At 60.0% G+C, this 55,929-nt stretch carries 55 protein-coding genes and 3 pseudogenes (1 of these 58 only partly in view); 32 read left to right on the forward strand and 26 right to left on the reverse strand.

Translation table 11 applies throughout. The features are described from left to right. Positions 1-237: pseudogene (locus tag IB244_RS14400) on the forward strand (IS110 family transposase); the annotation flags it as partial. Between the two features lie 39 nt (positions 238-276). On the opposite strand, the gene IB244_RS14405 reads toward IB244_RS14400, so the two are convergent. Continuing rightward, positions 277-1,371, reverse strand: a complete 1,095-nt coding sequence (locus IB244_RS14405) for a calcium:proton antiporter (RefSeq protein WP_026371794.1) — start codon at positions 1,369-1,371, stop codon at positions 277-279. A 230-nt stretch (positions 1,372-1,601) separates the two neighbouring features. On the opposite strand from IB244_RS14405, the gene IB244_RS14410 reads away from it, so the two are divergent. Then, a complete protein-coding gene (locus IB244_RS14410) occupies positions 1,602-1,883 on the forward strand; it encodes a DUF2188 domain-containing protein (RefSeq protein ID WP_007534149.1) in 282 nt (93 codons plus the stop codon). 27 nt (positions 1,884-1,910) lie between these two features. Here IB244_RS14410 and IB244_RS14415 read toward each other — a convergent pair whose 3' ends face one another. Then, on the reverse strand, positions 1,911-2,822 hold the full coding sequence (locus IB244_RS14415; protein ID WP_192304666.1) for a LysR family transcriptional regulator: 912 nt from the start codon (positions 2,820-2,822) through the stop codon (positions 1,911-1,913). Positions 2,823-2,915: 93 nt separating this feature from the next. Between IB244_RS14415 and IB244_RS14420 the strand changes: the two genes are divergently transcribed. Continuing rightward, positions 2,916-3,926, forward strand: coding sequence for an NAD-dependent epimerase/dehydratase family protein (locus IB244_RS14420; protein WP_062372892.1), 1,011 nt, complete (start codon positions 2,916-2,918; stop codon positions 3,924-3,926). A gap of 40 nt (positions 3,927-3,966) precedes the next feature. On the opposite strand, the gene IB244_RS14425 is transcribed toward IB244_RS14420, so the two are convergent. From IB244_RS14425 to trxB, 5 genes are all read right to left on the reverse strand, one after another. Then, positions 3,967-4,770 (reverse strand): aminoglycoside phosphotransferase family protein, encoded by an 804-nt coding sequence (locus tag IB244_RS14425; RefSeq protein ID WP_192304668.1) that lies wholly within the window; start codon positions 4,768-4,770, stop codon positions 3,967-3,969. Between the two features lie 72 nt (positions 4,771-4,842). Beyond that, positions 4,843-5,967, reverse strand: a complete 1,125-nt coding sequence (locus tag IB244_RS14430) for an alkene reductase (protein ID WP_018857201.1) — start codon at positions 5,965-5,967, stop codon at positions 4,843-4,845. Between the two features lie 97 nt (positions 5,968-6,064). Next, complete coding sequence (locus IB244_RS14435) at positions 6,065-6,358, reverse strand: ArsR/SmtB family transcription factor (protein WP_018857200.1); 294 nt, start codon at positions 6,356-6,358, stop codon at positions 6,065-6,067. Between the two features lie 541 nt (positions 6,359-6,899). Then, the gene (locus IB244_RS14440; protein WP_018857199.1) at positions 6,900-7,796 is read right to left on the reverse strand and encodes a LysR family transcriptional regulator VtlR; all 897 of its coding nucleotides are present in this window, start codon (positions 7,794-7,796) and stop codon (positions 6,900-6,902) included. A 23-nt stretch (positions 7,797-7,819) separates the two neighbouring features. Beyond that, the gene (gene trxB, locus IB244_RS14445; RefSeq protein ID WP_025661736.1) at positions 7,820-8,794 is read right to left on the reverse strand and encodes a thioredoxin-disulfide reductase; all 975 of its coding nucleotides are present in this window, start codon (positions 8,792-8,794) and stop codon (positions 7,820-7,822) included. Between the two features lie 234 nt (positions 8,795-9,028). Here trxB and IB244_RS14450 point away from each other — a divergent pair, with 234 nt between their 5' ends. The 3 genes from IB244_RS14450 (at position 9,029) to IB244_RS14460 (ending at position 11,451) form a co-directional block, all read left to right on the forward strand. Next, positions 9,029-9,496, forward strand: a complete 468-nt coding sequence (locus tag IB244_RS14450) for an Lrp/AsnC family transcriptional regulator (RefSeq protein WP_018857197.1) — start codon at positions 9,029-9,031, stop codon at positions 9,494-9,496. A 102-nt stretch (positions 9,497-9,598) separates the two neighbouring features. Further along, the gene (locus IB244_RS14455; RefSeq protein ID WP_018857196.1) at positions 9,599-10,408 is read left to right on the forward strand and encodes a glycosyltransferase family 2 protein; all 810 of its coding nucleotides are present in this window, start codon (positions 9,599-9,601) and stop codon (positions 10,406-10,408) included. A gap of 17 nt (positions 10,409-10,425) precedes the next feature. Beyond that, entirely contained in the window at positions 10,426-11,451 is a 1,026-nt protein-coding gene (locus IB244_RS14460) for a glycosyltransferase (RefSeq protein ID WP_018857195.1), read from the forward strand. A gap of 9 nt (positions 11,452-11,460) precedes the next feature. Here IB244_RS14460 and IB244_RS14465 read toward each other — a convergent pair whose 3' ends face one another. Further along, positions 11,461-12,510, reverse strand: coding sequence for a glycosyltransferase family 4 protein (locus tag IB244_RS14465; protein WP_192304719.1), 1,050 nt, complete (start codon positions 12,508-12,510; stop codon positions 11,461-11,463). A 31-nt stretch (positions 12,511-12,541) separates the two neighbouring features. After that, a complete protein-coding gene (gene greA, locus IB244_RS14470; protein WP_018857193.1) occupies positions 12,542-13,018 on the reverse strand; it encodes a transcription elongation factor GreA in 477 nt (158 codons plus the stop codon). Positions 13,019-13,497: 479 nt separating this feature from the next. Here greA and IB244_RS14475 point away from each other — a divergent pair, with 479 nt between their 5' ends. Further along, positions 13,498-14,529 (forward strand): alpha/beta fold hydrolase, encoded by a 1,032-nt coding sequence (locus tag IB244_RS14475; protein WP_192304670.1) that lies wholly within the window; start codon positions 13,498-13,500, stop codon positions 14,527-14,529. A gap of 57 nt (positions 14,530-14,586) precedes the next feature. On the opposite strand, the gene carB is transcribed toward IB244_RS14475, so the two are convergent. Together carB and IB244_RS14485 are read right to left on the reverse strand one after the other, a co-directional pair. Further along, positions 14,587-18,072 (reverse strand): carbamoyl-phosphate synthase large subunit, encoded by a 3,486-nt coding sequence (gene carB / locus IB244_RS14480; RefSeq protein WP_192304672.1) that lies wholly within the window; start codon positions 18,070-18,072, stop codon positions 14,587-14,589. A 171-nt stretch (positions 18,073-18,243) separates the two neighbouring features. After that, a complete protein-coding gene (locus IB244_RS14485) occupies positions 18,244-19,272 on the reverse strand; it encodes a zinc-dependent alcohol dehydrogenase family protein (RefSeq protein ID WP_018857190.1) in 1,029 nt (342 codons plus the stop codon). A 159-nt stretch (positions 19,273-19,431) separates the two neighbouring features. On the opposite strand from IB244_RS14485, the gene IB244_RS14490 reads away from it, so the two are divergent. Then, positions 19,432-20,349 carry a neutral zinc metallopeptidase gene (locus tag IB244_RS14490; RefSeq protein ID WP_113163495.1) on the forward strand — a complete coding sequence of 306 codons (918 nt, stop codon included), beginning with the start codon at positions 19,432-19,434 and terminating at the stop codon, positions 20,347-20,349. 43 nt (positions 20,350-20,392) lie between these two features. Here IB244_RS14490 and IB244_RS14495 read toward each other — a convergent pair. Continuing rightward, positions 20,393-21,385: pseudogene (locus IB244_RS14495) on the reverse strand (aldo/keto reductase); the annotation flags it as partial. Positions 21,386-21,494: 109 nt separating this feature from the next. On the opposite strand from IB244_RS14495, the gene IB244_RS14500 reads away from it, so the two are divergent. The 3 genes from IB244_RS14500 (at position 21,495) to IB244_RS14510 (ending at position 25,350) form a co-directional block, all read left to right on the forward strand. Next, positions 21,495-22,400 (forward strand): LysR family transcriptional regulator, encoded by a 906-nt coding sequence (locus IB244_RS14500; protein ID WP_192304674.1) that lies wholly within the window; start codon positions 21,495-21,497, stop codon positions 22,398-22,400. A gap of 156 nt (positions 22,401-22,556) precedes the next feature. Continuing rightward, positions 22,557-23,804 carry a TCR/Tet family MFS transporter gene (locus tag IB244_RS14505; RefSeq protein ID WP_018857186.1) on the forward strand — a complete coding sequence of 416 codons (1,248 nt, stop codon included), beginning with the start codon at positions 22,557-22,559 and terminating at the stop codon, positions 23,802-23,804. 142 nt (positions 23,805-23,946) lie between these two features. Then, entirely contained in the window at positions 23,947-25,350 is a 1,404-nt protein-coding gene (locus IB244_RS14510; protein ID WP_062372771.1) for an MATE family efflux transporter, read from the forward strand. 13 nt (positions 25,351-25,363) lie between these two features. On the opposite strand, the gene IB244_RS14515 is transcribed toward IB244_RS14510, so the two are convergent. Further along, a complete protein-coding gene (locus IB244_RS14515; protein WP_018857184.1) occupies positions 25,364-25,684 on the reverse strand; it encodes an antibiotic biosynthesis monooxygenase family protein in 321 nt (106 codons plus the stop codon). Positions 25,685-25,936: 252 nt separating this feature from the next. On the opposite strand from IB244_RS14515, the gene IB244_RS14520 reads away from it, so the two are divergent. Then, positions 25,937-26,470 (forward strand): dihydrofolate reductase family protein, encoded by a 534-nt coding sequence (locus IB244_RS14520; protein ID WP_018857183.1) that lies wholly within the window; start codon positions 25,937-25,939, stop codon positions 26,468-26,470. Between the two features lie 55 nt (positions 26,471-26,525). Here IB244_RS14520 and IB244_RS14525 read toward each other — a convergent pair whose 3' ends face one another. Beyond that, positions 26,526-26,819, reverse strand: coding sequence for a hypothetical protein (locus tag IB244_RS14525; RefSeq protein WP_018857182.1), 294 nt, complete (start codon positions 26,817-26,819; stop codon positions 26,526-26,528). 153 nt (positions 26,820-26,972) lie between these two features. Next, positions 26,973-28,178, reverse strand: a complete 1,206-nt coding sequence (carA, locus tag IB244_RS14530; protein ID WP_025659294.1) for a glutamine-hydrolyzing carbamoyl-phosphate synthase small subunit — start codon at positions 28,176-28,178, stop codon at positions 26,973-26,975. A 273-nt stretch (positions 28,179-28,451) separates the two neighbouring features. On the opposite strand from carA, the gene IB244_RS14535 reads away from it, so the two are divergent. Continuing rightward, positions 28,452-28,904 carry a GatB/YqeY domain-containing protein gene (locus IB244_RS14535; RefSeq protein WP_026371789.1) on the forward strand — a complete coding sequence of 151 codons (453 nt, stop codon included), beginning with the start codon at positions 28,452-28,454 and terminating at the stop codon, positions 28,902-28,904. Here IB244_RS14535 and IB244_RS14540 read toward each other — a convergent pair whose 3' ends face one another. Beyond that, on the reverse strand, positions 28,905-29,783 hold the full coding sequence (locus IB244_RS14540; protein WP_192304676.1) for a hypothetical protein: 879 nt from the start codon (positions 29,781-29,783) through the stop codon (positions 28,905-28,907). Between the two features lie 662 nt (positions 29,784-30,445). Between IB244_RS14540 and dnaG the strand changes: the two genes are divergently transcribed. Then, entirely contained in the window at positions 30,446-32,431 is a 1,986-nt protein-coding gene (gene dnaG / locus IB244_RS14545; protein ID WP_169681521.1) for a DNA primase, read from the forward strand. Next, positions 32,428-34,284 carry a DNA helicase RecQ gene (gene recQ, locus IB244_RS14550; RefSeq protein ID WP_018857177.1) on the forward strand — a complete coding sequence of 619 codons (1,857 nt, stop codon included), beginning with the start codon at positions 32,428-32,430 and terminating at the stop codon, positions 34,282-34,284. The genes dnaG and recQ overlap by 4 nt, the downstream gene beginning before the upstream one ends. 102 nt (positions 34,285-34,386) lie before the next feature. Here recQ and IB244_RS14555 read toward each other — a convergent pair whose 3' ends face one another. Further along, positions 34,387-35,220, reverse strand: a complete 834-nt coding sequence (locus IB244_RS14555) for a universal stress protein (protein WP_018857176.1) — start codon at positions 35,218-35,220, stop codon at positions 34,387-34,389. A gap of 194 nt (positions 35,221-35,414) precedes the next feature. Between IB244_RS14555 and IB244_RS14560 the strand changes: the two genes are divergently transcribed. From IB244_RS14560 to IB244_RS14610, 11 genes and pseudogenes are all read left to right on the forward strand, one after another. After that, entirely contained in the window at positions 35,415-36,602 is a 1,188-nt protein-coding gene (locus IB244_RS14560) for a glycine C-acetyltransferase (RefSeq protein ID WP_018857175.1), read from the forward strand. Between the two features lie 21 nt (positions 36,603-36,623). Next, positions 36,624-37,661 carry an L-threonine 3-dehydrogenase gene (tdh, locus tag IB244_RS14565; RefSeq protein WP_018116225.1) on the forward strand — a complete coding sequence of 346 codons (1,038 nt, stop codon included), beginning with the start codon at positions 36,624-36,626 and terminating at the stop codon, positions 37,659-37,661. 9 nt (positions 37,662-37,670) lie between these two features. After that, positions 37,671-38,017: pseudogene (locus IB244_RS14570) on the forward strand (GFA family protein). A gap of 56 nt (positions 38,018-38,073) precedes the next feature. Then, on the forward strand, positions 38,074-38,349 hold the full coding sequence (locus IB244_RS14575; RefSeq protein WP_156828755.1) for a hypothetical protein: 276 nt from the start codon (positions 38,074-38,076) through the stop codon (positions 38,347-38,349). Between the two features lie 126 nt (positions 38,350-38,475). Continuing rightward, the gene (gene rpoD, locus IB244_RS14580; RefSeq protein WP_007534225.1) at positions 38,476-40,527 is read left to right on the forward strand and encodes an RNA polymerase sigma factor RpoD; all 2,052 of its coding nucleotides are present in this window, start codon (positions 38,476-38,478) and stop codon (positions 40,525-40,527) included. Between the two features lie 210 nt (positions 40,528-40,737). Then, entirely contained in the window at positions 40,738-41,031 is a 294-nt protein-coding gene (locus IB244_RS14585; RefSeq protein WP_018116303.1) for a GYD domain-containing protein, read from the forward strand. Between the two features lie 162 nt (positions 41,032-41,193). Next, complete coding sequence (locus IB244_RS14590) at positions 41,194-42,399, forward strand: DUF930 domain-containing protein (RefSeq protein ID WP_018116302.1); 1,206 nt, start codon at positions 41,194-41,196, stop codon at positions 42,397-42,399. Positions 42,400-42,479: 80 nt separating this feature from the next. Continuing rightward, positions 42,480-42,641 carry a hypothetical protein gene (locus IB244_RS14595; RefSeq protein ID WP_018116301.1) on the forward strand — a complete coding sequence of 54 codons (162 nt, stop codon included), beginning with the start codon at positions 42,480-42,482 and terminating at the stop codon, positions 42,639-42,641. 112 nt (positions 42,642-42,753) lie between these two features. Further along, on the forward strand, positions 42,754-43,554 hold the full coding sequence (locus IB244_RS14600) for an AraC family transcriptional regulator (protein WP_018116300.1): 801 nt from the start codon (positions 42,754-42,756) through the stop codon (positions 43,552-43,554). A 69-nt stretch (positions 43,555-43,623) separates the two neighbouring features. After that, on the forward strand, positions 43,624-44,511 hold the full coding sequence (locus IB244_RS14605) for a DMT family transporter (RefSeq protein WP_025659302.1): 888 nt from the start codon (positions 43,624-43,626) through the stop codon (positions 44,509-44,511). Positions 44,512-44,622: 111 nt separating this feature from the next. Further along, positions 44,623-45,003, forward strand: coding sequence for a DUF427 domain-containing protein (locus IB244_RS14610; RefSeq protein ID WP_018857170.1), 381 nt, complete (start codon positions 44,623-44,625; stop codon positions 45,001-45,003). Positions 45,004-45,189: 186 nt separating this feature from the next. Here the strand turns inward: IB244_RS14610 and IB244_RS14615 are convergent, their stop codons facing one another. Then, positions 45,190-46,215, reverse strand: a complete 1,026-nt coding sequence (locus IB244_RS14615; RefSeq protein ID WP_025659304.1) for a porin — start codon at positions 46,213-46,215, stop codon at positions 45,190-45,192. Positions 46,216-46,703: 488 nt separating this feature from the next. Between IB244_RS14615 and IB244_RS14620 the strand changes: the two genes are divergently transcribed. The 5 genes from IB244_RS14620 to IB244_RS14640 all read left to right on the forward strand — a co-directional run bounded on the left by IB244_RS14620 (position 46,704) and on the right by IB244_RS14640 (position 49,677). Next, complete coding sequence (locus IB244_RS14620) at positions 46,704-47,699, forward strand: LysR substrate-binding domain-containing protein (protein ID WP_018857168.1); 996 nt, start codon at positions 46,704-46,706, stop codon at positions 47,697-47,699. A gap of 199 nt (positions 47,700-47,898) precedes the next feature. Next, a complete protein-coding gene (locus tag IB244_RS14625) occupies positions 47,899-48,252 on the forward strand; it encodes a DUF1428 domain-containing protein (protein ID WP_018857167.1) in 354 nt (117 codons plus the stop codon). An 81-nt stretch (positions 48,253-48,333) separates the two neighbouring features. Then, positions 48,334-48,756, forward strand: a complete 423-nt coding sequence (locus tag IB244_RS14630) for a secondary thiamine-phosphate synthase enzyme YjbQ (protein WP_018116230.1) — start codon at positions 48,334-48,336, stop codon at positions 48,754-48,756. Between the two features lie 102 nt (positions 48,757-48,858). Continuing rightward, on the forward strand, positions 48,859-49,158 hold the full coding sequence (locus IB244_RS14635) for a hypothetical protein (RefSeq protein ID WP_018857165.1): 300 nt from the start codon (positions 48,859-48,861) through the stop codon (positions 49,156-49,158). Positions 49,159-49,326: 168 nt separating this feature from the next. After that, on the forward strand, positions 49,327-49,677 hold the full coding sequence (locus IB244_RS14640; RefSeq protein WP_018116228.1) for a hypothetical protein: 351 nt from the start codon (positions 49,327-49,329) through the stop codon (positions 49,675-49,677). An 80-nt stretch (positions 49,678-49,757) separates the two neighbouring features. Here IB244_RS14640 and IB244_RS14645 read toward each other — a convergent pair whose 3' ends face one another. From IB244_RS14645 to IB244_RS14655, 3 genes are all read right to left on the reverse strand, one after another. Beyond that, complete coding sequence (locus tag IB244_RS14645) at positions 49,758-50,744, reverse strand: DMT family transporter (RefSeq protein WP_112666962.1); 987 nt, start codon at positions 50,742-50,744, stop codon at positions 49,758-49,760. Positions 50,745-50,861: 117 nt separating this feature from the next. Beyond that, positions 50,862-51,347 carry an NUDIX domain-containing protein gene (locus tag IB244_RS14650; RefSeq protein WP_018857163.1) on the reverse strand — a complete coding sequence of 162 codons (486 nt, stop codon included), beginning with the start codon at positions 51,345-51,347 and terminating at the stop codon, positions 50,862-50,864. A 60-nt stretch (positions 51,348-51,407) separates the two neighbouring features. Next, the gene (locus IB244_RS14655) at positions 51,408-51,668 is read right to left on the reverse strand and encodes a hypothetical protein (RefSeq protein WP_018116204.1); all 261 of its coding nucleotides are present in this window, start codon (positions 51,666-51,668) and stop codon (positions 51,408-51,410) included. Between the two features lie 377 nt (positions 51,669-52,045). Between IB244_RS14655 and IB244_RS14660 the strand changes: the two genes are divergently transcribed. After that, positions 52,046-52,534: a GAF domain-containing protein gene (locus tag IB244_RS14660; RefSeq protein WP_018857161.1), complete on the forward strand. Its 489-nt coding sequence runs from the start codon at positions 52,046-52,048 to the stop codon at positions 52,532-52,534. Positions 52,535-52,546: 12 nt separating this feature from the next. Here IB244_RS14660 and IB244_RS14665 read toward each other — a convergent pair whose 3' ends face one another. From IB244_RS14665 to IB244_RS14685, 5 genes are all read right to left on the reverse strand, one after another. Beyond that, the gene (locus tag IB244_RS14665; RefSeq protein ID WP_169681515.1) at positions 52,547-52,897 is read right to left on the reverse strand and encodes a ribbon-helix-helix domain-containing protein; all 351 of its coding nucleotides are present in this window, start codon (positions 52,895-52,897) and stop codon (positions 52,547-52,549) included. A gap of 21 nt (positions 52,898-52,918) precedes the next feature. Continuing rightward, complete coding sequence (locus IB244_RS14670; RefSeq protein ID WP_018857159.1) at positions 52,919-53,515, reverse strand: DJ-1/PfpI family protein; 597 nt, start codon at positions 53,513-53,515, stop codon at positions 52,919-52,921. A 172-nt stretch (positions 53,516-53,687) separates the two neighbouring features. Beyond that, positions 53,688-53,798 carry a cytochrome bd-I oxidase subunit CydX gene (cydX, locus tag IB244_RS14675; RefSeq protein WP_018857158.1) on the reverse strand — a complete coding sequence of 37 codons (111 nt, stop codon included), beginning with the start codon at positions 53,796-53,798 and terminating at the stop codon, positions 53,688-53,690. Positions 53,799-53,810: 12 nt separating this feature from the next. Further along, complete coding sequence (gene cydB / locus IB244_RS14680) at positions 53,811-54,965, reverse strand: cytochrome d ubiquinol oxidase subunit II (protein WP_192304678.1); 1,155 nt, start codon at positions 54,963-54,965, stop codon at positions 53,811-53,813. Positions 54,966-54,970: 5 nt separating this feature from the next. Continuing rightward, on the reverse strand, positions 54,971-55,929 hold the 3' portion of the coding sequence (locus IB244_RS14685) for a cytochrome ubiquinol oxidase subunit I (protein ID WP_192304680.1). 622 nt of this gene lie beyond the right edge of the window; 959 of the gene's 1,581 nt are visible here — the last part of the coding sequence; the start codon falls outside the window, past its right edge — the gene reads right to left on this strand; its stop codon occupies positions 54,971-54,973.

Here is a 55,929-nt window from a genome sequence, read left to right on the forward strand (position 1 = left end):
AGTGGCCTGATGCGTGGCAAGAGGATGATTGCCGGCGGCCGCAAACCAGTGCGCGACGCCCTTTACATCGCCGCCTTGCCCGCCATCCGCTTCGATCCAGCCATGAAGGCCATCTTCGAACGACTGAAAGCGAAAGGAAAGCCCGGAAAGGTCGCTCTCGTCGCGGTCATGCGAAGGATGATCATAATCCTCAATGCCAAAATGAGAGACTATCGAGCAACGGTGATTGACGCCTAACACCGTTGCTTTTTGTTTGCAGGATTGGAGTTGGCGGTGTCAGAGATCCAGCGCCGACAGCATCAGGAACGTTACAAAAAGGATGAAGTGCGTCATGCCTTCGATGGCGTTGGTCTCACCGTCGTTGAGGTTGATGGCCGCCGCAATCAGCGTAATCGCCACCATCACGGTCTGCACCGGCGTCATCGCCATGATGAACGGTTGGCCGGTGTAAAGGGCAATGGCCTCCATGACCGGAACCGTGAGGATGACGGTCGATAGCGACGCGCCCATGGCGATGTTCACGGTCGCTTGCATGCGGTTTCGCAGCGCCGCGCGAAGGGCCGTCAAGATCTCGGGCGACGCCGAGATCGCTGCGACAACGATGGCGGTCAGGACAACGGGAGCGCCAGAATTCCGCAGGCCTTCCGTCATGAAGGTCGACATGAATTCCGCGAGCAGGCCGATGATGACGACCCCAACCAGGATGGTGGTGATCGACGCGGTCGTGGAGTCTTCGATCGAGTGCTCATCCGGATCGCCTTTCCGCTCGCTGCGAGGATAGGCGTAGCTGAAGAAGTAACTGTGCTGACCGACCTGCATGCGCAGGAAGAGTGCGTAGAGGGCGATCATCGCCAGGATGGTGAAGGCGGAGTAGTAGTGCCACTTTTCCGCCGGCACGAATTCCGGAACGATCATCGAGATACCCATGGCGGTCAGGATCATCACGCCGTAGGTCTTGCCCGAGTTGTCGTTGTACGGCTGCTCGCCGTGCTTCAAGCCGCCGAGCAGCGCGGCGAGGCCGAGTATGCCGTTGATGTCGAGCATCAGGGCTGAATAGATCGTGTCGCGCACGAGCGTCGGAGAGCTTTCGCCGGTCATCATGATCGCGAGGATGATCACTTCCACTGCAACTGCCGACAGCGTCAGGATCATCGTGCCGTAGGGGTCGCCGACCTTGATCGCGAGAATCTCCGCATGGTGGGCGACACGGATTGAGGCAAGGACGATGGTGGCGACGAGCCCGGCAGCGGCGATCAGCGATATCTCACGCCCCATTTCAAGAAATGCATGTTCCGACACATAGGCGATAGCCGCGACGCCTATCGCCAACACCAGGAACGTTTCGTCTTTCAGCCGCGACGCGATTTTCACGGAAAGCTCCGAGTTCGATTCATCCGACAAGTCTAAAACGATGATTTTGCATGGCAAGCTAGTGAGCGGAGGGAGTAAGTTTGCAGTCTTGAGAATTTAATGGAATACTAACGCATCGGTCAGCCGGAAGCATATCGCGGCGCCCTCTCGTTTCCTCCAACGCGGCCCGCGCACTGGATGCCATCCGGTCAGTATTCGAGCGCGAAACAAGAAGAAGAGGAGTGAGAGGCATGGTCAAGGTGGTCTACGAGGTCGTTCCTCACGACGGAGGCTGGGCCTACCGGTTGGGCGGTGTCTACTCCGAAGCATTCCCGACACACTCCGAAGCGCTTGAGGCAGCCCGTATCGTTGCAGCTGAACAGCAGGTTGGCGGTGATTCCGCCGAGATCAGCTGGCAGGATGACAAAGGTAAATGGCATGAGGAGTATGCCGAAGGCGGAGACCGGCCGGAGACTGAGGTTGTCGACGGCACCTGGAAAAGCCATTCCAGCGAAGCCTCGCCGCGCGCATGAGCACAGGGGTCATCATCCATGTGATGATCAACCCCGGCGTTTATGCGCAGTTCCCTTGGTGTAATTCAACAGGCCGTCTACCAGCGCGTCGAACGTGACGCGGTAGCGGCGTGCCGTTTTGATCCCTTCGTGCATGACGACCCACGTGTCGAGGGGTATCCGGAAAAGTTCGGGCAGAACCGGCAACAGATCTGGGTCCTGCGCGGCGATGCCCATCTGGCAGATTCCAATCCCCAGACCCGCACGAATGGCCGAGATTTGCGCGAGCGGGTTGTCGCTCTTGAACGCAAAGACGAGATTGTCTGGCAATGGAAAGCGCGCCATCATGGTCCTGATATAGGCTGTCTGCCGGTCGAAGCCGACGAGGCGATGTCGTGCGAGGTCGGCCATCCCCAGTGGTGCGCCGTGTTGCGCCAGGTAGCGCCGGTGGGCGTGAAAGCCGAGCGGTATCTCTCCGATGCGGCGGCCGATAAGTTGATCCTGGGTCGGCTCTGCCATCCGGACGGCAATATCCGCCTCCCGATTGAGAAGGTCCTCGATCGCGTCGGACGCCGAAAGCTCGATGTTGAGATCGGGATGGGCAGCCATCAGCGGTGCAAGGATGGGAGGCAGTACCTCGACGCCGATGACCTCGCTGGCGCTTATCCGGACGGTGCCGGCAACCTGCTCTCGATGTCCCGAGGCAGTTCGCAGCAGGGCGGCGGATGTCGCTGCGAGCGTTTGGGCATAGGGTTTCAGTTCAAGGGCTGCATCGGTTGGCAAGAGACCGCTCGGCGAGCGGACGAAGAGTTGCGAGCCGATTGAATTCTCGAGCGCATCGATGTGCCGTCCGACGGTCGGCTGCGTCAGGCCGAGGTCACGTGCCGCCGCAGAAAGCGACCCGTGTTCCAGCACAGCCAATAGCGTCCGGTAGAAATGCCAGTCCGGTTCTCTCTTCATGCATTTATGTATATCTGCGATACGAGATTCGTCAATTTCGTTTATCCGAAAATGCCCGCATGATTGGCTCAGTTCAAATTGACGGAGATCATCATGACTGGGCAGAACGGACAGGTTGCTCTGGTACTGGGTGCAACAGGCGGGATCGGAGGGGAGGTCGCTCGGAAGCTCGCCGCGTGCGGTTGGCATGTGAGGGCGCTGAACCGCGATGCAGCGAAGGCTCGCGCGAAAGCGCCCGACTTCGAGTGGGTCCAAGGCGACGCGATGAACGCCGAGGATCTCGTGACCGGGGCGCGCGGCGTCAGCCTTATCATTCATGCTGTCAATCCGCCGGGCTACCGCGATTGGGAAAAGCTCGTTCTCCCGATGCTCGACAACACCATCGCCGCTGCACATTCGGTTGGTGCGCGCATCGTTCTGCCGGGCACGGTCTATAATTTCGGACCGGATGCCTTTCCGGTTCTTCGGGAGGATAGTCCACAGCAGCCCGTGACGATGAAGGGAGCGATCCGCGCCGAAATGGAACGGCGACTGGAGATTGCCTCGCGCAGTGGCGCGCGCGTCATCATCGTTCGGGCCGGCGACTACTTCGGGCCGGGGGCTGCCAACAGCTGGTTTTCGCAAGGCATGGTCACGCCGGGAAAGTCGGTCGAGGCCGTCAAGAACCCGGCCCGGCCGGGTGTCGGACACCAGTGGGCGTACCTGCCCGATGTTGCTGAGACGATGATCCGTCTGGTCGAGCGTGGTGATCGCCTTCCGCCCTTCGCCGTGTATCACATGGATGGCTTCTGGGATGCCGATGGCAGCCAGATGGCCGCTGCAATCAAGCGGGTTGTCGGCAGTAGGATAAAGACGCGGGCCTTCCCGTGGTGGATCGTGCCTCTGGCCGCCCCGTTCGTCACCTTCATGCGCGAGTTGAAGGAAATGCGGTACCTTTGGCGCGAGCCGCTGCGGATGTCGAACGAACGGTTGGTTGCCGAACTCGGCAGCGAGCCTCATACCCCGATCGACGACGCTGTTCGTAGCTCCCTGGTCGCACTCGGGTGTCTGGCGGCTGAGCCGAACGAACTCGAGGCTCGCGCGTCCGCGCAGGCGGTGTATTAGTGTTGTTTTTGCCTGCCTCGGCGAGGCTCCTACGGCGTGCCTATCCCTGCTGTAGTTCGGCAAGCGCAATGCGCGCGACTGCGAGGGGGCTTTGGGCCAGTTCCGTCGATCCGCCGCCCAGAAACCAGGCCGCCGACAAGCCGGAATAGGCGACTATCCATTGCAGCAGCCGTTTCGGATCTAGGTCAGTTTCGGTCGCGACGATCCGGAGTTGCCTCTGCAGACGGCCCGGGGAAGTGACTGTCGGAAGATCTGGGTTGGCGAAGATGTTGGCGTAGTCGAAGCCACGCTCGCCGATGAGGCCTTTGGGGTCGATTGCCAGCCAGCCGTCCTCGCCGAAATCGAGGATGTTGCTGTGGTGAATGTCGCCGTGCAGGACCACGGGATCGCTGATATTTCCAAGCAGTATTCCAGCGATGTGGTTGCACTCGGCCAGAATGCCGTCATGGGCACGTGCTGCCGGCTCCAGGTCACGAAACCAGCGGGCCAGTGGAATGAGGTCCGGCAAAGGCTGTTCGCGTGGGGCGTGAAGTTCTGCGACAGTGCGGCACATGATGCGGGTCGCCGTATCGTCCGCGCCGTCCATTGCCATTCCCAACAGCGAGCGATGGCCCATTGCACGCTCGAGCAGAACTGCCTCGTTGTCGTGGGCGTAGACTTTCGCTGCCCCGATGCCACCCCACCATTGCATCAAAGCGCCGCCAGCCTGCTCGGCCTCGTCATTGGAGATTTTCAACATGGCGGGTTTGCCGTCCCGGAGAACGGGCAGGAGGTGGCTGGAATGAGTGATGATCGGTTCGCCGTCGACGGTCAGTCGCCAGCGCTTGATGTACGACTCGAACATGGCGCCATGTTAGCTAGGCGCTAGAAGAAGAAAATCCCGCCGAATGGCGGGATTCCGTTGGCACTTGATGGTTCAGGCGGCCTTTTCGATCACGGGATAGTCGATGTAACCCTTTGGTCCGCCGCCGTAGAAGGTGGCCTGCACGGGCGTATTCAGTGGCAGGTTCTTTTCCAGACGTCCCACGAGATCCGGATTGGCGATGAATGGCTTTCCGAAAGCGACGAGATCGGCGCGGCCGCTCTCGACGGCATCAATCGCCAGGTCCCGGTCGTAGCCGTTGTTGACCATCCACTTCGCCTTGCCGCCAGCCTTTTCATAGGCCTGGCGCAGAGCCTTATAGTCGAAGGCGGCGTTGGTGCCCTGCTTGAAGTCGCGGTCGCCGCCGGTCTGGCCTTCGATGACGTGAATATAGGCAAGATCATATTTCGCCAGGCCTTCGATGACATGGGTGAAGAGCGCTTGCGGGTTGGAGTCGTAGCTCTCGCCCGAAGGCGTGACAGGCGAAATGCGAATGGCTGTACGGCCTGCGCCGATTTCCTTGGTCACGGCGTCTACCACTTCGAAAGTGAAGCGGGCGCGGTTTTCGATCGAGCCACCATACTGATCGGTGCGGTCGTTGACGCCGTCGCGCAGGAACTGGTCGAGCAGGTAGCCATTTGCACCGTGAATTTCCACACCGTCAAAGCCAGCGTCGATCGCGGCGCGCGCAGCTTTGCGGTAATCCTCGATGATGCCCGGGATTTCCGAGGTTTGAAGGGCGCGCGGCTCGGAGGTATCGGCAAAGGCGCCAGTGCCATCGTCATTGACGAGGTACGTCTTGGCCTTGGCGATGCGGTTCGTCGAAGAGACGGGCTTGCCGCCGTTCGGCTGCAGCGTCGTATGCGAGATACGGCCGACATGCCACATCTGCACGACGATCTTGCCTCCTGCTGCGTGGACGGCATCCGTCACTCGCTTCCAGCCGTCGAGCGCTTCCTTCTTGTAAAGCCCGGGAACGTCCGCGTAACCCTGACCCTGATGTGTGATGGCCGTTGCCTCGGTGATGATGAGGCCGGCCGTCGCACGCTGGCGGTAGTATTCGACGTTCAGGTCGTTCGGAACGGCACCCGGCGAGCGGTTGCGCGTCAGCGGCGCCATCACGATATGGTTCTTGATGGCAATGTCGCCAACCTTTGTCGGTTCGAAAAGCTTGCTCATGAGAGTCCTTTCTTGGTGCGGGAGGATCACTCGGCCGAGGCCGAAGATGGGGGAGGAGGTTACGATGCGAGCCCAATTAGGGCCGCAGCCGCATACGCTACAGATCCTTCGAAAGTTGCTTGAGGAAAGCCGCGATGGTCTCCTCATTGCGCTTGTAGAAGATCCACTGGCCAACGCGTCTCGTCGTCACAAGCCCTGCTCTGTTCAGGGTCGCGAGATGCGCTGATACGGTCGACTGAGACAGGCCGCAGCGCTCAAACTGGCTGGCGCAGACGCCCATCTCAAACGGATGTTCTTGTGTGGAGAAATGCTCCTCAGGTTTCTTCAGCCAGTTCAGAATTTCCATCCGGGTCGGATGGGCGATCGCCTTCAGGATCTCGTCTTTTTCCATCGTCGTTCTTCGAATTATAAATCGTCCGTAGACGATATATGGATCGGCAACACTCGATATGCAAGACACGACGGCGTGATTTGCTGCTCTTTCGGATCTGGCTAAATTCTGGGCAAAAAAAGAGGGCCGCCGAAAAATCGGGGCCCTTTAAAGGTGTGAAGGTCAATAAACCTCCAGAGGGGAACAGCTAACGCGGTGGCACTGGGAGAGAAGCCACGAAATGCATCAGCTGAGTGGGATATGCTGCTTCAAGAGGCAGATTGCAATGCATGTTTGCGCATGCCTGCTATGCGCTGCACAATTTTCTGCTGCAATGCGAAAAAATCGTGCAAAAAAAGAGGGCCGCCGAAAGATCGGGGCCCTTATAGGTGTGAAGGTCAAAACCTCCAGAGGGGAACAGCTAATGCGGTGGAACTGGGAGGAAAAGCCACCGTGTGCATCAGCTATGTGCGATATGGTGCTTTAATGAGCAAACGGCAACCCCAGTTTATGCATGCCAGACATGCGCATATTGCACAGCTTGTATTTCTAGGGTGAGCAACTAGAAGTTCCAGTTGCGTGCCTTGCTGACGATGAAGTCGCGGAAAGCCTTCAGCTTGGCGGCATTTTTCATTTCGTCAGGATAGCAGAAGTACGTATCAAACGACGGAACGTCAGCGTTAATCGGCAGCTGGATGAGGCCAGGATCTCGTCCGACGATGTAGTCGGGCATACAGGCAACGCCCATGCCGAGCAGGCACGCGCGCTTGATCGAGGTCTGGCTGTTGATCTGCAGATGCGGGATGCGCTTGTTGTCGGACGAGCGTCCAGCGACCTCAAGCCAGTTGACATCGAGCAGGTAGCTCGGCGCGGGCTCGCCAAAGGTAATGATACGATGGTTGTCGAGGTCCTCGACCGTCTGCGGCTCGCCATGGCGGTTGATGTAGGAGGGGGCCGCATAGACGTGCATGTGAACGGTGAACAGCTTGCGCTGGATCAAGTCGGATTGCACCGGCTGGCGCAGGCGGATGGCGCAATCCGCGTAGCGCATGTTCACATCCACTTCCTCGTTGTCGAGGATCAACTGGATCTGGACATCCGGGTAGAGCTGCATGAACTCCTGGATCTTGTCGGTCAGCCAACCCTGGCCAAGGCCGACCGTCGTCGTTACGCGCAGCTTTCCGGTCGGCGTTTCCGTCGTCTCGGTTAGCTGCATCTTCACGGTTTCGAGCTTCAGGAGCACGTCGTGGGCGGTGCGATAAAGCAGTTCGCCCTGTTCCGTCAGAATCAGACCGCGCGCATGGCGGTGAAAGAGCTTTGTGCCGACATCCTGCTCGAGTGCGCTGACCTGACGGCTGATCGCGGACTGGGACAGATGCAGTTTATCCGCCGCATGCGTGAACGAACCCGCTTCGGCAGCTGCGTGAAAGATACGCAGCTTGTCCCAATCCAATGGCATTCCCCCACCCCTCATAGCCGGTCCTACTCTGCGGCCACGGCGACGGGCATATGGCCCGTCAGATATCGTTCGGCTTCGAGAGCTGCCATGCATCCCAAGCCGGCGGCGGTGATCGCCTGGCGGAACGTGTCGTCGGTCACGTCACCAGCGGCATAAACGCCTTCGAGGCTGGTCGCCGTCGAATCCGGTGCGGTCCAGAGATAGCCATTATCCTTCAGCTTCAGCTTGCCCTTGAAGAGTTCGGTTGCCGGGGCGTGTCCAATAGCAACAAAGACGCCGTCGACCGCAACCTCGGTGATCGCACCCGTGCGCGTGTCGCGCAGGCGAGCGCCCGTAACGGACGGCGGCATCGGCGGCTTGGCCGGCGTGCCGGTGATTTCAGCGACCTCGGTGTTCCAGAGGACCTTGATGTTCTCCTTCGAGAACAGCCGTTCCTGGAGGATTTTCTCCGAACGGAAGCTGTCGCGGCGGTGAACGACCGTCACCGACTTCGCGATGTTGGAGAGGTATAGCGCTTCCTCCACGGCACTGTTGCCGCCGCCGACGACGATGACGTCCTTGTTTCGGTAGAAGAAACCGTCGCAGGTCGCGCAGGCCGAGACGCCGAAGCCCTGGAAATGCTGCTCGCTCTCGATGCCCAGCCACTTTGCCTTGGCGCCGGTCGCGATGATCAGGGTATCGGCGGTCCAGACTTGGCCGCTGTCGGTGCGGGCCACGAACGGGCGCTGGTTCATCTCGACTTCGGTGACGATGTCGTTGACGATTTCGGCGCCGACATGCTTTGCCTGCTGCAGCATCTGATCCATCAGCCAAGGTCCCTGGATGGGATCGGCAAAGCCCGGATAATTCTCCACATCCGTGGTGATCATCAGCTGTCCGCCTTGCTCCATGCCGGCGATCAGCACTGGCTTCAGCATTGCACGGGCTGCATAGACGGCAGCCGTGTAGCCGGCAGGGCCGGAGCCGATAATGAGCACCTTGGTGTGGCGGGCGGACATGGGTATTTCCTTTCGACTGTCGGGAGAGCGGCGGCTAAGAGGCGAATGAGGCCGTTTCGCGATCCATTCGCCATTTATGAACGTCCAGTGCTTTTATTCAAGGGCAGCCCTGCGTTACCAACAAGGCTTTCTCGGCGCGCTGTGCAACAATCCATCGCCGTGTTGAAACTTTCTTGCGAATTCCGTCGCTTTATATAGAAGCTGGCGACCAGGAATTAAAGGAAGGGCAGGATTGTGCTTCGCGCCGAACTCGATGCCATCGATATAAAGATACTGCGTGAGCTGCAGGCAGACGGACGTATGACCAATGTCGAGCTCGCCGACCGCGTCGGGATTTCGGCGCCCCCGTGCCTGCGTCGCGTGCGGAAGCTCGAAGAGACTGGCGTCATCGAAGGCTATCACGCGATGTTGAACAGCCCGAAGCTCGGCTTCGACCTTGTCGCCTTCTGCATGGTCGGCCTCAAGCATCAGTCGGAAGCCAACCTCAAGGCTTTTGCCGCCGCCACTACGCAGTGGCCTCTCGTGCGGCAGGCCTGGATGGTTTCCGGGGATAGCGATTTCCTTCTGCACTGTGTTGCAGAGAACCTGACGCGCTTCCAGGATTTCGTTATCGAGGTACTGACGGCGAATGAGCATGTGGATACCGTGCGGACGATGCTGACGATCCGACAGGTCAAGCGGGTGGGCCTGGTCGAAGTCTGAGCGGCCAAGAGAAGCAGCATTGCTCTATGAATGAAACGGCTTATGCCGTAGTGAAGGCGCTTTGCTAGCTCTGCCGCGGAAAAAGACACGAAGATCATTCCAATGACCAAATTGCCCATTTCCGCGTTCATCATTTGCTTGAACGAAGAAGCGTATCTCGGCAATTGCATCGAGAGCCTGGATAAGTGCGCGGAGATTGTGGTCGTTGACTCCGGTTCGACGGACGGGACGATTGCTCTGCTGGAGTCCTATATCGAGAATGGCTGGCCGATCCGGGTGTTTCACGAGAATTGGCGCGGTTACGCAGGGCAGAAGCAATTCGCACTCGATCAGTGTACGCAGCCTTGGCGCTTGAATATCGATTCCGATGAACGGCTCGATGCACCCCTGCGGAAGCTTTTGCCGGAGCTCATTGCCGCTTCCGAGGATATTGTCGGGTGGCGGCTGGCGCGTCGCCCCTATCTGGTCGGTTACGGCTACACCCCTGTGCATGTGCACGAGCGCAGGAACCTGCGGCTGATCCGCAAGGGCAGGGGCGCATATGATCTCACGCAAGCTGTTCATGAAGGCATAGTGCCGACGGGGCGTGTCGAGGACGCAAAGTCCGGCAGCCTTCTTCATTACCGGCCACTGATCATCGATGATCAGATCCTCAAGGAAAACAAGTATTCGACCCTGAAGGCCGATCAGCACTTCGCCTTAGGCGAGGGGACGACCTTCCTCAGACTGATTTTCAGCCCGGTGCTCTATTTCTGGCGCCTTTATTTTCATAACGGTCTATGGCGTTGCGGGCCGTCGGGCTTCATAGAAGCTATGACAGGTGCTGTGTACGCCTTTCTGACGCAGGCGAAGCTGTATCAGCGTAAGGCAGCCGAACGGCATCCGAATTTTGATGATGCGGGAAGGCACTAAGGTCCAAAGGTTCAATCATGAAAGTGATGCATTATCATTTCGGCAAGGATGGCGGTGCTGAGCGTTTCTTTGTTCATCTGGTCAACGCCCTGGCACGCCGGGGCGTCGAGCAAACCGCGGTCATCCGTCCGAACCGGCTATGGCGGAAGGACATCGAGCAGTCGTCGCGCATCATCGAAAGCAAGTTTCGAAATCTCTCACCCGACAGGATCCTATTGCCTTTGCGGGTCAAACACATGGCGCGTATGGAGAAGCCCGATGCGCTGTTTTCTTGGGCGACCCGTGGCAGCCGACTGATGCCGAACTATAAGGGATGTATCAAGCTCTCCCGTCTTGGGGATTACCCGACAAACCTCAGCTACTTTAAAAACTCCGACATTCTCGTTTGCAATACGCCTGGTATCGGCGAGCATGTGCGTAATAAGCTGGGCTGGACACGCGGCGTCGAGGTGATCTCGAACTTCACGAATACTGAACAAGTGGCGCCCGTCGATCGCGCGTCGCTGAACACGCCGGTTGATGCGCCCGTCGTGATGTCGATGGGCCGTTTCGTACCACGCAAGGAATTTGCCTTGCTGACGGCGGCGGTGGCGAAGCTGCCTGATGTCTATTTGTGGCTTGCGGGCGAAGGCGAAGAATTGGAGAACGTCAAGAAGGTCGCAGCGGACCTTGGCGTTATGGACCGCGTACGTTTTCTCGGTTGGCAGAAGGATACGCGGCCGTTCGTCGCCGCTGCCGATATTTTCGTGATGCCGTCAAAGCACGAGCCGCTTGGCAATGTCATTCTAGAGGCCTGGGCGCAGGGCAAGCCTGTTGTCTCCAGCCGCTCCGAGGGACCCTCGTGGTTCATGCGTGACTGTGACAATGGGCTACTGGTTGACATCGGCGATGCCGATGGTTTCTCGCACGCCATCGAACGGCTGATCAACGATCCGGTACTGGCCGCGAAGGTTGCTGCGGGGGGGCGGGAGACGCTGATGAAGCAGTTCTCCGAAGACGCAGTTGCCAACGCCTATCTCGAGCTTTTCAAGCGCAAGCCTTGATGTCGTCGCTTAAAGCGACCGATAAATGGCGCCAAGCTTCCGTGCTTCGCCTTCGATACTGAAGGTATTCATGGCATGAGTTCGGGAGCGGGCCGATGCCAGCTGTCGGCGGCTTTCGTCATCCATGAAGAGACTGGACGCTTGAACCATTGTACCGAGATCGTCGCGCGGGACGATGAGGCCGGTTTCGTTGGCGCCCGTTACCAGCAGTTCAGGAAACGCACCGACGTCGGTAGCGACCACGGGGACCGCCGTTGCCATCGCTTCGAGCGGTGTCAGACCAAAGCCTTCCCAGCGCTGTGGAGCAATGAAGAGGTCGAGCGTCCGATACCAGTCATTGATATTGGTGTGCTCGCCGACGAATAGAATGCGATCGGCCAGGCCTGCGGCTGCAGCGCGCGCCTTCAGCTCCTTCTCGAACTCGACGTGCTGGGATGTTGCGCGTCCGGCAATAACGGCGATCCAGTCCGGTCGGGTCGGCAGCAGGCGGATCATGCTGTCGACAAAAAGATCCGTGCCCTTCTGGTGACGAACGCGACCGAAACAGCCGGCGATCCTCTTCGTGGCGTCAAGACCAAGCAGCTGTTTGGCTGTCGCCTTGTCTTCCGCCGGAGAGAAGCGGGCCGTGTCTATTCCGTGCAGAACAACGGTGTTCGGCACTTCCAGATAGTTTGCCGTCTTGCCGCTGGTCGCGATCACGGCGTCCATTCTGGAGATCAGCCATTTCGTCCAGCCGGTGTGGCGGCGCTGAGAGGCCGACGTGAAGACAATCTTCAGGGGCATGCGCAGGACATCGCGCATGAGAATGGCCGGCAGCATCTCGATGTTGCGGCGGGCGTGCCATATGCGGAAGGGCCGACAGCGCGGCGCGCGCCAAAGCTTCGGCAGGTCGCGAAAGCGAATGTGCGGCAGAGATGCTGGAAGGCCCGGTCCGAGGGTCGCAATCTTCTCGCCGAGTACGCGCTGGACCGGGATCAGCTGAATGATGGTGGAGGTGACGCCGGAGAGCCGTTTTTTGAAGTTCGGCGCAATAATCTCGACGTCACTAACATTGACGATAGCCGGTTGGCCGCGACCTTCCACGGATCAATCAGCCCCAGGAAATGGAAAGGACTTCGTAGGCCTTGGAGCCGCCGGGTGCGTTGACTTCGATCGAGTCGCCGACTTCCTTGCCGATCAGCGCGCGAGCGATCGGCGACGAGATGGAGATCCGGCCGGCCTTAACATCGGCTTCCTGATCGCCGACGATCTGATAGGTCTTTTCTTCTTCGGTGTCCTCGTCGACGAGCTTCACCTTCGCGCCGAACTTGATCTTGTCACCGGACATCTTCGACAGGTCGATGACCTCCGCGCGTGCGGTCAGGTCTTCAAGCTCGCTGATGCGGCCTTCGTTGTGGCTCTGCGCTTCCTTGGCCGCATGGTATTCGGCGTTCTCCGAGAGGTCACCATGGGCACGGGCTTCGGCGATTGCCTCGATGATGCGGGGGCGCTCCTCCTGCTGACGCCAGCGCAGTTCTTCCTGCAGCTTGACGAAACCACCCTGCGTCATCGGTACCTTATCAACCATTTTTCTGTCCTTCACTCCCCGTGTCCGCTTAGCCGCAGACACAAAAGAAAACAGGTCCCGAAGGGGAACTTCGGAACCGTGTAACAATCCTAACTGTTGTGGTTATAGCAGATCGCCACCGCTGATTTCCATAAAATTCGTATCGCTACCCGGAGGCGCTCCGTTACGACCGCAAACCTGAGCAATATTGACTTTGAGGTGGACGGTTCGCTGAGAACGCCTCTGAAGGACTGACTGGCAATTCTCTCGATGGCGCAAAAAATGATGCATATTTCGCCGTTCCCTCGGGATCGCAAAGCGTGATTCGACCGTTGGTACAGGCTCCAATGGGCTGAGGCGTCTTTGTTGGCTCTATCGCCGTCAGGAAGAACGCCGGCCGAGATACTGCCCGCATCGGCGCTGCATTGGCGTCTCTGGGTTGAATCTGTAAGCTGATACGATCGTCTTGGGCGTAGGGCTTGTTGGCGCAGGAGGGGAAGATGAGCGACAACTACATCATCAGTGCCAGAAAGCGAACGGGTGATGCATTGATCGCGGAACCCGGGCCGATCAAGTTCCTGAAGGTGCCTGATGTGCTCGACAGCTACGATGCGCGCCAGGCAGTATCCAGTGCGAAGGATTGGGTCGCCGAGGTGCAGGGGCTCGCGGATGGCGACGAGAATCCGAATTCGATCGGTCCGCGGGGCGATGTGCTTATTTTTGTGCATGGCTACAACAATGACATTCCGACCGTTCTAAAGCGCATCAGGCAGTTGCGTGCCGACATGCGAGCAGAGGGTTGGCGTGGTGAGATCGTTGCCTTCGACTGGCCGAGCGACAACCAGACGCTCAACTATCTCGAGGATCGCTCGGATGCGGCGGCTGTTGCAAGCGAACTCGTGACGAAGGGTATTCGACTTCTGAAGCAGAGCCAGCAGGCCGGCTGCGAAACCAATGTGCACCTGCTTGGTCATTCTACAGGCTGCTATGTGATCATGGATGCCTTTGCGCAGTCGGACAAGCAGGGCGATCTCTTCAAGGCGGACTGGCGCGTCGGCCAGGTGGCGTTCATCGGCGGCGATGTGTCCACGGATAGCCTGTCGCTTGCGAGCGACTGGAATCAGCCGATGTTCCGCCGGATCATGCGGCTCACCAACTACTCCAATCCTTTCGATTCCGTCCTTGCCGTATCCAACGCGAAGAGGCTCGGCGTTGCGCCGCGCGTCGGTCGCGTTGGGCTGCCGGCGTTGGTCAACGCTAAAGCGGTCGACGTCAATTGCGGTGAGTATTTCAATACGGTCGATCCAGCTTCGCAGCCCCAGATTGGTTCATGGACCCACTCATGGCATATCGGCAATCGGGTTTTCGCCCGCGACCTTGCGATGACTCTGGAAGGCGCTATCGATCGTCACGCCATTCCGACGCGGCGTGAAGAAGGCGGAAAGCTGATTTTGCAGGATCGGCGGCGACCGGCCTTTCAGAATGCCTGGAACGTCAAGGCGGACGCGCAGGATGCAAGGGCGCGAATCTAACGGCTCCGACGCCTCGAGAGCGGACCGGCGCGGATGGCGCGCCGGTCCAATTCTTTATTAGAAGTAGCTTTGCAGCGGACGAACTTCGAGGTTGCCAGCCCGCAGCGCCTTGATCGCCTGGGCGGCCGCCTCGGCGCCGGCCATCGTGGTGTAGTAGGGGACCTTCTGCATCAGCGTTGCGCGGCGCAGCGACTTGGAGTCGGAGATCGCCTTGTTGCCGTCCGTCGTATTGATCACGAGCTGGACCTGGCGGTTGCGGATCGCATCTTCGATGTGTGGGCGACCTTCCAGGACCTTGTTGATCTTCGTAGCCGCGATGCCGTTCTCAGCCAGGAAGCGCTGCGTGCCCCCGGTTGCCAGAACCTTGAAGCCTTCGCCGACGAGAACGCGGATGGCCGGCAGAACGCGCGGCTTGTCCTCGTCGCGGACCGATACGAAGACCGTTCCGTCACGCGGCAGTTCAACGCCGGCGCCGAGCTGCGACTTCGCAAACGCCAGCGCGAAATCGGTGTCGAGGCCGATGACTTCGCCGGTCGAGCGCATTTCCGGGCCGAGCAGCGTGTCGACGCCGGGGAAGCGGGCAAACGGGAAGACGGCTTCCTTGACGGCGATATGCTTGAGGTTGCGCGGATCCGGCTTCTGGCCGTAGGTCGAGAACAGCGCGTCGAGCTTCTCGCCGGCCATGGCGCGGGCGGCGATCTTGGCGATTGGGGCGCCGATGGTCTTGGCGACGAAGGGAACGGTACGTGAGGCGCGCGGGTTCACTTCCAGCACGTAGACGGTGCCGTCCTTGATGGCGAACTGTACGTTCATCAGACCAACGACGTTCAGCGCCTTGGCCATCGACTTTGCCTGACGCTCGAGCTCGTCGATCATCTCGTTTGAAAGGGTGCGCGGCGGCAGTGAGCAGGCGCTATCGCCCGAATGGATGCCAGCTTCCTCGATGTGTTCCATGATGCCGGCGATGAAGGCGTCGTTGCCGTCGGAGAGGCAGTCGACGTCGACTTCGATGGCGTTCGAGAGATAGCTGTCAAACAGCAGCGGGTTCTTACCGAGCAGGGTGTTGATCTGGCCGGTCTTGTCGTTCGGGTAGCGCTGTTTGATGTCTTCGGGCACCAGTTCCGGCACGGTGTCGAGCAGGTAGGTCTGCAGCTGGCCTTCCGAATGCAGGATCTGCATGGCGCGGCCGCCGAGAACGTAGGACGGGCGTACGACCAGCGGGAAGCCGATCTCGGTGGCGACCAGGCGAGCCTGTTCGACCGAGTAGGCGATGCCGTTGTTCGGCTGGGTCAGGTCGAGCTTGATCAGGAGCTTCTGGAAGCGGTCGCGGTCTTCGGCAAGGTCGATCATGTCGGGCGCAGTGCCGAGGATCGGGATGCCGTTCTTCTCAAGCGCTTCGGCAAGCTTCAGCGGGGTCTGGCCGCCGAACTGGACGATGACGCCGACGACTTCGCCCTTTTCCTGCTCCCCGCGGAGGATCTCGATCACGTCTTCAGCCGTGAGCGGCTCGAAATAGAGGCGATCCGACGTGTCGTAGTCGGTCGAGACCGTTTCCGGGTTGCAGTTGATCATGATAGCTTCGTAGCCGGCGTCACGCAGCGCGAAGGCGGCATGGCAGCAGCAGTAGTCAAACTCGATGCCCTGGCCGATACGGTTCGGACCGCCGCCGAGGATGACGACCTTCTTGGCGGCCGAGACTTCGGCTTCAGAGCGCAGTTCACCGACAAAAGGCGTTTCGTAGGTCGAGTACATGTAGGCGGTCGGCGAGGCGAACTCGGCAGCGCAGGTATCGATGCGCTTGAAGACCGGGCGGACGTTCAGGCTGTTGCGCAGCTCGGCGACTTCCTTCGGGCGCTTGCCCGTCAGCGTGGCGAGGCGGGCGTCGGAGAAGCCCATTGCCTTCAGCGTGCGCAGGTTCGTGGCGTCTGTCGGCAGGCCATGCTCGCGGATGCGGGCTTCCATATCGACGATCGCCTTGAACTGGGCGATGAACCACGGGTCGATCTTGCAGCCCTCGTGAACCTCTTCGGGGCTCATGCCCTGGCGAAGCGCCTGGGCCACCATGCGCAGGCGATCCGGCGTCGGTGTGCCGATCGCGGCGCGGATGGCGTTCTGGCTGGATTCGCCTTCTTCAACACCGGGGATTTCGATTTCATCGAGGCCGGTCAGGCCGGTTTCGAGGCCGCGCAGCGCCTTCTGTAACGATTCGGCGAAGGTGCGGCCGATCGCCATGACTTCACCGACCGACTTCATGGCGGTGGTGAGAACCGGCGAGGCGCCCGGGAACTTCTCGAAGGCGAAACGCGGGATCTTGGTGACGACGTAGTCGATTGACGGTTCGAAGGAGGCGGGCGTCGCGCCGCCGGTGATGTCGTTGTCGAGCTCGTCGAGCGTGTAGCCGATGGCGAGCTTGGCCGCGACCTTGGCGATCGGGAAGCCGGTGGCCTTCGAGGCAAGCGCCGACGAACGCGAGACGCGCGGGTTCATTTCGATGACGACGAGGCGGCCGTCCTTCGGGTTGACGGCGAACTGGACGTTCGAGCCGCCGGTTTCCACGCCAATCTCGCGCAGGACCGCGATCGAGGCGTTGCGCATCATCTGGTATTCCTTGTCGGTCAGCGTCAAAGCCGGCGCGACGGTGATCGAGTCGCCCGTGTGGACGCCCATCGGGTCGATGTTTTCGATCGAGCAGATGATGATGCAGTTGTCCGCCTTGTCGCGGACGACTTCCATTTCGTATTCCTTCCAGCCGAGAACCGATTCCTCGATCAGAACTTCGGTCGTCGGGGAGGCATCGAGGCCACCGCCGATGATTTCGAAGAACTCCGAGCGGTTGTAGGCAATGCCGCCGCCGGTGCCGCCCATGGTGAAGGAGGGGCGGATGATGGCGGGCAGGCCGACGACGTCGATCGCCTGGGCGGCAATCGCCATGGCGTGGCTGATGTAGCGCTGCTTGCGGTCGGTCTCGCCGAGGTTCCACTGGTTTTCCAGTTCGTCGAGCGCCTTGTCGAGTTCGGCGCCGGAGAGGCTTTCCTTCAGCTTGTTGCGCTCGGCTTCATGCGTCTTGCGGTCGGCATCCTTGATGTCGGTGGCGTTGGCGAGCATCGAGCGCGGGGTTTCGAGGCCGATCTTTTCCATCGCCTCGCGGAACAGGGCGCGGTCTTCGGCCTTGTCGATAGCGGCGGGCTTGGCGCCGATCATTTCGACATTGTAGCGGTCCAGGACGCCCATTCTCTTCAGGGAAAGCGCGGTGTTGAGCGCGGTCTGGCCGCCCATGGTCGGCAGCAGCGCGTCGGGGCGCTCCTTGGCGATGATCTTGGCGACGACTTCGGGGGTGATCGGCTCGACGTAGGTGGCGTCGGCGAGGCCCGGGTCGGTCATGATCGTTGCCGGGTTGGAGTTGACGAGGATGACGCGGTAGCCTTCCTCCTTCAGCGCCTTGCAGGCCTGGGTGCCGGAGTAGTCGAATTCGCAAGCCTGGCCAATGACGATCGGTCCTGCGCCGATGATGAGGATCGATTTGATATCTTGGCGCTTCGGCATGGGCGTTTTCCGTTTCCTAGCTGCGCAGAAAGCCGGCCAGGGTGGGAGGCACCGGCCGGGTCGCGCATATGATGGTCTTTTCAGGCTAGAAGCGGCTTATAGGCAAATGTATTTGTAAACGGAACCCCATAATTTGCGGAATCGACAGGAATTGGCAGCTCTTGTGAGAGCCTAGTCGATGCCCGGTACGACAAGTGCCCGGATCTCGCCTTTCCGGGCGGGATTGGAGATCGCTTCCACGCCCTCCTTGAAACCGATCCGGCGGGAGATCAGTGGCTCGACTTGGATCGTTCCCGACGCGATCAGTTCGGCCGCCCGCCGGTGAGTGAACGGGTTGATAAATGAGCTTACCAGCTTGATCTCTCGGAAGAGGAGATCGAACGGCTCGATTGCGACCTTCACACCCTGCGGCATGACTCCGAGGATCACGACCGTGCCGCCGCGCCGCGCAAGCCCAGGTGCCTGTTCGATCGTTTCCGCTACGCCCGCGCATTCGATGACGACATCGGCGCCTCCCGGCAACAAACCGTCGTGCGCGGTCAAGCGGGACACGATATCGCCGACCGAGGGATCCGCATTCGCGGTCGCTCCCAGCCTTTCGGCGACCCTCCGCTTCTCTTCGCTGCGGGTAACGAGAACAACCTTTGTCGCTCCCGCCAGGCGGGCCAACTGGACGACCAGCAAGCCGATCACGCCGCCGCCAAGGACGACAACCGACGAGCCCGTTCGGATTTCCGCAAGGTCGACACCGTGGATGCAGCAGGCGAGAGGTTCGCAGAAGGCGCCATGCAGAGGCGGCAGTGCCAAGGGCAGCTCGAAAGCCTGCTGCTGCGGGATGCAGACATATTCCGCAAAGCCACCGTCGCGATGGATGCCGGTCGCCTGCAGGTTATGGCAGAGATTGACGCGGCCGCGCTGGCATTCTGGACACTGACCGCATGCGATATTCGGATCGCCGGTGACGCGCATGCCTTCGCGAAAGCCGCTCACGCCATCGCCCACTCTTTCGATGATGCCGCAGAACTCATGGCCGAGCGTAACGGGCGGCTTGGAAGGAAACTCTCCGAGGAACAGATGCCGGTCGGTGCCGCAAATGCCACAAGCCTCCACACGAACCAGCAACTCGCCAACACCCGGGTCGGGACGCTCTACCTCGCGCAGAGCCAGCTTGCCCGTCGCTTCGAGCCGAAGTGCCTTCATGTCTCTCCTCCTCAGACTTCTTTCTCGCAAGGAGGCCCGAATGTCGATGTCTCGTCAAGCTGGTCCACAGTGGTGTACGGGTTCTCTCAGGTTAACTGGAATTTCCCGATCATCGAGATATATACCTACCGATCGAAGGTTTAGCCCAGGGGAACCGTCATGGAGTGGAAAGGCCGGCGTCAGTCCGACAACATCGAGGATCGTCGTGGCGATCCTTCCATGGGCGGATTGGGCAGAGGTGGAGGCTTCGGCTTTCCTACCGGCGGCGGCATGGGCCGGCGCGGCGGCGGCCTGAGCATCGGCACCATCATCTTTCTTGTTGTCATCTATTTTATCCTCAAGGCCATGGGCATAGACCTGCTGCAGGTTATGGATGGCGGCATGACGACCAACGGCCCCGGCTATGAGCAAAGCGAATCGGGAAGTCAGACACCTGCCAACGATGAAATGACCGCATTCGTTCGTACCGTTCTTGCCGAGACCGAGGACACGTGGAACGGGATCTTCCAGTCCCTTGGTCGTCAGTACGAAGAGCCTCGCCTCGTTCTCTTTTCCGGACAGACGCAGTCTGCCTGCGGCTTTGCCTCAGCGGCGACCGGTCCTTTCTACTGCCCGAGCGACCACAAGGTCTATCTCGACACGGCCTTCTTCAACCAGCTCAGCCGCCAGTTCGGCGCCTCCGGCGATTTCGCCGAAGCCTACGTCGTTGCGCATGAAGTCGGCCATCATGTTCAGAACTTGCTGGGCATCCTGCCGAAATTCAACGAGGCGCGTCAGCGGATGAGCGAGGCGGAGGCCAACAAGATGTCCGTCCGCGTTGAACTGCAGGCCGACTGCTTCGCCGGCATCTGGGGCAAATTTACCGATCAGAAGGGCATTCTCGAAGCCGGCGATCTGGAGGAGGCGCTGAACGCAGCCCAGCAGATTGGCGACGACAGGCTGCAGAAGCGCAGCCAGGGCTACGTCGTGCCCGAGAGTTTCAACCACGGCACTTCGGAGCAGCGGGCGCGTTGGTTCAAGCGTGGCTTCGACAGCGGGCAGTTGTCGGCCTGCGATACCTTCTCAGGCCCCGTGTGATTTGAGACAGCCTCTCCTTATGTGGAGAGGCTGGCCAGCATCGCTTTTCACTGTCCATATGTCTGATCTGTGCGTCAGGGTAGCGTGCACCCGCCGCGGCGTCCTTCGGCACGGCGCGTTCGATGGCCGCCATATCCTCGGTGGACAATTGCACAGCGCGCGAACCGAGCGCTTCGGTAAGCTGGTCACGTCGGCGCGCGCCGACGAGGGGCACGATGTCCTGCCCGCGGGCCGCCACCCAGGCGATGGCGATCTGAGCGACAGATACCCGCTTCTCGTCCGCGATCTTTCGCAGTTCCTCGACGAGCGCGAGGTTCTGATCGATGTTGCTGTCCTGGAAGCGCGGGCTCATGCCGCGGAAATCACCGGAGCCGGTTGCCTGTCCCTTATGCCAATGTCCGCTGATCAGGCCGCGGGAGAGAACACCGTAGGCGGTGATTGAAATCCCGAGCTCACGGCAGGTTGGCAGGATCTGGTTCTCGATGCCGCGCGAGATCAGTGAATACTCGATCTGCAGATCGCAAATCGGATGGGCGCTGGCTGCGCGGCGTATGGTATCTGCGCCGACTTCCGAAAGGCCGACATGCCTGACGTACCCTGCCTTGATCATGTCACCGATCGTGCCCACCGTTTCCTCGATGGGAACGTTGGGATCCAGGCGGGCGGGGCGGTAGATGTCGATGTAGTCGACGTCGAGACGCTTCAGCGTGTAGGCGAGGAAGTTCTTGATCGCGGCGGGCCGGGAGTCGTAGCCGCTCCAGTTGCCGGCTGGATCGCGCAGGGCGCCGAACTTGACGCTGATGACGACGTCGTCCCGCTTGCGGCCCTTCAACGCTTCGCCGATCAGCATCTCGTTGTGGCCCATGCCGTAGAAGTCGCCGGTGTCGAGCAGGTTGATGCCGACGTCGAGAGCAGCATGAATCGTGGCAATGCTCTCGCTGCGGTCGGATGGCCCGTACATGCCGGACATGCCCATGCAGCCGAGGCCGATGGCCGATACCATTGGGCCGGTTTCTCCCAAACGATGCTTTTCCATTTCGTTCTCCTTCGTCACGCCGATGTTGATCGCCGGGAATAGTTTTATCGCGCCCGGCCTCGTGCGATAATCCATATGAATGCGAACGAGCTGTACGGGGAAATGCACAATGGAAGACCTTCCTCTCAATGATCTGGATGCCTTCACGGCCATTGCAAGGGAGCGCAGCTTTCGCGCCGCTGCCCGCAAGCGCGGTGTCTCCGCTTCTTCACTGAGCGACTCGCTGCGGCGGCTGGAGGAGCATGTCGGTGTTCGCCTGCTCAACCGGACGACCCGCAGCGTCACGCCGACGGAGGCTGGGGAGCGGCTGCTCCAACGCCTGACACCTGCGCTTAGCGAAATCTCCTTGGCGCTCCAGCAACTCGACGTTTTCCGTGATAGCCCGAGCGGAACCCTCCGCCTCAACGTGCCGATCATCGCCACGCGGCTTTTCCTGCCTGATCTCGCCAGCCGTTTTCTGAAGCGTTACCCGCGGATCTCGCTCGAGATCGTCGGAGAGGATACGTTCGTCGATGTGCTCGCAGCCGGGTATGACGCCGGCATCCGCTATGACGAGCGGCTTGAGCGCGACATGATCGCAGTGCCGATCGGGCCGCGCCGTCAAAGATATGTCACGGCGGCCGCGCCTGACTACCTCGAGCGCCGCGGTATCCCTGGTCACCCGCGCGACCTGCTCGAGCATGAGTGTGTCAGGCATCGTTTCCTCAGCGGAGCTGCGTTGCCCTGGGAGTTCGAGCGGGCAGACGAGACTCTAGTGATTACGCCGAAGGGGCCGATCATCGCCAACACGATCGAAATGCAAGTCTCGGCTGCGGTCGCCGGGCTCGGCATCATCAGGACCTTCGAGGAGGTTCTGATGCCCGCCATCGAGAGGGGAGAATTGGTGCCGATCCTCGATGATTGGGTGACGGAATTCTCAGGTCCGTTTCTCTACTATGCGAGCCGTAAACACATGCCGCCTGCGCTTCGGGCGTTCGTCGACTTCGTCAAAGGCGAACCGCGGAAAGAGGGGTAGAATCCCCGTTTGTTCCGGTTCTCGATCAACTTAACTCGTGAGCCTATCAAAAGATTTGAAATGTTCACGGATTGTTTCGCTAATATACGTGAGCTATGTAACAAATGCCGGCGACGAGATCGTCTTTTCAGAAATAGCCTGCTGTAGAGATGCCTCATGCTTGATCCGAAATTCGTTCGTCGCGGCTTGTTCCTTGTCTTCATGATCCTGTTTCTCGACGTGATCGGGATCGCGATCATCATGCCTGTGCTGCCCGCTTATCTTGAGCAATTGACCGGTGGGTCCGTGAGCGATGCAGCTCTCGATGGTGGCTGGCTGCTTGTCGTCTATGCGGTCATGCAGTTCCTGTTTGCGCCGTTCCTGGGCAATCTCAGCGACCGCTTCGGGCGGCGCCCCATTCTGCTTCTGTCGGTGCTGACCTTTGCGATCGACAACTTCATCTGCGCAGTGGCGACGAGCTTCTGGATGCTTTTTATCGGTCGTGCGCTGGCTGGCTTCAGCGGCGGCAGCTTTGCGACCTGTTCCGCCTACATCGCCGACATCAGCAATGATGACAATCGGGCCAAGAATTTCGGCCTGATCGGCATTGCGTTTGGCGTCGGTTTCACGATCGGCCCTGTCATCGGCGGCTTCCTCGGCGAGTTCGGCCCCCGAGTACCGTTTTTTGGGGCAGCGGCGCTCTCGTTCCTCAATTTCGTTGCCGCCTATTTCATGCTTCCCGAGACATTGGAGGCAAAGAATCGCCGGACGTTTGAGTGGAAGCGTGCCAATCCTCTTGGCGCGCTGAAGCAGATGCGAAACTACCCCGGTATTGGGTCAATCTGTGCGGTCATGTTCCTTTTCTGGCTGGCGCATGCCGTCTATCCGGCGGTCTGGGCCTTCGTATCGACTTTCCGTTATGGCTGGAGCGAGGGCCAGATCGGCCTGTCTCTCGGCATCTACGGCATCGGCGCAGCCTTTGTCATGGGCGTCATTCTGCCGAAGATCGTGCCGGTACTCGGCGAGTGGAAGACAGCAGTGCTGGGCTTGTGTTTTTCCGTCGTCGGACTGACGGGTTACGCCTTCGCCTGGGAGGGCTGGATGGTCTACACGATCATCGTGCTGACGGTGATGGAAAATGTCGCCGATCCGCCGCTGCGAAGCATAGCAGTCGCCAAGGTGCCCCCCTCTGCTCAGGGAGAATTGCAAGGGGCGCTCACCAGCCTCAGCAGCATCACCACGATCGTCGGGCCGCTGATCTTTACGCAGCTGTTCGGCTACTTCACTGGACCCGAGGCGCCGGTGCGTTTCGCTGGGGCGCCATACCTGCTGTCGGCCATCATCATCCTGATCGCGGCCATTGTGTTCTTGACGAAGGTACGCACGGTCAAGGTCGCAGAAGCCGTCGAGCAGCCGGCCGAGTGAGCCATCAGAATTCGTGATGCGATGATGAATTTTTCATCATTTGCCTAGTTTTGAATGGCTCTTTGCGGAGCTTTGATCTAATTCCTCTTGATGTTTTGCCGCAACTTGCGGCCGTCAGCGATTCAATCACAGGACTGGTGTCATGGACACGCCGATCGACGCGCGCAAGCTAGCGCCGAAAAACGATAACCATTGGGCTGCGCATTTCCGCGCCACGCTGGCGCTCGGAGTCCCGTTGATTGGCGCGCAGCTGGCCCAGCTCGGCATCAACACGACCGACGTGATGATTGTCGGCCGTCTCGGTGCTGAAAACCTCGCTGCCATGGTGCTATCGGCGCAGTTCCTGTTCACGATCCTCGTTTTCGGCTCGGGTTTCGCCATCGCGGTCATACCGATGGTTGCGCAGGCCTACGGGAAGGGCGACGTCGTCAGCGTGCGCCGGTCGCTACGCATGGGCCTTTGGGTCGTGCTGGCCTATTGGGTGATCATGCTGCCAGCGTTCTTCAATTCCGAGCGGATCCTGCTTGCCGCTGGACAGAAGCCCGAAGTGGCTGCACTCGCGCATGGCTACATATTGATCGGTCAATTCGGCGTGCTGCCGGGGCTGCTTTACAATGTCATGCGTGCGCTGGTCAGCGCGATCGGCCGCGCGGCGGTCATTCTCAACGTGACGATCGCGATGCTGGTGCTGAACGCCTTCTTCGCATATGCGCTGGTGCTCGGCCATTTCGGCTTCCCGGCAATGGGCCTAGAGGGAGCGGCGATCGTTTCGGTCGTCGTGCAGGCCGCCGGCTTCCTGTTTATCATTGGCTATGTGCAGAGCAGGGCGGAGACGCGGCGCTACGAGATATTCGTCCGGTTCTGGCGTCCTGACTGGAAGGCCTTCTGGGAAGTCGTGCGTCTCGGCCTGCCGATCAGCGTGACGATCCTCGCCGAAGTGAGCCTCTTTACCGTTGCCTCGCTGCTGATGGGGCAAATCGGAACGATCGAGCTCGCCGCTCACGGCATCGCGCTGCAATGGGCGTCGATTGCCTTCATGATCCCGCTTGGCCTGTCGCAGGCGGCCACCGTTCGGGTCGGCGTCGCGCACGGGCAGGGCGACTACACCGCAGTCGTTCGGGCTTCGATCGCTGTCGTCGTCATCGCCTGCCTGATCGCGGCGGCCGGCAGCATTCTGTTTGCTGCCGTTCCCGAGTTCCTGGGAAGCTGGTTCCTTGATACGACCCTGCCGGAGGCACCTCAGGTGCTTGCCTATGCTGGGCCGCTGATCGTTGTGGCAGGGCTCTTCCAGTTGGTCGATGGCTTGCAGGCAATCGCCAATGGCCTGCTGCGCGGCTTGAAGGATGCGCGCGTACCGATGATCCTGGCGCTGATCGCCTATTGGCCGATTGGCTTCTTCCTCGCCTGGGCCTTTGCGTTCCCGCTTGGCTTCGGTGGAATCGGCATCTGGTTCGGCTTCTTGGTCGGGCTGGCGGCGGCAGCCGTGATGCTTTGCGGACGCTTCTACCTGCTTGTCCGCCGCGAAAAGAACATGGCCGGCGTCTAGCCGGCCATTCGGATCAAGCCGCGATCGGCTTGTAGTTGGCAATGTCGGCGCGAATGCCTAGGCGTTCGAACAGCGCCTGCGGATCGAAGTTTCTGGCGCGATGGGCTGCCTGCACCACCGCTTTGACCCGGTCGATCACCTCGGCACTTTCCCATTGCGCGATCGTCACGAAGTTGAACTCGCCAGGCCCTGAAACCTGCTCCAGCACCTGATGGCTGATGAAGCCCTCCTGCGCCTGCAAGACCTCGTGCGTCTTCAGCACGTTCATGAGGAATTCCTCCCGCGCAGCCTCCGGAACAGCAAACTTGTCGATCCGGTAAAACGCTCCGTTCATCCCTGTCTCCTTTGCTTTGGATGTCACAAGCGCGGGTGTAATTCCTCAAGTTAAGTTGAGGTCAATAGGTCGACACAAATGGCCACTGTAGGTGACCCGTGGGTGGTTAGGGCCGGTCTGCCTTGTGCGTAGAGGTTGGAAGGGAGCTCTAATTTGGTCGCACCAACCAAGCGACGTCAGATTGTAAGCAAATTCATTTCTGCGTAGCATCGGTCAGACCGTTGTGAGGAACTTGGGAGGAGGTCCTGCAGCATGTCCAAGCTCGTGTTCGCTTTGAACCAGTCCCTGGATGGTTATGTCGACCATTTAGAATTTGGGCCGCCCGATCCCGTGCTCTTTCGTCATTTCATCGACGACGTGCGCGGCCTTGCCGGAAGCGTATACGGTCGCCGCATGTACGAGGCGATGCGGTATTGGGACGAAGACCATGCCGAATGGGACGAGGCGGAGTGCGACTACGCAGCGGCGTGGCGGCGCCAACCGAAATGGGTCGTGTCGCGCTCGCTGCAATCAGTCGGCCCGAACGCCACGCTTGTCGCGGACGACATCGAAGCGACCATCCGCGGGTTGAAGGCTCAGCTGGACGGAGTGATTGAAGTTTCCGGACCTGAACTGGCGCGAAGTCTTGGTGACCTCGGTCTGGTCGATGAATATCGAATGTATCTCCATCCCGTCGTGCTTGGTCGCGGCAAGCCGTTCTTCGCCGGCCCGCGGCCGCCGCTGCGCCTCGTGGCGAGCGATCGAATTGGCGGGGACGTGATCAGGTTGACATACGTTCTGGCATAGTCGCGCGACCGACCCGCCTCAGTCCGGCGGTGGCCGCGCGCTTATAATCTGCGACCTAGTAATTGTACATCGACATTGGATCGTTGATGCAGGCGTAGTCCAGGAGGCACTGCTTGCCCGTACGGTCACGCAAGCTGGCGGTGCTCAGCTTGTCGCCTGGGCCGCATTGAGCTGGCGGATAGCGAAAGTTGCGGCCTCCGAAGCCGAGGCGGACATAGACCTTCTTGGATTGGCGGATAATCTGCGCGAGCTGTGCGCAGCTGTAGTCTTTCGCATCGACCTTCACAGGCCCGGCGGCAAAGGATACCGTCGGGAGCAAGCACGCAACGACTAGAACCAAGCATCTCATGGCTGGCGGCCTCCTGACCGAAACTCAGTAAATCAGCACTCTCGACGCTATTCAAACGGATATCGCGTGGCGGCAGCCGCGGATGCGCGCAATAGCTAAAACGAGAAAAGCCCGCTGGGAAGCGGGCTTTCGAATTGCGTGAAGGGATCCGTCTCAGCGCTCGGCGAGAGCTTCCTCGCCCTTCTTCGCGCGCACCAGATTGATGAAGCGACGGAAGAGGTAGTGGCTGTCCTGCGGGCCGGGGGAGGCTTCCGGGTGATGCTGCACCGAGAAGATCGGCTTACCAGCGACACGCAGGCCGCAGTTGGTGCCGTCGAAGAGGGAAACGTGAGTCTCTTCAACGCCATGGGGCAGAGACTTCGTGTCGACCGCGAAGCCGTGGTTCATCGAGACGATCTCGACCTTGCCTGTGGTGTGATCCTTGACGGGGTGGTTGGCGCCATGATGGCCCTGGTGCATCTTTTCGGTCTTGGCGCCGAGCGCGAGGCCGAGCATCTGGTGACCGAGGCAGATGCCGAAGACCGGGATGTCGGTCTTGATCAGCTTCTGGATAACAGGAACGGCGTATTCGCCTGTTGCGGCCGGGTCGCCCGGGCCGTTCGACAGGAAGATGCCGTCGGGCTGCATGGCAAGCACATCCTCGGCACTCGTCGTTGCCGGCATGACGGTGACCTTGCAGTCGAGGCCGGCAAAGAGGCGCAGGATGTTGCGCTTGACGCCGTAGTCGAGGCAGACGACGTGATACGTCGCATTTTCTGGGGTAAGCTCGCCGTAACCTTCGTTCCAGATCCACGGGGTCTGCGCCCACTGCGACGTTTGGCCTGACGAAGCGATCTTGGCGAGGTCGAGGCCTTCGAGGCCGCTCCACGCCTTGGCTTCCGCCTTCAGCGTCTCAACGTCGAACACACCGTTGGGGTCATGGGCGATAACGGCGTTCGGCGAGCCGTTTTCGCGGATCCAAGCCGTCAGCGCGCGTGTGTCGACACCGCAGAGGCCGATGATGCCGCGAGCCTTCAGCCAGGCATCGAGGTGCTTGACGGCGCGGTAGTTGGACGGATCGGTTATATCGGCCTTGAAGATGACGCCGACGGCGCCGTGGCGTGCTGCTGGCGTCAGGTCCTCGATGTCTTCGTCGTTGGTGCCGATGTTGCCGATATGCGGGAAGGTAAAGGTGACGATCTGGCCGAGATAGGAGGGGTCCGTCAGAATCTCTTCGTAGCCAGTCAGCGCCGTGTTGAAGACCACCTCAGCCTGGACCTTGCCGGTCGCGCCGATGCCCTTGCCTTCGATGACGGTTCCGTCTGCAAGAACGAGCAGGGCAGTCGGCTTTTCGGTTGTCCAGGGTGCTGTCGCGGTCATCTTCATCCCGTTTCCGGCAGCCACACGTCCTTGGGCAACGTTGGCCGGCCATTTGGTTCGCAAGCATATGCGCGCGGCAAGGCGCGCGCTCTCAGGCCTGATCACGAATTTTGGTGCAGGTGGCGGTAAATAGCCACGCTGTTGCGCGAGGTCAATCTTTGTAGCGCACATTCTGCGGGTTTTCTCGCGCTTTCTGCCGTCATTTTCCGCAATTTATTTGATCCCATGCATTCGCGTGGTTTATGAAGCGGCATTCAAACAGGAGTGATTATGATGTTGCGCGATCAACTCGCCGCCGCCCTCAAGGATGCCATGAAGTCCAAGAATGCCGAGCGGCTCTCGACCGTCCGCCTGATTCAGGCCGCCATCAAGGACCGGGATATTGCCAATCGTGGCGCCGGCAAGGAAGAAGCGAGCGACGACGAAATCCTGCAGATCCTCGCCAAGATGGTGAAGCAGCGCGACGAATCGGCGAAGATCTACGAAGAAAACGCGCGCCCCGAACTGGCCGCTAAAGAGCGTGCCGAAATTGCGGTGCTCCATGATTTCCTGCCGAAACAGCTTTCGGATGCGGAGGTTCGCAGCAACATTACCGCGATCATCGCGGAAATCGGCGCCGCCGGCCCGAAGGACATGGGCAAGGTGATGGCCGTCCTGAAGGAGCGCTATGCCGGCCAGATGGATTTCTCCAAGGCCTCCGGCGCCGTCAAGGAACAGCTGAACTAATCAGCGCAGGCTCGCCATCTTTCTGGCGGCGAGCCCCAGAACCGCTTCTGCGGCAGCATCGACAATGGCGAATTTCGCGGCCTGATAACCCCAATACTCCATGATAAACGCGCGCGAAATCCAGGTATCGCCCTTATAGGGCGGTTGTGTCCAACCCACGCTTCCCATTTCGGATGCCGTCGTCAGCAGGCGCTTCAAATGCGTGTTGGAGATCATGAACTGGTCACGGATTTCCTTGAGCGACACGGGGCCGATGTGGGCCCGTTCCGAGTTGCGATCGAAGTTGTCGATACTGATCATAAGGTAGTCCATGATCAGGCCGCCGGAGTTTGCCCAGTTGAACAGATTGTATGTAGCGCCTGGGTCGCGCACGGCATCGCTATCGATAATCCCCTTGGAGATCAGCGGCTGCATCCTCGAGAAGGCCGAGGGGTCGGCATTCATCCGGTCCAGCCGATTGCCGCCGTCAAGACTGTCGAGAATAAAAAGGTGGGTGGCGAGCCACCTGTAAAAGTGTTCGTGAGCGGTTTCCGTCGGCTCCAACAGGCGCGTGCGCTTGTCGCTGGTACTCAAGACCGGACTAAGGAACCGGTAGGCTAGCATTTCCTGGATAAAGGCTGCGGCGGTATTGCGGCTCGCAATCTTGTTCGCAACGGCAAAGGCGATGAAACGGCGCGAATAAAGGCCGAGCTTCGGTTCGCCGGGATAGCCGAAGTGGAGTGCAAAGCCGGCATGGGCCATCAACCAGCGTTGCTGCGCGGCAAAGATCGATGCGATGCGCGGGCTCTCGCGGTAGATCGTCAGCATTTCGCGGGCGCAGTTCAGCACGGCCACGAAAAAGGCGTCGCTTTCTAAAAAATCCTCAACTCTATGTGGCATTCGATGATCCCGGTAGGATACTTTCATTGGGCATCGAAGGAGAACTGTCAATGCCATCCACTGCCCACAGCGGACATGGAGACATCGAAGATAAAACTTTTAGGTGAAATTATAGAAGGCAGGAGCTGGGGGTGCTCCTGCCTTCTTGCTCTTTGCTTCCGGTGGCGACGCAGGACCGAGATCCAAGCCACCGGTTACTCGCAAAGACACCCTTGCGAGGCGGCGCCGGGGGTAGGGATGGTGCCTCGCTTGGGGATCGCTTCTTTCCCATTGAAGTTATTGCGACGCGGCAACTGATTCAAATTACAAAAAAATAATGATTGGCGACGGGGCTGCCTTAGGTGTGGCAAGCGCGATGGAGGCTACTGCGCGCCGACATGAAATTCGTCGGTCGGAGCAATTCGGAAGCCGTTGTTCCGAAATCGGTTTTTGACGATAGTCAAGAACTGAGACGGTCGGGACGCCTGCTTGCATGCACGCAAAACGTGGGGTTATTGCCGTCAGTGTCGCACCCCCTGTCGCAGGGGCGGTAACGCAATTTTGAACACTCATTTCGGGAGAATTTTGAGCAGGCAATGGTCCTGTGAATAGCGCGGCTTTCGCCCAAATGCCGTGGCATCTGCGTATGAACCTGCTTATATGGACCCAATCAAGAGGTTCACATGCGCTTTTCCAATTCCTTTCTCGACGAGATACGCGATCGCGTGCCGATTTCGGACGTGATTGGCCGTCGTGTGAGCTGGGACAAGCGCAAGACCAACGTGTCGCGCGGCGACTATTGGGCCTGCTGCCCGTTTCACGGCGAGAAGTCGCCGAGCTTCCACTGCGAGGACCGAAAGGGGCGCTACCACTGCTTCGGCTGCGGCGTCACCGGCGATCACTTCCGCTTTCTCACAGATCTGGAAGGGTTGAATTTTCCGGAGGCGGTGCAGCAGATCGCCGACATGGCGGGCGTTGCCATGCCGGTTGCCGATCCGGTTATGGAGAAGCGCGAGAAGGAGCGCACTTCGCTTCTCGACGTGATGGAGCTTGCGACCAAGTACTTTCAGGATCAGTTGCAGACGGCAAACGGCGCGCGGGCGCGGGCTTATCTTCGCGACCGCGGGCTGACGGGACGCACGATCGAGACCTTCCGGCTCGGCTTTGCCCCCGATAGCCGAAACGCACTCAAGGAGTTTCTGGCGGGCAAGGGCATTGCCAAGGAACAGATCGAAGCATGTGGGCTGGTGGTCCATGGTCCCGAGGTGCCGGTCTCCTACGATCGCTTCCGCGACCGCATCATGTTCCCGATCCTGTCATCTCGCGAGAAGGTAATTGCGTTCGGGGGGCGTGCCATGTCGCCGGATGCGCCCGCGAAGTATCTCAATTCCAACGAGACAGAGCTGTTCCACAAAGGCAATGTGCTCTACAATTTCGCACGCGCCCGCCGGGCGACGCAGGGTGCGAACGGCGAGGGCACGATCATCGCCGTCGAAGGCTATATGGACGTGATCGCGCTGCATCAGGCCGGCGTCGAGAATGCCGTGGCGCCGCTCGGCACGGCATTGACCGAGAACCAGCTTGAACTCCTCTGGAAGATAACGCCGCAGCCCGTGCTTTGCTTCGATGGCGACGGCGCCGGCATTCGCGCCGCCAATCGCGCTGCCGATCTGGCGCTTCCGCATATCAAGCCGGGGCGCACCGTGCGCTTTGCCCTGTTGCCCGACGGCAAGGACCCGGACGATTTGGTGCGCAACGAAGGCCGTGCGCCCTTCGACAAGGTGATGAGCCAGGCCAAGCCGCTGGCAGAGATGATCTGGGGCCGTGAGATCAATACCGGGCAGTTCGAGACGCCTGAAGCGAAGGCCGAGCTCGAAGCGCGGTTGAAGCAGCTGGTTGGTGTCATTGCCGATGAGAATGTGCGCCGTCACTACCAGCAGGATATGCGCGACCGCCTGAACGGCTTCTTCCAGCCGCAATTCCAGAATCGCGGCAATGAGCGGCGAAGCTTTGATCGTGGCGGCGGACAATCCCGTGGCCGTGGCAACGAGGGGCCACGCGGCCCGCGCCTTTCCGGCGGAGGCATTTCCGATCGGCTCGCCCGCTCCGGTCTGGTTCGAGGCCACCAGGAGACGCCTGCCTTGCGCGAGAGCGTTCTGGCGCTGACAGTTATCAATCATCCGGCCTTGATGCAGGACGAGTACGACGAAATCGCCTCGATCGACTACGACAATCGCGAGCTTCAGCGGCTCTGGTCTGTCATGCTCGGCGCCGCCGCGGCCGTGGCCGGCCCGCACCTCACGCGAGAGCACCTGCTGGAGCGCATGGAAGAGCAAGGCTTCGGCTCATTGCTGCAGGGGCTCGAGCAGCAGATCCGCAATGCCCGCCTTTGGATCGCTACATCGGAGGCTGCGATGGAGGATGCGCGCGAAGGCTACCGGCAGGCGCTCGCCTTCCACAAACGCGCCAAAGCGCTGCGTTTCCAGAAGATCGAGCTCGAACGCGAGATCGCCGAGGCAACCGAGGCCGGCAACGGCGAGGTGATCGATCAGTTGATGCGCGCATTGCAGGAGGTTCATTTCGAGGGGCTTCGCTTAGAGAACCAGGAAGCGATCATCGATGGATTCGGCGTGCTCTCCGGCCGCGTCAAGGGAGCGGCTAGCCATTGAGGGATTCTACAGAGCAACTTTCTGCCGGCGATGCGCTGTTCGGCGCGGAGCGCTCGCCTCTTGGCATTCTTAACCGTGTCTATGGCTATCCGGCCTTCCGCGGCAAGCAGCAGCAGGTGGTGGAGCATGTCGTCGCCGGCGGCGATGCCGTCGTTCTCTTTCCGACGGGGGCCGGCAAATCGCTCTGCTTCCAGATTCCGGCGCTCTGCCGCGAAGGTGTCGGCATTGTCGTTTCGCCGCTGATTGCGCTGATGCGCGATCAGGTGGAGGCGATGAAGCAGCTCGGCATCAGGGCCGCGGCACTGAACTCGGCGCTGTCACGCGAGGAGTTCATCGAGGTTCGTCGCGCGATTGCCGCAGGCAAGCTCGATCTCCTTTACGTGACGCCGGAGCGCATTCTCATGGATGGCTTCCGCGACACGATCGGTAACGCGCGGATCTCGCTCTTCGCGATCGACGAGGCGCATTGTGTTTCCCAATGGGGCCATGACTTCCGCCCCGAGTATCGCGAGCTTGGCAAGCTGGCGGAGCACTACCCGGGTGTGCCGCGCATTGCGCTGACGGCGACGGCCGACTCGCACACCCGCGACGATATCGTCGAACGGTTGGCGCTGAACAATGCCCAGGTCTTTACGACCAGCTTCGATCGCCCGAACATTTCCTACGAAATCGTCGAGCGCGATCAGCCGCGCCAGCAGTTGCTGCGGTTTCTTTCCGGACACAAAGGCAACAGCGGTATCGTCTACTGTCTGTCCCGCGCCAAGGTCGAGGATACGGCCGAGTGGCTGAACGGGCAGGGCATTCGGGCGCTTCCCTATCACGCCGGCATGGACAGGGTGCTTCGCGATGCAAATCAGGATGCCTTTCTGAAAGAGGATGAGCTTTGCCTTGTCGCCACCGTCGCCTTCGGCATGGGGATCGACAAGCCGAATGTGCGCTACGTCGCGCATCTCGATCTGCCGGGCTCGGTCGAGGCGTACTACCAGGAGACGGGCCGCGCCGGGCGCGACGGCCTGCCTTCCGAAGTCTGGATGGCCTACGGCATGGCCGACGTCATCCAGCGCCGCCGGATGATCGACGACGGTGGTGCGGCCGACGAGATCAAACGCGTTGAGCGCTCCAAGCTGAACGCGCTGCTGGCGATCTGCGAAACCGCCTCGTGCCGCCGTCAGGCAATCCTTGCGCATTTCGGCGAGGCGCATGCCGGCAAGTGCGGTGGCTGCGATACCTGCCTGAAGCCGGTCGAGACCTGGGACGGGACGGAGGCAGCCATCAAGGCGCTTGCCGCGATCTACCGGACCGGCGAGCGGTTCGGCACCGGGCATGTCGTGGATGTGCTGCTCGGCAACGTCAACGAGAAGACTGAACGCTTCGGCCACACGACAATGCCGGTCTTTGGCGCCGGAAATGATCTGCCGGCCCGCACGTGGCAATCGGTATTCCGGCAATTGCTTGCGATGGGATTGGTCCGCGTCGACAATGAAGCGTTCGGCGCCCTGAAGCTCGAGGCGGAGGCCCGCGCCGTCTTCAAGCGCGAACGCCCGGTTTTCTTCCGCAAGGATCGTCCGGTTGCGGAACGACGTTCGAAACGAACGGCGCAGGTCGAGCGGCGCTCCGTTCTTTCAGGCGGAGACGGCGTGCTCTTCGAAGCCTTGCGCGCGGAGCGGACGGCGATCGCGCGCTCGCTCGGCGTGCCGCCCTATGTTGTCTTCCCCGATACGACACTCATCGCCTTCGCGACCGAGCGGCCGCGGACGCACAAGGAGATGCTCAACATCTCGGGGGTAGGCCAGTCGAAGCTCGAGCGCTACGGTGATGCGTTTCTGGATGTGATCCTCGGTCACGATGACTAGGCTGCGCCGAGGGTGACGGTTGGATCGGGCATGACATGCTGACGCTTTCAAGGTCTTTAGGATCCAAAGCCCCCCGTCTCGAGCCACGCGTTTTACCAAACTTTACCGAGATAGAAACATCGGAACGGTGCTGTCTTTCAGCATGGACTGTGTTACGCCACCGAAGAGGCGTTGCTGCAGGCGTGGGTGGTTATAGGCACCCATCACGATGAGATCTGCCGCGACATCGAGGGCGTGCTGCCTCAATGCCTCGTCCACCCGCCGTCCGCCGCTGGGCACGCGGTCAACTTCGACATTGATCCCATGCCGCGCAAGATAGGCCGCGATGTCGGCTCCAGGTTCCTCACCGTTTGCTGTTGCTGAAGAGACCGGATCAATAAGTGTCACGTGAACCGTGTCGCTGGCTTTCAGGAAATCCAGGGATTGCCGCGCCGCACGGGCGGCTTCGTTGCTGGAGTCCCAAGCAAGCAATACCGACTTCGGAGACGTCGTCATCGATCTCTTGGCGGGATTGATCAAAATCGGGGTCGGCGATTGAAAGAGTGCTCCGTCGATAACGCGTTTTCGCAGGGGCTCGTTGCGCGCCGTCTGAGCCTCGACAAGAACCAGGTCCGCATAAAGGGAACGTTCGGCGATGTCGTCATCGACCCAGGCGAACTCTGTGTAGATTTCCTGCACATCGCTTGAAAGATCGGCGTTCCGCAGTTCCGCTTTGACTGCCGCAGCTTCTTCGCCGAGGTGTTCGATTTCGCGCTGCTGCTCGTCGAGCCACGCTGTGGAGATCGCCTGGTATGTTGCGATCGCGGGCACGGCACCCATGCTCATCACAAGCGCTGTCAGATGTGCGTCGTGACCCTCGCAGAACTTCACGGCGTTGCTGAGGTCGTCGGCCCAATGGTCGACGCCGAGAACAGCTAGAACGGTTTTGATCGTCATTTTGACCCGCCTTTCTGTTGGATGAAGCTGATTCTACTCCTTTCGCGCCGACCTGCATTGATCTCTGTCAAAATCGTACCGCGGATATGCTTTGGCGAACTATGGCGGCGAAATCCGGCGTTGACGACGGCAAGACAGGCTCTTGGCTATGTGCTAGTGCAGGGCATCGGGAAACATCACAAGAAGGGCATTCAATGACCTCGGAATTCCTCTCCTACCTCCGCACCGAACTTGCCGCACTGAAGGATGCCGGACTTTACAAGTCCGAGCGCGTCATCACCTCCAAGCAGGCAGGCGAGATTGCCGTTGCCTCCGGCGAGCGCGTGCTGAACTTCTGCGCCAACAACTATCTCGGGCTCGCTGATAATGAGGAGCTTGTCGAAGCGGGGAAGAAGGCGCTCGACCGCTATGGCTACGGCATGGCGTCGGTGCGCTTTATCTGCGGTACACAGGAAGAGCACAAACAGCTCGAGGCCCGCATTTCCTCCTTCCTCGGCATGGAAGACACGATCCTCTATTCCTCTTGTTTCGACGCCAATGGCGGTCTCTTCGAGACGCTGCTCGGCGAGGAGGATGCAATCATCTCCGACGCGCTGAACCACGCCTCGATCATCGATGGCGTGCGTCTCTCCAAGGCGAAGCGCTTCCGCTATGCCAACAACGACATGACGGCGCTGGAGGAAGAGCTGAAGAAGGCGGAAGGCAGCCGCTTCAAGCTGATCGCTACTGATGGTGTCTTCTCGATGGACGGCATTATTGCCAACCTGCAGGGCGTCTGCGACCTCGCCGAGAAATATGGTGCGATGGTCATGGTCGACGACAGCCACGCCGTCGGCTTCGTCGGGAAGCATGGGCGCGGGTCAGCCGAGCATTGCGGGGTTGAGGGCCGGGTCGACATCATCACCGGCACGCTCGGGAAGGCGCTCGGCGGTGCCTCCGGCGGCTATACTTCGGCAAAGGCGGAAATCGTCGACTGGCTGCGGCAGCGGTCGCGCCCCTATCTGTTCTCGAACACGCTGGCACCGGTAATTGCGGCTGCGTCGCTCAAGGTCTTCGATCTCATCGAGAACGGTGATGCGCTGCGCGAGCGGTTGGCAGCCAATGCGGCGCTGTTCCGCTCCGAAATGACGAAGCTCGGCTTCACCTTGGCGGGCGAGGGGCATCCGATCATTCCTGTCATGCTTGGCGACGCCAAGCTGGCGCAGGACATGGCGGCGCTCATGTTGAAGAAGGGCGTCTATGTGATCGGCTTCTCCTTCCCTGTCGTGCCAAAGGGACAGGCGCGCATCCGCACGCAGATGTCGGCGGCGCATTCACGTGCAGATGTCGAGCGGACGATTGCGGCCTTTGCCGAAGCCGGCCGCGAACTCGGTGTCATTTAAAGGGTTTGGGAGAGTTAGATCATGTCGAACATGATGAAGGCGCTGGTCAAGGCGAAGCCGGAGGTGGGGCTTTGGATGGAACATGTCCCGGTTCCCGAGGTCGGACCGAACGACGTGTTGATCAAGGTGAAGAAATCCGCGATCTGCGGTACCGATGTCCATATCTGGAACTGGGACCAGTGGGCGCAGAAGACCATTCCTGTGCCGATGGTCGTCGGCCATGAATTCTGCGGCGAGATCGCTGAGATCGGCTCGGCGGTTACGAAATACCATGTCGGTGAACGTGTTTCCGGCGAGGGGCATATCGTCTGCGGCAAGTGCCGCAACTGTCGTGCGGGCAGGGGCCACCTCTGCCGCAACACGCTCGGCGTCGGCGTCAACCGCCCCGGCTCGTTCGGAGAGTTCGTCTGCATTCCCGAGGCGAATGTGGTGCCGATTCCGGACGATATTTCCGATGAGATCGCCGCGATCTTCGACCCGTTTGGCAACGCGGTGCATACAGCTCTTTCCTTCGATCTCGTCGGCGAGGATGTGCTTGTCACCGGCGCGGGCCCGATCGGCATCATGGGGGCGCTGGTCGCCAAGCGATCGGGCGCCCGCAAGGTGGTCATAACAGACATCAACCCGCATCGGCTTGATCTCGCCCGCAAGCTCGGCATCGATTATGTCGTCGATGCCTCGAAGGAGAACCTCACCGACGTGATGAAGTCGATCGGAATGACCGAGGGCTTCGACGTCGGGCTTGAAATGTCCGGCGCTGCGCCGGCCTTTCGCGACATGATCGACAAGATGAACAATGGCGGCAAGATCGCGATCCTCGGCATTGCGCCTGCCGGCTTCGAGATCGACTGGAACAAAGTCATCTTCAAGATGCTTAACCTGAAGGGCATCTACGGTCGCGAGATGTTCGAGACTTGGTACAAGATGATTGCTTTCGTGCAGGGCGGGCTGGATTTGTCGCCCGTTATCACGCACCGGATCGGGATCGATGAGTTCCGGGAGGGATTCGAGGCGATGCGCTCGGGCAATTCAGGCAAGGTGGTTATGGACTGGAACTGAGGAGGATCGATGCAGTACGAAGGAAGCTGCCATTGCGGCAACATCGCATTTGAGGTGGAGGGGAGTTCACCTCCGCCCTTGATTGCAATTGTTCGCTATGCCGACGGCGCGGAGGGCTGCTCGCCTTCGTTCCCCGCGACAAGTTCACCCTGAGAACGCCGCGTGAGAAGCTGTCCACCTATACGTTCAATACCCACACGATCCAGCACCGCTTTTGCGGCACTTGCGGCATCGCTCCCTTCGCGGAAGCTAAGATGCCTGACGGTGCTGAGATGGCCTGCATCAACGTTCGCTGCATTCCCGCTGTTGATCTTGCAAGTCTGGAGATCCAGCCCTGGGATGGGCAGTCGCATTAAGCTTCGACGGAGGTCGAACAAAACAAACGGCGGGCACGTCGAATCTTGGCGGCGACTTGGCTGTTCAGGAAGAATGCCTGCTGCCCTTGTCTTCTCGTGGTGACATCCTATTTATGGTTGGCAATCGCTTGGGCGGTTCCGGGCCTGTGGATAAGGCTTTTTCCGGGTTTTGTGAGGCTTTTTTGCTAGAAAAGCTTGACGAGAACAAAAAATGTGGGAATCACCGTTCGACTTGGAAAGCGGTGAACTGGGTCAAGGGCGGATCGCACAACCATGGCCGGACATTTGATGACAATGAAGCTCTGTCGTCCGGCGCCGGCAATCGTGGTTAATCAGGCATTAAATCTCATCCCGTTAGGTGAGACTAGGTGATTCGAGACGGTCGTTTGCGGCGTATCGGCTGCGTGCGGCCGTTCACTGCGACGAGTTTGAATAGCGTCAGGAAGGCGACGACATAAATGGCAACCAAGGTCAAAGAAAACGAAGAAGCGGAAGTCGAACGCGACGGCGGCACCGACGGCCCTCTTCTCGATCTTTCCGATGACGCGGTCAAGAAGATGATCAAGGCCGCGAAGAAGCGCGGCTATGTAACGATGGACGAGTTGAACGCCGTCCTGCCGTCAGAAGAAGTGACGTCCGAGCAGATCGAAGACACGATGTCGATGTTGTCGGACATGGGCATCAACGTCATCGAAGACGAAGAAGCCGAGGAAGCCACGGCCGGCGGCGACGATGATGATTCCGGCTCCGACGACGAGAGCGAAGGCGGCGAGCTCGCACCTTCCGGCGGCACTGCCCTTGCGACCGCCAAGAAGAAGGAACCGACCGACCGCACCGACGATCCGGTTCGCATGTATCTGCGCGAAATGGGCTCGGTGGAGCTGCTGTCGCGCGAAGGCGAAATTGCGATCGCAAAGCGCATCGAGGCCGGCCGCGAAACCATGATCGGCGGCCTCTGCGAAAGCCCGCTGACGTTCCAGGCGCTGATCATCTGGCGCGATGAGCTCAACGAAGGCACGACGCTGCTTCGCGAGATCATCGACCTCGAAACCACCTATTCCGGCCCGGAAGCCAAGGCTGCACCGCAGTTCCAAAGCCCCGAGAAGATCGAGGCTGACCGCAAGGCCGCCGAAGAGAAGGAAAAGACGCGCCGCGTCCGTTCTGGCGACGACGACATCACCAATGTCGGCGGCGAAGGCCTTCCTCCGGAAGAGGAAGAAGAAGACGAAGACGAGTCCAACCTGTCGCTCGCCGCTATGGAAGCGGAACTGCGCCCGCAGGTCATGGAAACGCTCGACATCATCGCCGAGACCTACAAGAAGCTGCGCAAGCTTCAGGACCAGCAGGTCGAGCAGCGGCTCGCTGCCACCGGCACGCTGTCGTCTGCCCAGGAGCGCCGGTACAAGGAGCTCAAGGATGAGCTCATCAAGGCCGTCAAGTCTCTGTCGCTGAACCAGAACCGCATCGACGCCCTCGTCGAGCAGCTTTACGACATTAACAAGCGCCTCGTTCAGAACGAAGGCCGCCTGCTGCGTCTCGCTGAATCCTACGGCGTCAAGCGCGACTCGTTCCTCGAGCAGTATCAGGGCGCCGAACTCGATCCGAACTGGATGAAGTCGATCGGCAATCTGGCGGCACGCGGCTGGAAGGAATTCGCCAAGGGCGAAAACACGACGATCCGCGACATCCGCCAGGAGATCCAGAATCTCGCAACGGAAACCGGCATCTCGATCTCGGAATTCCGCCGCATCGTGCACATGGTGCAGAAGGGCGAGCGCGAAGCCCGCATCGCCAAGAAGGAAATGGTCGAAGCGAACCTTCGCCTCGTCATCTCCATCGCCAAGAAGTACACGAACCGTGGTCTGCAGTTCCTCGACCTCATTCAGGAGGGCAACATCGGCCTGATGAAGGCGGTCGACAAGTTCGAATACCGCCGCGGCTACAAGTTCTCGACTTACGCGACGTGGTGGATCCGTCAGGCGATCACCCGTTCCATCGCCGACCAGGCCCGCACGATCCGTATTCCGGTGCATATGATCGAAACGATCAACAAGATCGTCCGCACGTCGCGCCAGATGCTGCACGAAATCGGTCGCGAGCCGACGCCGGAAGAACTGGCCGAAAAGCTTGCCATGCCGCTCGAAAAGGTCCGCAAGGTCCTGAAGATCGCCAAGGAGCCGATCTCGCTCGAAACCCCTGTCGGTGACGAAGAGGATTCACACCTCGGCGATTTCATCGAGGACAAGAACGCGCTGCTGCCGATCGACGCCGCCATCCAGGCGAATCTGCGCGAAACGACGACCCGCGTTCTGGCATCACTGACGCCGCGCGAAGAGCGCGTGCTGCGCATGCGTTTCGGCATCGGCATGAACACCGACCATACGCTCGAGGAAGTCGGTCAGCAGTTCTCGGTTACCCGCGAACGTATCCGTCAGATCGAAGCGAAGGCGCTGCGCAAGCTGAAGCACCCGAGCCGTTCGAGAAAGCTTCGCAGCTTCCTGGACAGCTAAGCTTCCACCTTCGACTGGAAACATCCAAGAGCCGGGCCCTGTGCCCGGCTTTTGCTTTTCTGGCACCCTTGCGGGCCGTGGCATTTCTTGTTGTCGCATGGGGACAGGAGTAAGGTAGACACTACGGGGGACAGGACCGACCACAGCGCGTGAGCGAAGGTCGCCATAGCCTGTTGCGTAGGGCCAAGACCCTCCGGTGGGAGGTGTGCAATGACCACTTACATCGTGCTTATTAATTGGACGGATCAGGGAATTCGCAACGTTCGCGACTCGGCAAAGCGCCTGGACGCGGCAAAGAAGCTGCTTGGCGACATGGGCGGCTCCTTCCAGAATTTCTTCCTTACCTTGGGCGATCACGACATGGTTGCTGTCTGCGAGGCGCCTGACGATGCTGTCATGGCGCGCTTCGGGCTGTCGCTTGGGATGGCGGGTAATGTGCGCACCAAGACTTTAAAGGCGTTTCCGGAGGCTGCCTATCGCGAGATCATAGGCTCGCTCGGATAGCCCTTGACCTTCTCGCAGAGGCGAATACGCGCAAACATGTGGAGGACGTGCCGCGCGAAAACGGTTGCGGTTGCGTGACACGAGGCTTTTTTGTTTTACGGCTTGATGATGCCTTCTTAAAAGGCCACATCGGTAGCGTGGCGCAGGGCATCGTTCGTAGGCATGCAACAGACTTCGGGAAAGAAATGGGGAGCATTCGGCTGGGGCATCTTTGCCTCCGTTCTGCTGCACCTTGCCGTCGTCGGCTTCTTTCTCGTGAAGCTGCCCGTACCTGCGCCTCAGCCGGAGGAGGAAACCGTCAGCGTCGACCTCGTGCCACCGCCAGAAGAAAAGAAACCAGAGGAAAAGAAACCCGAGGAGAAGCCGCCGGAATTGAAGATGCCGGAAGAGCCCAAGCCAGAGGAGCCGAAACCCGAGGAGAAGAAGGCGGAGGAAAAGCCGGCCGAGAAGCCGCCGGAACCGCCGAAGCAAGAGAAGGCCGAGCAGCCGCCGCCTCCGCCACCACCGCCTCCGCCGCCGGAGCAGGCAAAGGCGCCGGAAGAGAAACCGCCGGAAAAGCCACCGGAAGCAGCAGCTGCAGAGGATGCCAAGTCCAAGGAGCAGTCTGGCAAGGGGCAGCCGCTGCCGGTGCTGCGCCCGGTGACGGAATTTGGCGACAAGGATACCGGCCCGGAGAAATCGACCGAGGGGGATGCTTCCGTCGCGGGTGTAAAGTCTGATACGCCGAAGCCTTCACCTGAACCCAAGCCTGAAACCCAGGAAGATCAGGTGAAACCGGAGCAAACAACAGAGGCAGCCAAGACACCTGAAAGCAAGGAACCGCCGGCCAATCCGGTCCCTGATGATGTCGACCTGCCGCGGGTCGACCTGGCGGAAAGCCATGCCGAGAAGAACGGTCCAGCCGCCGGCGCCGAAAGCGAGGCCAAGACCAGCTTTGAGCAGGGCAAACCGCCCAATGCAACGAAGCCCGATGCGACGGCAACCGCACAGGCGGACAAGCCCGTCGAGCTGACGGAGGCGAAGACATTGTTCTCGCAGAATATGACGAATGATCCAGTGGCGAGAACCGCAATGGGCGATCTGCCGCGGAGTGTTCGTGTCGACCAACTCTGCGGCACGGAGCTTCGGCAGCAGCTGATGCATGGTTCCCCGTCATATCGGCCGGAACTCCTGCCATCCTACCGCTTGTCAAAGGGCACCGTTCTCCAGGTCCGGAAAGGCGCATTTCGGGCTGCGGGCCGCTGGTATGATGTCAGTTTCCGTTGCGAGGTGGACGATGGGGCCACGAAAATCCAATCGTTCAGCTTTGCCGTCGGCAATCCGGTTCCAAGGAGCGAATGGGCGAGCCGCCGTTTCCCGATGGACTAGCGTTCACCAGTTCGGCGCAAGACAGTCCCTTTAACCCTTTCCCATCGCCACATGTCGGTGGCGCGTGAAAGGACAATGAGATGTCGAACGAAATCGAGCGCTTCTTCGAACTGCAGGATGAAGCGACCAAGGCTGCCTTTTTCGAGAATCGCGGAGACGAGCTCACCGATATCCTGGTTGCCGCGCTCGATGATGTCTGGGCGATTCTGGCAGACAAGGATCTGGGCGAAACGCTCCATTGAGCACTTTGGCCAGCATGATCGCTTGAGGCGATGGGCAGCGAGGGGTGTCGCTTGCCGTTGTTTTCGGTGGCTTCGGCTGGCACTATGCGGCTTCATCTCTGAAAGCCCACTCATGGCCCGCAGTCAATTTCGCATGTTCAGGTCGGCGGTTGCCGGCATTGAGGCCGTGGCTGCCAGTAGCGGCCGGAGCTTCGCGCGCCATACTCATGAGCAGTTCGGCATCGGGCTGGTTTCGTCAGGTGCGCAGAAATCGCTGAGCGGGCGTGGGATGGTCGAGGCTGGTGCCGGCGACATCATCACGGTCAATCCGAACGAAGTGCATGATGGCACGCCGATCGGTGAGGGCAGGTCGTGGCGAATCCTCTACTTCGACCCTGCGGTGATCACTGCCAACCTCTCCGAAGTTACAGGGGGACGACGATCGGCGGTCGAGATTGCGCATCCGGTGCTGCATGACAAGGCGATCGCGGCGCACTTCGAGGCAGTTTTTGCGCTCTTGACCAACGAGGGAGGGCGGCAACTGCAGCTGGAGCAAGCCCTGCTTGAACTCGTCGCCCGCGTCTTTGCGGAGGCCGTCCCGAACGATCGGCCGGGTGCACCCCAGGCCATTCGGACCGCGCAGGAAATGATCGACTGCGATCCTACAGCGGCAATCTCTCTGTCCGACCTGGCCCGTGCGAGCCGGCTCAGCCGGTTTCAGGTATTGCGGGGTTTCGCGAAAGCAACCGGCATGACGCCACATGCCTATCTGGTCCAGCGCCGCATCCATCTTGCGCGGCGTCTGATCGCGGGCGGCGCACCCTTGGCGGAGGCCGCCATTGCCAGCGGCTTCGTCGACCAAAGCCACATGACGCGCGTGTTTGTGCGGAAGTATGGGGTCTCTCCGCGCGCCTATGCCAATGCGGTCGCCTAACTGCGCTGCAATTTCATACAAGATCGCTAGATAATTATGGTCTTTCTTCTGCGCAAACAGGAGAAGGCGATGCAGCGACATTTGCAAGGTTACCTCTATCTGACTCTGGCGATGATCACGGTTGGCAGCACCGTTATCGCAAGCCGGGTCATTGCGTCAGGCATGCCGCCGTTCACGGCGACAGCTCTGCGCTTCGCCGCTGCCTTCCCGTTCTTCCTACTTTTGATGGGTATGACCGGGACCCGCCTGCCAAGCTTGCCGCTTCGCGACTGGATCATCGTCTTCGTTCAGGCCGGTGCGGGCAGTGTTGGCTACACGACCTTGCTGATCTCAGGCCTGAAGCTGACCACCGCGGCCGACGCGGGCGTCATCATCGGGACGTTGCCGGTTGTCGCCGGGGCGCTTTCCGTCGTTGTTCTGCGCGAAAAGCCTCGTTCGTCGATGGTGCTGGCAATCGTGCTGGCGACAACCGGCGTTTTGTTCATCGCGCTTTCACCCGATGCCGGAAGTGGATCCCTGCCTGGCAACGCACTGGTTTTCGGAGCCGTGATCTGCGAAAGCCTGTTCATACTCCTGAACAAGAACCTCAGCACACCGATCTCGGCGCTGACGCAGTCTGCATTGATGACGGGGATTGGCTTCGGCGTCGCCATGGTGGCGGCCGTCTTGGCAGAAGGTGTGCCACGGGAATTCTCGGCAGGTGCGATGTCGGCAGTGATCTACTACGCGCTGGTGCCGACCGTTGTCGGTTTCATCCTTTGGTATGCCGGGGCGGAGCGTGTGAGCGGCGTCGAGGCGTCGCTTTTCACCGCAGTCGCACCGGTTTCCGCGTTATTGATGGCCTTCGTGATACTCGGTGAGCCGCTGCATTCCAACCAAGTTGCCGGCGTCGGCTGCGTGCTGGCGGCTGTCCTAGGACTCGGCTTGTTTCAGCGACGGGCGATGGCGGCAAAGTAGCGTTGTTTGCCGGTGCCGTTCACGGGCGGCGGAAGCGAGGACCCGCCACGGCCGCTCCTGCAATTTGATGGCGCGGCTCCTATATCTGAGTTCTGGCCGAAGGAGCTGCCGATGTCTGCACAATCGATGAAGATACCCGGTCCCGATCACCCGATTACCGTCACGCCCAATCCTGCGCGCGTCGTCATAAAGCTGCGCGGGCAGGCTATTGCCGATAGTCGCAATGCGTTGTCGCTGAAGGAAGCGTCCTATCCTGCCGTTCAGTACATACCGCGCGCTGATGTCGATATGGCGCTTCTCACCCGGAGTGATCACCATACCTACTGCCCGTATAAGGGCGAGGCGTCGTATTTCAACATTGTTTTGGGCGGTGCGGAGGTCGTGAATGCGATCTGGACCTATGAAAGTCCGTATGCCGCTGTCAGCGAGATCAAGGAGCACCTCGCTTTCTATCCCGATCGGGTCGACTCGGTTGAGGAGTTTCCGGGCTAGTGCAGCTCATGGGCGAAACGCCGAATAAGGTAGTGTTCGCCGCGGAGCCGCGGATTCTTGGGAGGAAACAAGGACGGTCCGGCAGGGAAACCGGACCAGTCCCCGTAACTGATCGGAGGTCAATCGGATCAGAAAACGCAGTACCAGGCGGCGCCCTAGGTTGATCCAGGGCGCCGGGGAGTTTGATTAGAACGCGCGCTGCAGGCGGAAGAAGCCCTTCGTTACTTCGTCAGCGTCGTCCGGATCGGTGTAGTCGACGGTTGCCTTGGCATAGAGATTGTCGACGATCTGGTAGTCGACCGTGATGCCGACCTTCCAGGCATCGCCGAGGCCGTCGAACGAGTTGCCGTGGAAGGTGTCGAGATCGGGAACGTAGTTGCCGAAGTACTGGGCCATCGGGGTGATGGTCCACTTGTCGGTCGCCTTGATCGCGTATTCTGCCGCAACAGTCCATTCCGACTGAGAGTAGTAGGAGTTCGGACCAGATGCATAGACACCTGCCAGGCCGAGGGTGCCAGGGCCGATATCAGCGAAGATCATGCCTCGAACAGCGCCTTCTTCGTTGTCGGTGTCGTAGCCGCCGATGAGCTGGTAGCTGACTACGCCAGCCTTGCCGCCAACGCCGAGGGCGACGCCAACGTTGTTCGGGTTTTCACCGTCCTTGAAGTAGCCGTCTTCCAGTTCGTCTACGCTGATGCCGGCGTAGAAATCGCCGTTTTCATACTGGTAGCGAATGGAGTTGTGCAGGGTTTCAAAGCTGGAGAGAACGTCCGGCTCGCCGGAAAGGTCGTCATCCCACCAGCTGTAGAACAGACCAGCGCGGAAGCCGGCGATGTCGATATATGCCGAGTCCAGGGTCGAGTTGGTCGAAGCGTTGTCGCCGTTGTTACGGAGAACGATAACGCCGGTGAGCGGACCATACTCGGTGTCGCTCTTGGCGGTGAACTGAACCTGAGCGCGCGTACGGGCGTTCCAGTCCGAGGTGCCCTTCTGATCCGGGCCGCCATAGACTTCAAAACGCAGGTAACCGCTGACCTTGAGGCAGGTTTCGGTGCCCGGGATGTAGAAGTAGCCCGTGCCGTACGCGTCGCAGACGCGGACGTATTCAACTGGCTCGGGTTCAGCTGCGACGATTGCGTCAGCAGCAAAGACCGGCGTGGACGCAGCAGCAAATGCTGCGGCGGAGGTCAGCAAAGCCATCCGTATGTTCATTTGAAAATCCATTTCCTTTTCGAGTGAACTGCCACCGTGGGAGACGGGGCGGTTCCGATAGTCTGCCTTTCGGCTGGCGGATCAGCGAACCGCCGAAGCCTTAATTTCATCCTTGATTAAATCTATCAATTCTCCCGGTATGAAAATCCCTCGTTGAGACAGCCGTTTGGCTCTTTGTGTGGTTTTTATGTAACAATATCAATCACTTAGGCGCAAAGACACCTTGCGCCGCAACTCTGCGGGGCATCGCGGTGGCCGGTGCTGTTTTCGGAGGCTCGTGGGAGCGCGTCTGGCGCCATCATTGCAATGGCGCCAAAGGAAATCTCCCCGCAGATAGTCCCGCCGCCGGTCGAACTGAAGGGCGCTGATTGGAACGCAGTGTTCCAAATTTGGAACGAAATCTTGTTCGTGGCGGTTGGCATCATCTGCCGGGACAGGTAAGCGATAACGGGCCGCCGGCCTGTCGTGCTTACTGAAAGGGGTGCCCCATGCTCAATGCAGAGGGTGTTTTCCAGGATCTGAACGATTTCGTCTATTTTGCCGCAGTTGTTCGTCACAACGGCTTTTCCGCCGCCGGGCGGGTGCTGAACATGCCGAAATCAAAGCTCAGCCGGCACATCACTGCGCTGGAGACGCGGCTTGGTGTCAGGCTGCTCGAGCGAACGGTCAACCGGTTCCGGGTGACGGAAATCGGACGCGCCTTCTACAATCACTGCGAAAACATGCTGCGCGAAGCCGATCGCGCCGCCAAGGCGATCAACGATGCAACCGGCGAGCCACAGGGGCAAATCCGCATAAGCGTGCCGCACGGATTGCTGGACGGCTCTCTTGGCACCATGATCCCGGAGTTTCTCAATAGATACCCCAAGGTGCAGCTGCAGATACTCACCACGGATCGGCGAGTCGACATCATCGATGAGCGCCTTGATCTTGCAGTTCGGGCGCAATTGACCGAGGAGACCGATTCTGAACTGACGATGCGAGTGCTCAGCAAGGTGGATTTGATCCTTGTGGCCAACCAGAAGGTTGCGAGCTCGCTGCCGTCGATCGAAGGCGTCGAATGTCTTGCCGATGCACCAACGGTATCGTTTGCCGGGCCGATGACGGAGTGGCAGGATTTGGATGTCTGGGAATTCACCGGACCGGATGGCACTCGATACCGGCACCAGCACAAGCCACGCATGAGTTGCCGCAGCGTGTCGGCGATTCTAGAGGCTATCTATGCCGGGGTCGGGGTAGGGCTTTTGCCCGACCACATCTGCGCCGAGGGGATACGCGACGGCCGGTTGGTCCGCCTTCTGCCGGATTACCGGATGTCGCAGGCCACGATCTATCTCGTCTTTACGGCCTCTCGAGGACTGCCGACTGCGGTTCGGGCGCTCGTCGACTTTCTCGTGGAACAGTTCCGAACGCTGCGCGTCACCACGCAGTGCCAGGAGGCCGACATGCAGGCGCAGCGGCTTATCGAGTTGTCCGGCGCTTAGCCCGCGCCCGAGCGCAGCGACGCCGATCTTCGCCATTCGCCGCGCCCTAGAGAAGCTGTCGACAGTCGGCTCGAAATTATTCCCGGCGGCAATTCTCTTGCCTATCGCCGATCCTGCCTAATCTTAAGTTGAAGAGGGATGTCGGTCCAAGCCGCCTCCGTTCGTCCTTGGACGCGCAACAACGCTAAGGGAGAAAAACATGTCCTATGTCGATGGGTTCGTCGTGGCTGTGCCGCAGAAGAACATCGAGGCGTACAAGGCCTTTTCCGCCACCACCGGCGCAGTCTGGAAGTCCTATGGGGCCAAGGAATATGTCGAATGCATCGCCGATGATGTGCCATATGGGGAACTGACCTCGTTTCCCCGTGCGGTCCAGGCGGCAGATGATGAAGTCGTGATCTTTTCCTGGATCGTCTATAGCTCACGCCAGGACCGGGACGACATCATGAAGAAGGTGATGGCAGACCCGCGCCTTCAAGGCGACGCGTGGAAGTCCATCTTCGATGGCAAACGGATGATTTTCGGTGGATTCGTTCCCTTCCTGCAGCTTTGAGAGTTCGGAGGAAATGCGGTACTGACATAAGGTCAGCCGAACGTCTCGTCTCGCAAGAGATATGCAAGTGGAACATCGTTCATGCCCCAGAAGATCATCAGCATTTCCACCAGGGGGCAAGGATTTTACGAGTTTACAGCAGAAGCAGCATCTTTCGTTCGCGCCACTGGCGCGGCCGAAGGGCTGCTGACGGTTTTCGTGCGCCACACCTCATGCTCGCTGCTCATCCAGGAAAACGCCGACCCGGATGTTCGCACCGACCTCGACGGATTCTTCCGTCGATTGGTGCCACCCAGTTCCGATCCTTCGATGCGTTGGATTGTCCATACGACGGAGGGTCCCGACGATATGCCCGCGCATATCAAAGCCGCGTTGACGCAGGTTTCCATCGGCGTTCCGGTTATCGGCGGTCGGCTCGCACTCGGCACATGGCAAGGAATCTACCTGTTCGAACACCGCGACAGGCCGCATCGGCGCGAGATCGTGCTGCATCTCGGCGGCTGAACCTGAACTGAACGGCCAGTTCGAAGATCATTCATTTTCATAGGGTTATGGTCTGCACAATCCCGTACGGGAGATGTAAGCAACCATTTAGAGAGTCGTATCATGACCCATTTCATCACCAAGGCTTCCTTTGCCGCTCTTATCGCATTGGCCTCGATTCCGTTCGCTACGCCGAATGCCTCGGCTTCGGAATGGGGACGTCCACCAGTCCATGTTCAGCACCGTCCAATGCATGCCTGCTCGCCCGTGCAGGCGGTTCAGAAGGCACGTTGGTCGGGTCTGCGCTCAGCGCGCGTCACCAACGTTACGCCGCGCCGTGTCGTCGTTTCGGGCCGCGACCATCGCGGCTGGGACCAGATGGTCTTCGCCAACGTTCGCGGTTGCCCCGTGATCCGCCGCTAAATGACTTCGTCCACAATGGCGCCCTCGGCTTGCCTTGCCCGCGCCATTTTCGGCCTGCTCTGTGCGAATCGCATATGAATGCGCAAATCCGGAAGGGTTGGACCTGACCTTGCCGGCAAGAGTGTAGCGAATGGGGAAGGCCTTTGCCGTACCCGAGGGAGAATTTCGATGATGCAATTTCTGGCCAAGGCCGGCCTTGCGACGTTGCTCGTTGTCGGCACGGTTGCCGGGGTGACTGCGCCGGCTTCCGCCCAGGTAGACGTCTATATTGGTAGTGGCCGCCCGCCACCGCCTCCGGGTTACTACCGCCCGCCACCGCCCGACTATAACCGCCCGCCGCCGCGTGGCCGCGGCTGTGACCCGCGGCTGGCAGAAGACATCGCACGTGACTACGGCTTCCGTCGTGCACGTGTGGTCGACGTCACGCCTCGCCGTGTGATCGTCGAGGGCTGGACGCGCCGCGGCGCGGACGAAATCAGCTTCGCCAACGCCCGCGGCTGCCCGGTCCTGCGCCGCTGACGGCGACGATCGCCAGACCCTGAGAAAATAGAAAACCGCCTTCGCAAACGTCTTTCGACTTCGGCAAGGGCGGTTTCTTTTTAGGCTTGAGGAATCGCGTGCGAAGCCGTTTGAGCCGGTTGCTCAATGTCGCCGGTCTCGTCGGTTGAGGTCGCAAGCGACGCCTGATTGTCAGCGGAAACGACCGCCCGCGGCAGCGGCGTGCCGCGTTTCTTTTCACGAGCCAGCGTCAGCAAGCCCGAGCAGATGATGAGAACGATGCCGGCAGCCATAGCAAGGTCGATGGCGTCGTCGAAGATCAAATATCCGAACGCGATGGCCCAAAGCATCTGGCTATACTGCGGAGGGGCAACGAGATTGGCCGGCGCTAGCCGGGCCGCGGTCATCAGCATGACGTTGCCCGCCCCACCGAGCAGGCCGTAGCTTGCAATGAACAGCCATTGGCGCGGAGTTGGAACGACCATCTCCGAGAGCATCAATATGCCGCTGACGGCAAGTGTGCCAAGCAGCGCTGCACCGTACAGCGACAGGCGCTTTTCGGCGGGCCCCATCTTTCGCATGATGACGATCGAGATTGCCGCAACCAGGCCGCCGATTGCCGCCGCAAGGTGACCAGCGGACAACTCGCGAAAACCCGGACGCAGCACGATCAGAACGCCGATGAAACCGACGACCACGGCCGCCCAGCGCTGCCAGCGCACATCTTCGCCGAGAAAGATGACTGACAGAATAGTTACGAAGGACGGCAGAAGAAACAGCAGACAGAAAGCCTCGGCCATCGGGAGCTTTGTGAATGTAATGATCGAAGCTATTGCTCCTATCGCGCCGCAAAAGAATCTCATCAGCCACAGAGTACGGTTCGTGCTCCGGACGATATCGAGCCAGGAATCGTCCCTGCCTTTGATGAAGGGGAGCGCGGCGCAACCGAACAGCGCGCCGATGAAGGCGATCTGATAGGCGGGTACGCCGCCATGCAGGATCTTGATCGATGCGTCACTGAACGCGAACACGGCATAGGCGCCAAACGCGATGAGAACACCGCGCGTTGCTGAAGAGAGGGCTGTCATGAATCAGATTCGTCCGGGAGGAGAGTCTTCCAACTTTTACGGACAGCTGGCGGCAAAGCGATTGCCGATTGCGAATAGCTGCCATGCGCAATCGCAAGCCCAGGCTCTCACCGGCCTTCAGGTCGCATATACCTCCAGCGGGCTCTGCAACCGCCGTCGAAGGAAATCCGCGAGCAGCGGTTGCTGCCCTTTCAGGATCTTTTGCTCCGCATCCGGTAGTGTGAACCATTCGGCTCGGTCGACTTCGGGAAATTCCGCCATCACGCCGGAGCGCGGCGGCCACTCCATCTGAAAGTGATTGCTGGCAATGGCTTTGAGATCGGTGTCGGCCTCGATGGCCCAGGCGACGACAATCTTGCCACCGGGTTGTTTGTATTCCCCGAGATGGTGAAAACTGCCTTCGACGTCTACGCCCAACTCCTCGCGGGTTTCACGTCTTGCGGCATCAAGCTCATCTTCGTCCTCTTCCACGAGGCCCTTGGGGATCGACCACGCGCCGATGTCCTTCTTAGCCCAGTAGGGGCCTCCGGGATGAACCAGGAGGACCTCGTAGCTACCATCGCGGAGGCGGTAGATCAGCAGGCCTGCACTCCGCTTGGCCATCTCGACTGCATCCTTTTGCTCTGGGAGGAACGCTGGGCGTGAAGGCCCAGCGTCCTGCTTTTAATTTGGGGTCTGGCGAAGGGCCACGCCATAGTCGCGGTAAACGCTCAGGCAATCGGTATAGCTAAGCGAGCCGTTCTCGCCGTAAATGACATGGGCGCTGGACGCGCTGGTTGCCGCTTCCTCCGATACGAAAAGGATCGCCTCGCCAAGTGATTTTCCCGTGATCGGGAGTTCGGTGCCATCTTCCTGCATGATACCTTCAATGATTGCCGCTATCTGGCGGTGGCTAAAGACCGCCCGTCTGTCTTCCGGTGTCATCGTTCTTACCTCTGCTTGAAATCAATGGATCTATCTGCCCAGCCGAAGCGGTTTCATGACTTCGTGCGCAGCTCTGGTCGACATAGCTGCTCCGCTCGTCGGAATGCCCTAACAATGAGGGGCGGCAGGCGCGTTACCTGACCATCGCCCGATATCGCCGTGTGCGCAAACCGCAGCTGCCGGCCGACTTGGGTCACGACCGCAATAGGTCGTGATAGGAACTAGATAGAGTCGGATCATCGACCGACAAGGTGGCTGGCGATAACTATCACCATCTAGTGACACAGTGCTCCGTCCCGGCCATCACGATTGCGTTTGGCAATCGGCATGCGTGTCACTATATCGACGCTCACCACAAAAACAGAAGCGACACGGACATGTTTCAAGCTGCGACCATTAATTCCGCCAACAAGGCCGATTTTTACGGGGAGCTCAGCCAGCAACTGAAGGGCTTGCTGCACGGTGAAAGCGATACGATCGCCAACGCCGCGAACACCTCGGCTCTCATGTTCGAAATGATGCCGGATCTGAATTGGGCTGGCTTTTACTTCCTGAAGTCGGACAGCGAGCTGGTCCTCGGGCCGTTCCAGGGTAAGGCGGCATGTGTCCGCATTGCCGTTGGCCGGGGAGTTTGCGGGTCGGCTGTGGAGAAGGGGACTTCGATCCTCGTGGAGGACGTGCATGCATTTCCCGGGCATATCGCCTGCGATGCTGCGTCCCGTTCGGAACTCGTCGTGCCGCTCCATCACAACGGCAAGATCCTCGGTGTCATCGACCTCGACAGCCCGACTGCGTCCCGCTTCGACGCTGAAGATCAGGCCGGTGTCGAGGCTATAGCGCGGATTTTCGTCGAGGCGAGCTACTGAACCCTTTCGGGCTCAGTGATATTTCTCCCGCTCGCGAACGAGGATTGCCGGAGCATTCAGCCCGGCAATCGATTGGTTGACATCCGCCGGGATATCTCCTGTCAGCTGGAGATCGAGGTAACGCGCGCAGCACACCCTCAGGAAAGACGTGAAGTTCCCGAGATCGTGGCCGGCATCGATGGATTCGTGATGCAACCTGGTAATCAGCTGCGTAACGTTCATGCGGTCTCGCCTGGCGATCTCTTCCAGTTTCGACCAGAAGAAGTTTTCCAGTCGAACGCTTGTCACCATGCCATCAATCCGCAACGATCGAGTCGTGCTCTCCCAGAGCTTCGCGTCCGCCTTGATGAACAGCTCGCACATCTCGTCTCTCCCTCCGTCTCCTCAGGCGGCGTCCGTTTGTAGCAGCGCCGATGCGTCCAGCACAGCCATGAATTGCCGTAACCAGGAGGGATGTGCCGGCCATGCCGGTGCGGTGACGAGGTTGCTGTCCGAGACCGCGTCGCTGATGGCGATATCCGCGTAAATGCCGCCGGCGAGTTCGACTTCCGGGCGGCAAGCGGGATAGGCCGAGCAGGTGCGGCCCTTGAGGACACCGGCTGCGGCAAGGAGCTGAGCGCCGTGGCAGATCGCCGCTACAGGCTTGCCGGCCTCGAAGAAGTGCCGGACGGCTTTGATGACATCAGGGTTGAGGCGCAGATACTCGGGCGCGCGACCGCCAGGGATCACGAGCGCGTCGTAATCTTCAGCGCGAATACTGGAGAAGGTTGCGTTGAGCGCGAAGTTGTGACCGCGCTTCTCGGAATAGGTCTGATCGCCTTCGAAATCATGGATAGCGGTCGCGACTGTCTCGCCGGCATTCTTGCCGGGGCACGTAGCGTGAACCGTATAGCCGCAGGCGAGCAGCGTCTGGAATGGGACCATCGTTTCATAGTCCTCGGTGAAGTCGCCGGTAATCATCAGAATCTTCGAAGCTGGCATCTGTTTCCTCCCAAAACCAACGGGAGGAGCTTAGCAAGGCAGGCGAGCGAACGGGTACTAAGGGAATACTACAGCCGAGATTCCGATGAGGCCGCGCGCGCAAAAAGCAAAGGGGAAGCACCGGTCGAGCGCGTCCCCGTCTGTTCTATTGCCAGGCAGACAAAAAAAGTCGCTATTGCTTCTTCTTTTTTGCCTCGTCGTCCATCAGTTCATACCACATGGCGTTGAGGACGGCGAAGGCGGCGGCCAGAGGCAAGCCGAGGATCCATGCGAAGTACCACATCGTCTTTCTCCTTTAATAAGCGTGGCCGCTCTTGTCGTTGACCGTCCCTTCATCGACCTTGCCCCAGAGAACTTTGTAGACCCAGGAAGTGTAGGCGATGATTATCGGTAGAAAAATCAGCGACACGACAAGCATGACGAATAGCGTCGTGTGGCTCGACGAGGCATCCCACACCGTCAGGCTCGAGTTTGGCTCGAGCGAGGAGGGCAGGATGAACGGGAACATCGAGAGACCGACGGTCGAGATGATTCCGAAGATCGAGAGCTTGCTGAAAAGCAGCGTTGCGACTTCCCACTTCGCCCGCATGGCGACAAAGGCTGCCGCGGCTCCAAGGAAGCCCAGGACCGGCGCAATCATCATCCACGGATAGGTGCCGTAGTTGGCCAGCCACGAGCCGTCATGCGCTGCCGTCTTGAGGAGCGGATTCGACGGACCGGCCGGATCGATCTCGCTGGTGATACTGTAGCCGTTTACACCAAGCGCCAAAAAAACTCCGCCGAGCGCGAAGAGGGCGAGCACGCCAAGCGCGGCCAGGCTGCCGTAGCTTCTTGCACGCCCCGCGACCGGACCGCTGGCTTTCAGGACCAGCCAGGCTGCACCGTGCATGACGAGCATGGCGACCGAAAGCAGGCCGCAAAGCAGCGCGTATGGGTTCAGCAACCCGAAGAACGACCCCTCGTAGAAGATGCGCATGTCAGCCGGATCGAAGCGGAAGGGTACGCCCTGCAGCACGTTGCCGACGGCTACGCCGAAGATTAGCGACGGAACGAAACCGCCGATGAACAGCGCCCAGTCCCAGTTGTTGCGCCAGCGGGCGCTCTCGCGCTTCGAGCGATATTTGAAGCCGACCGGCCTCAGGATGAGCGCGAGGAGGATCGCGAACATCGCGAGGTAAAAGCCGGAGAACGAGACCGCGTAAAGCGGCGGCCAGGCAGCGAAGATCGCGCCGCCGCCGAGGATCAGCCAGACCTGGTTTCCTTCCCAGACAGGGCCGATCGTGTTGATGGCGATACGGCGCTCCGTATCCGTCTTTGCGACGAAGGGCAGCAACGTGCCGACGCCAAGGTCGAAGCCATCCGTGGCGGCAAAGCCGATCAGGATCACGCCGAGAAGCAGCCACCAGATCAAGCGCAGGATTTCGTAGTCTATGAGTTCGTGCAGGATCATGATCGTTACTCCGCGGCTGGAACGAGGGTTTCGGAGATCAGCTCGGCTTCCGGCTCATTGTCCGGCTCAGGTCCCTTTTGGATGGCTCTGATCATCAGCGTCATCTCGACGACGATCAGCACTGTATAGAGCGCGGCAAAGCCGCAGATCGTCAGCAGAACCGTGCTTGCGCCAAGGCTCGACACGGCCATTGCGGTCGGCAGCACACCTTCAATGACCCATGGCTGGCGGCCGATCTCGGCGACGACCCAGCCTGCTTCAATGGCAAGCCAGGGAAGCGGGATGGCGAAGACAGCGATCATCAGCAGCAGTGGATACTTATCCAGGTGGCGCCGTGCCGACAGCCAGAAGAAGGTCGCCGTCAGGACGATGAAGAACATGCCGAGCCCGACCATGACGCGGAACGACCAGAAGAGCGTCGGCACATGCGGAACGGTGTCGCGCGCGGCCTGGGTGATCTGGGCATCAGTCGCATGGCGCGGATCGTCGACATAGCGCTTCAGAAGAAGGGCATAGCCAAGCTCATGCCCCAGTTCCTCGAAAGAGGTGCGGAGTTGAAGTGCAACCGCGTCCGGCGTTGCGGCGGCACGGATCTGCATCAGCGCGTCGTAAGCCTTGATGCCGTCGCGGATACGCCCTTCAGCCTCCCGTTCCAGCTGGTCGATACCGGGTATTTCCGTCGTCAGCGAGCGTGTGCCGATCAGACCCATGACCCAGGGAATGTGAACGGCGAAATGTGTCTCGCGCGCGTCCTGATCGGGGAAGCCGAAGGCGGTGAAGGCGGCAGGCGCCGGTTCCGTCTTCCACATTGCCTCGATGGCGGCGAGCTTCATCTTCTGGTTTTCGGTTGCGAGGTAACCGCTTTCATCGCCGAGGACGACGACCGACAGTGCCGAGGCAAGGCCGAAGGACGCGGCAACCGTCATAGAGCGCTTCGCCATTTCGAGGTGGCGGCCCTTGAGGA

The organism is Rhizobium sp. RHZ02, from assembly GCF_014851575.1.
Taxonomy (GTDB): domain Bacteria; phylum Pseudomonadota; class Alphaproteobacteria; order Rhizobiales; family Rhizobiaceae; genus Rhizobium; species Rhizobium altiplani.

Excerpts from the sequence above, each read along its gene's own strand:
- IB244_RS14670 (WP_018857159.1), bottom strand. The coding sequence starts at position 53,515 with ATGCCAGCTTCGAAGATTCTGATGATTACCGGCGACTTCACCGAGGAC.
- carB (WP_192304672.1), bottom strand. The coding sequence starts at position 18,072 with ATGCCGAAGCGCCAAGATATCAAATCGATCCTCATCATCGGCGCAGGA.
- IB244_RS14645 (WP_112666962.1), bottom strand. The coding sequence starts at position 50,744 with ATGACAGCCCTCTCTTCAGCAACGCGCGGTGTTCTCATCGCGTTTGGC.
- IB244_RS14650 (WP_018857163.1), bottom strand. The coding sequence starts at position 51,347 with ATGGCCAAGCGGAGTGCAGGCCTGCTGATCTACCGCCTCCGCGATGGT.
- IB244_RS14420 (WP_062372892.1), top strand. The coding sequence starts at position 2,916 with ATGACTGGGCAGAACGGACAGGTTGCTCTGGTACTGGGTGCAACAGGC.
- IB244_RS14505 (WP_018857186.1), top strand. The coding sequence starts at position 22,557 with ATGCTTGATCCGAAATTCGTTCGTCGCGGCTTGTTCCTTGTCTTCATG.
- IB244_RS14620 (WP_018857168.1), top strand. The coding sequence starts at position 46,704 with ATGCTCAATGCAGAGGGTGTTTTCCAGGATCTGAACGATTTCGTCTAT.
- IB244_RS14440 (WP_018857199.1), bottom strand. The coding sequence starts at position 7,796 with ATGCCATTGGATTGGGACAAGCTGCGTATCTTTCACGCAGCTGCCGAA.
- tdh (WP_018116225.1), top strand. The coding sequence starts at position 36,624 with ATGTCGAACATGATGAAGGCGCTGGTCAAGGCGAAGCCGGAGGTGGGG.
- IB244_RS14430 (WP_018857201.1), bottom strand. The coding sequence starts at position 5,967 with ATGAGCAAGCTTTTCGAACCGACAAAGGTTGGCGACATTGCCATCAAG.
- carA (WP_025659294.1), bottom strand. The coding sequence starts at position 28,178 with ATGACCGCGACAGCACCCTGGACAACCGAAAAGCCGACTGCCCTGCTC.
- IB244_RS14665 (WP_169681515.1), bottom strand. The coding sequence starts at position 52,897 with ATGTGCGAGCTGTTCATCAAGGCGGACGCGAAGCTCTGGGAGAGCACG.
- IB244_RS14515 (WP_018857184.1), bottom strand. The coding sequence starts at position 25,684 with ATGAACGGAGCGTTTTACCGGATCGACAAGTTTGCTGTTCCGGAGGCT.
- IB244_RS14490 (WP_113163495.1), top strand. The coding sequence starts at position 19,432 with ATGGAGTGGAAAGGCCGGCGTCAGTCCGACAACATCGAGGATCGTCGT.
- IB244_RS14435 (WP_018857200.1), bottom strand. The coding sequence starts at position 6,358 with ATGGAAAAAGACGAGATCCTGAAGGCGATCGCCCATCCGACCCGGATG.
- rpoD (WP_007534225.1), top strand. The coding sequence starts at position 38,476 with ATGGCAACCAAGGTCAAAGAAAACGAAGAAGCGGAAGTCGAACGCGAC.
- cydB (WP_192304678.1), bottom strand. The coding sequence starts at position 54,965 with ATGATCCTGCACGAACTCATAGACTACGAAATCCTGCGCTTGATCTGG.
- IB244_RS14635 (WP_018857165.1), top strand. The coding sequence starts at position 48,859 with ATGACCCATTTCATCACCAAGGCTTCCTTTGCCGCTCTTATCGCATTG.
- IB244_RS14585 (WP_018116303.1), top strand. The coding sequence starts at position 40,738 with ATGACCACTTACATCGTGCTTATTAATTGGACGGATCAGGGAATTCGC.
- IB244_RS14660 (WP_018857161.1), top strand. The coding sequence starts at position 52,046 with ATGTTTCAAGCTGCGACCATTAATTCCGCCAACAAGGCCGATTTTTAC.
- IB244_RS14640 (WP_018116228.1), top strand. The coding sequence starts at position 49,327 with ATGATGCAATTTCTGGCCAAGGCCGGCCTTGCGACGTTGCTCGTTGTC.
- trxB (WP_025661736.1), bottom strand. The coding sequence starts at position 8,794 with ATGTCCGCCCGCCACACCAAGGTGCTCATTATCGGCTCCGGCCCTGCC.
- IB244_RS14540 (WP_192304676.1), bottom strand. The coding sequence starts at position 29,783 with ATGCCACATAGAGTTGAGGATTTTTTAGAAAGCGACGCCTTTTTCGTG.
- IB244_RS14535 (WP_026371789.1), top strand. The coding sequence starts at position 28,452 with ATGTTGCGCGATCAACTCGCCGCCGCCCTCAAGGATGCCATGAAGTCC.
- IB244_RS14510 (WP_062372771.1), top strand. The coding sequence starts at position 23,947 with ATGGACACGCCGATCGACGCGCGCAAGCTAGCGCCGAAAAACGATAAC.
- IB244_RS14520 (WP_018857183.1), top strand. The coding sequence starts at position 25,937 with ATGTCCAAGCTCGTGTTCGCTTTGAACCAGTCCCTGGATGGTTATGTC.
- IB244_RS14655 (WP_018116204.1), bottom strand. The coding sequence starts at position 51,668 with ATGACACCGGAAGACAGACGGGCGGTCTTTAGCCACCGCCAGATAGCG.
- IB244_RS14590 (WP_018116302.1), top strand. The coding sequence starts at position 41,194 with ATGCAACAGACTTCGGGAAAGAAATGGGGAGCATTCGGCTGGGGCATC.
- IB244_RS14415 (WP_192304666.1), bottom strand. The coding sequence starts at position 2,822 with ATGAAGAGAGAACCGGACTGGCATTTCTACCGGACGCTATTGGCTGTG.
- IB244_RS14625 (WP_018857167.1), top strand. The coding sequence starts at position 47,899 with ATGTCCTATGTCGATGGGTTCGTCGTGGCTGTGCCGCAGAAGAACATC.
- IB244_RS14425 (WP_192304668.1), bottom strand. The coding sequence starts at position 4,770 with ATGTTCGAGTCGTACATCAAGCGCTGGCGACTGACCGTCGACGGCGAA.
- dnaG (WP_169681521.1), top strand. The coding sequence starts at position 30,446 with ATGCGCTTTTCCAATTCCTTTCTCGACGAGATACGCGATCGCGTGCCG.
- cydX (WP_018857158.1), bottom strand. The coding sequence starts at position 53,798 with ATGTGGTACTTCGCATGGATCCTCGGCTTGCCTCTGGCCGCCGCCTTC.
- IB244_RS14560 (WP_018857175.1), top strand. The coding sequence starts at position 35,415 with ATGACCTCGGAATTCCTCTCCTACCTCCGCACCGAACTTGCCGCACTG.
- IB244_RS14485 (WP_018857190.1), bottom strand. The coding sequence starts at position 19,272 with ATGAAGGCACTTCGGCTCGAAGCGACGGGCAAGCTGGCTCTGCGCGAG.
- IB244_RS14475 (WP_192304670.1), top strand. The coding sequence starts at position 13,498 with ATGAGCGACAACTACATCATCAGTGCCAGAAAGCGAACGGGTGATGCA.
- IB244_RS14615 (WP_025659304.1), bottom strand. The coding sequence starts at position 46,215 with ATGAACATACGGATGGCTTTGCTGACCTCCGCCGCAGCATTTGCTGCT.
- IB244_RS14555 (WP_018857176.1), bottom strand. The coding sequence starts at position 35,220 with ATGACGATCAAAACCGTTCTAGCTGTTCTCGGCGTCGACCATTGGGCC.
- IB244_RS14605 (WP_025659302.1), top strand. The coding sequence starts at position 43,624 with ATGCAGCGACATTTGCAAGGTTACCTCTATCTGACTCTGGCGATGATC.
- IB244_RS14610 (WP_018857170.1), top strand. The coding sequence starts at position 44,623 with ATGTCTGCACAATCGATGAAGATACCCGGTCCCGATCACCCGATTACC.
- IB244_RS14525 (WP_018857182.1), bottom strand. The coding sequence starts at position 26,819 with ATGAGATGCTTGGTTCTAGTCGTTGCGTGCTTGCTCCCGACGGTATCC.
- greA (WP_018857193.1), bottom strand. The coding sequence starts at position 13,018 with ATGGTTGATAAGGTACCGATGACGCAGGGTGGTTTCGTCAAGCTGCAG.
- IB244_RS14500 (WP_192304674.1), top strand. The coding sequence starts at position 21,495 with ATGGAAGACCTTCCTCTCAATGATCTGGATGCCTTCACGGCCATTGCA.
- IB244_RS14600 (WP_018116300.1), top strand. The coding sequence starts at position 42,754 with ATGGCCCGCAGTCAATTTCGCATGTTCAGGTCGGCGGTTGCCGGCATT.
- IB244_RS14595 (WP_018116301.1), top strand. The coding sequence starts at position 42,480 with ATGTCGAACGAAATCGAGCGCTTCTTCGAACTGCAGGATGAAGCGACC.
- IB244_RS14460 (WP_018857195.1), top strand. The coding sequence starts at position 10,426 with ATGAAAGTGATGCATTATCATTTCGGCAAGGATGGCGGTGCTGAGCGT.
- IB244_RS14410 (WP_007534149.1), top strand. The coding sequence starts at position 1,602 with ATGGTCAAGGTGGTCTACGAGGTCGTTCCTCACGACGGAGGCTGGGCC.
- IB244_RS14455 (WP_018857196.1), top strand. The coding sequence starts at position 9,599 with ATGACCAAATTGCCCATTTCCGCGTTCATCATTTGCTTGAACGAAGAA.
- IB244_RS14630 (WP_018116230.1), top strand. The coding sequence starts at position 48,334 with ATGCCCCAGAAGATCATCAGCATTTCCACCAGGGGGCAAGGATTTTAC.